Genomic DNA, 51,922 nt, shown 5'->3' with positions numbered 1-51,922 from the left:
GTCCTTGTCATCGAAGTGGCAGGATTGGGGGCGAACATGTGGTTCACGCGTGGGGAGTTGACAAGCCTGATTCGGCCATTGGAAGAGTTTTCGAGGCAGCTTGATCACGACTTCCCTCACCATTTCGAAATTCGCAACTGGCTGCTCTCTCAGCCCGAAGAAAGGCTCGAGAAGTACGCCTCCATGGCGGCATTTCGCAGGGAGCGGTACACACAGAAGCTCCCGATGCTGGCCGGCGCCATTCCCACGCTAGGTGTCATCCCCGTCGTGGTCGCCGTCTATTTCCAGGGGCCCAATTGATCGAAGGACGGCCCTTGTCCCTGGTCGATTGGTTTTTTGGCTTCGCGCTGCTTCCTTTTTTATGTGTTGACCTGGACCTCATCCTTGACGAAGAGCCGACTCGAGTCGATGGATATGCATCTTCAAGGCGCCCTGGATGATGTGGCGAAGAACAGGCAAGCACCCGGCATCGCGGTGCATGACTGACGAAAAGAAGATCGAGACTCTCTCCACGTCGAACCTTCCTCTCCGCCCAACGCCGGGGCGTCACCGATCCCTCGCGTATAAGGAGCCGGCGACTCAGCCGAGCCAGGCCACCACTGCCTCGTCTCGTGCCGCCGCGGTCGCGTAGAAGGTGCAAAGCGCGCGAAGATTGTCCGTGATGTAGCGGCGACTGCCATCGCCATCTACGGCCCACCCACCCGAGTAGATCTCCGCGTCATCCAGGCGCGACAGATCGACGGCAGCGACGATTGCATCGGGGTCGATGGCGCGCAGCTCCTCGGCGATGGCTTTGACAGTCATGGGATCGAGATGTCGCGCGGGGCCGTAGCCGAGGTCATCGCCGAAAGGTTCACCGCCGAAAACGACCTGCGAGAGAAGTCCGGGACCCGGCCATGGCTCCCCGTTCAATACGAAATGGATCGCGTGCCAAGCCTTGTCGACATCCAGCTCGCCCTCGCCGCCGGACCGGGCGAACTGATGATCGGCCGACGCGGTGTCGGTCATCGCAAGCTGGGCTGTCGCTGGATCGAGGCGGCGAAAGTAACCGATCATCGACATKGGTCATTCTCCACGGGGCGCTTCGTCGCAAATCGCAACGAGGGAAGGAAGGCATGGATGCGCTGAGCAATGGCCTTCGTGTCCACAGCTCGGACGCCGCCCTCTGGTATTCCGAGGCTGGCGGCTTGTCGCTGCACGGTAGCATTTACAACCTTCGACGGTGGCATCAGGCTAGATCGGGCCTGACTGTATCCCCATAGCCAAGGCGTCGACTCGATCACATCGTACCCCCGGGGATCCTATACCCCCAAAAGCTCGACCACTTCCCCCACCAATAAGAAACAGCAATCTACGATAAAGTCCCCCGGCCGTCCTCACAGCCAACCAGAGACCGCAGTGCATGACTGCCGACAAGAAGATCGAGAACCTCTCACGTCGAACCTTCGTCACCAGCGCGGCGGTCGCCGCGACCGGGTTGATGATTGTGCCCCGCCATCTCCTCGGGGGACCCGGCCACATAGCGCCCAGCGATCGACTGAACATCGCCGGCATCGGCGTTGGCGGCATGGGCGCGCACAATATCCGGAATCTGGCCGGTCAGAACATCGTCGCCCTGTGCGACGTCGATTGGGGCTATACCGAGAAGTCGTTCCGCAAGATGTTTGCCGGCATGGCGCAAACCCAGGCCCGGCTCGACAAGGCCCCGACGGCCGCGAAGCGCCGGGAGCTCCAGGAGGACCTCGTGAACACGAACCTCCTCGCCCGCAAATTCGATTCGATCAAACGATATACCGATTACCGTCGCATGCTCGAGCAGCAGAAGGACATCGACGCGGTCGTTATCGCGACGCCGGACCACTTGCATGCGGTGATCGCCAGCGCGGCGATGAGCCTTGGCAAGCACGTTTACCTGCAGAAGCCACTCACCTGGTCGATCGACGAAGCACGGTATCTGTCCAAAAAGGCCACTGACAATCCACGAATCGTCACGCAGATGGGCAACCAGGGCCACTCGACCGACGATGCCCGCTTGATCAACGAGTACATCGCGGCGGGAGCGATCGGCGAGGTTCGCGAAGTCCACGTGTGGACGAATCGTCCGCTCGGCTACTGGCCGCAGGGCATTCCACGCCCTCAAGCCCGGCCGAAGCCCGACGACGCGAGCTGGGATCTGGGCGCGGTGACGGATCGCCTGGCCACGGCCATGGCGGGGAATTACCCGATGCCGCAGGGCCTGGCGTGGGATCTCTTCCTGGGCCCCGGCCCTGTTGTCGAATACCACCCCATCTATCATCCGTTCAATTGGCGTGGCTGGGTCGACTGGGGTGTCGGTGCCATTGGTGACATGGGCGCGCACCTGATCGATTCGCCGTTCTGGTCGCTGGACCTGGGCTTCCCCACGTCCGTGGAAACGGTCTCGACACCGTTCAATAAGGACTCGTACCCCTCGGCGACGATGACGTACTACGACTTCCCGGCGCGGGGCAGCAAGCCGCCGGTCCGGCTCACCTGGTACGACGGCGCCCTGCTCCCGCCCGGCCTCGAGGCGTTGGGCTCCGAACAGATGAGCAAGGACGGCGGCGTCCTCTACGTCGGTGACAAGGGCAAGTTGATCCATGAGACCTACGGCGCGAACCCGCGGCTACTGCCACAGTCACTGCATGATGCGGTGGGCACGCCTCCCCGAAAGCTCGCTCGCATCACCACCTCGCACGAGATGAACTGGGTGGATGCCTGCAAGGGGAAAACCGAGGCATCGTCGCCCTTCGCATACGGCGCGCGGCTGACCGAGGTCATGCTTCTCGGCATCGTGTCCCTGCGCGCGGGTGGCAGGATCGACTACGACGCGGCCAACATGCGCGTGACCAACAAGCCCGAGGCCAACGCCTTCCTGCGTCGCGACTATCGCGCTGGCTGGTCGCTGCTCTAGGCCGCCGCTCTATCGAGGCCCGGTCGATCCCCGCACCACCAGTTCGGCCGTCAACACGCGCTTACGCGGGGGTACCTCCGGGTCGTTGAGGATTTCGATCAGCATCGTCATGGCCTCGCGACCCAGCGCGTTCTTCGGCTGGGAAACGGTGGTCAACGGTGGCGTGGTGTAGCGGGAAAAACGGATGTCGTCGAAGCCGACCACGGAGACGTCTTCGGGAATGCGCAAGCCACTGGAGATCAGGGCGCGCATCGCGCCGATGGCCATTTCATCGTTGGCGCAGAACACCGCGCTGAAGGTCCGGCCCTGCGCGCGGAACATCTCGACGGCGCGTTCGCCGGCTTCGATCGAAAAATCACCGACCGCGGTGAGCGCGGGATCGATGGCGATCTTCGCCCGCTTCAGCGCCTGGTGGTAGCCCTGTTCGCGGTCGACGCAGATCGGGCTCGACGACGGCCCGGCGATGAAGGCGATATCGCGGTGCCCCAGGGCCACGAGGTAGTCGACTGCCGCGGCCGACGCGGCGACGTTGTCGACATAGACGCTGGAGATGGCGCTGTCCTTGACGTATTCGCAGGCGTTGACGAGCGGCAGGCGTCCCGCCATGGGAATCGCCGGCACGCGATGGAACATCGTAATCATGCCGTCGGCCTGGCGGGCTGCGACCATGTCGGCATAGGCCTGTTCGCGCACGAGATTGCTCTGCGTCTCGCCCAGCAGCACGGAGTAGCCGTTCTCGTAGGCGACCTGCTCGATACCTCGGATCACCTCCGAGAAGAACGGATTGGCGATGTCGGGAAGCAGCGCGACGATCAGCCGCGTCCTTGCCGTCCGCAGGTTGCGCGCGAGCGCATTGGGCGTATAGCCGAGGCGTTTGACGACTTCGTAGATGCGCTCCCGCGTGTCCTCGCTCACCATTTCCGGACGTTGCAGCGCGCGGGAAACAGTTGCCACTGAAACCTTTGCGATCGCGGCAATCTCCTTCACCGTACGCACGCGCTCAGGCTGCGGCGCAACATCGGCGCGCTTGCCCTTCCCGCCCTTTGGTTTTGCTTTTGATCCGTCTGAGCTCACGCGTTTTCCATCCCCGCTATGTTGCGGCGCAATGTAATGGATTACATAAAATCGTTGCAGGTCGCTTCGCCCGTCTGGTACATATCTTGCCACGTTCAGGGCGACGTACTTGCAAGTCGCCGGGGAAACCACGATTCCGCATCCATGAAGAGCCTTCGGGCGATCAGTCTGCGCGAATGTAATCGAATACATTTTTGGTGGCAGCGACGTCGCCGGGGGAAAAACATGGCAAGCCAGTCGACTTCGACAAGCGCCAGGACCACCCATCGATGAGTCTCGGTATGGGACTCGTGGGCCCCGGCTTCATCGCCGCCCATCACCTCGATGCCGTACGGCGCCTGGGTGACGTCGAGATCGTCGGAATCGCCGGCTCGAGCCTCGACTCCGCCACCCGCCGCGCACGCGAACTCAACGCCGGAAAGGCTTACGCGAATTACCGCGACCTGCTCGCCGATCCTGCCGTGCATGTGGTGCACAACACCACCCCCAACCACCTCCATCGCGAGGTGTCGTTGGCTGCACTGCGAGCCGGCAAGCACGTGATCTCCGACAAGCCCCTGGCCGCCTCGGTGCAGGAAGCCCGCGAGCTTTATGAAGCGGCGCGCGATGCCAAGCTCGCGCACGTCGTCACGTTCAACTACCGCGGCTACCCGCTCGTGCAGCAGGCACGCGCGATGATCGCGAAAGGCGATATCGGGCAAAGCGTTTTCGTGCACGGCTGCTATCTGCAGGACTGGCTCACCGACGAACGCGCGTACACATGGCGCCTCGATCCCAAGCTGGGTGGCGCCAGTTCAGCGCTCGGCGATATCGGCTCGCACTGGTGCGACCTGGCCGAGCACGTCACCGGCGCGCGCATCACCGCTGTCCTGGCCGACCTGCAGACGGTGGTACCCGAACGCGAAGGCCCGGACGGGAAGCGACGCCAGATATCGAGCGAGGACCTGGCCAGCGTGCTGCTCCGCTTCGACAACGGTGCCCGCGGCTGCGTCACCGTCGGCCAGGTGCTGCCGGGCCACAAGAACGACCTCCGGCTGGAGGTCAACGGGCGCGAAGGTTCGCTGGCATGGCGCCAGGAAGAGCCCAACGAACTCTGGATCGGTCATCACGCAAAGGCGAACGCGGTGCTCACGCGCGATCCGTCGCTGCTGCATTCTTCCGCACGCGCTTATGCGCACCTGCCTGCAGGCCACCCCGAGGCCTGGGCGGACGCGTTCCGTAACGTGATCGCCGACGCGTACGCGTGGATCCGCAGCGGTGCGAAGCCAGACGAAAGACCCGATGCCTTACCCACGTTCGCCCACGGCTACCGCAACAGCCTGCTGGTGGACGCCATGCTGACGAGTCACGCCGCTGGCGGTGTGTGGCAGACCGTCGACGACCCTCTCGAACCCACACGTACCACGAGGACACGCGGATGAAATGGCGCCTTAGAGTGATGATGCTTTTCGAGTTCGGAATCTGGGGCGCGTGGTACGTCACGGTCGGTACCTGGCTTGGCAAGACGCTGCATTTCACCGGTACGGAAATCGGTGCCGTCGCGGGCACGACCGCCATCGGCGCAATCATCTCGCCGTTGTTCGTGGGGCTACTCGCCGACCGCCTCTTCGATACGCGTCGGGTACTCACCCTGTTGCACATCCTCGGTGCCGTGCTGCTCGCGGTCGCCGCGCAACAGACCTCGTTCGTCGGGGTGTATGCGCCACTGCTGGCTTACAGCCTCTGCTACATGCCGACCCTGGCCCTGACCGCCTCGCTGGCCATGCGCCATATCAAGGATCCGCAGGAAGAATTCGGCGCGATTCGTGTGTTTGGGAGCATCGRCTGGATCGTGGTGGGCTTGATCGTCGGCGCCTGGGGCGTGGAGGCCACGGCATCTCCCCTGCTCCTGGCCGCGGGCCTCTCGGTGGTGATGGCGGGCTATTGCTTTACCCTGCCCCCGACCCCTCCGCTGGCCCGCAACACGCGTTTCGAACTGCGCCATGCGCTGCCCCTCGAATCGCTGCACCTGCTGCGCGAGCGCTCGATGGCGGTGTTCGCCCTCGCCTCGTTCCTGATCTGCATTCCGCTGCAGTTCTACTACGCGTTTACCAACCTGTTCCTCAACGAGGCGGGCGTGGTCAACGCGGCCGGCAAGATGACCGGCGGGCAGATGTCCGAACTGTTCTTCATGCTGCTGATTCCTTGGTTCTTCCGTCGCCTGGGCGTGAAGTGGATGCTCGCCGTCGGCATGCTTGCCTGGGTGGTACGTTACGGCATGTTCGCCTTCGGTGCTCCCGGCGAGCTGATGTGGATGCTCTGGCTCGGCATCGTCCTGCACGGCGTCTGCTTCGACTTCTTCTTCGTCGTGGGCCAGATCTACATCGACCGCGAAGCGCCGCCTGCGCTACGCGCGGCAACGCAGGGGCTGATCACCTTCCTGACTTACGGCCTGGGCATGTTCGTCGGGTCCTGGTTGTCCGGCGCAGTGGTCGAGCACTACACGCGGGCTGATGGGACGCACGACTGGCACGGCATCTGGATCATCGCCGGCGCGTTCGCTGCCGCCGTTTTCGTCCTCTTCGTCTTGCTCTTCAAGGATCGCAAGGCTGCCGCAGCCGCGACGATCCCCTCCGCCGGAACCATCCACTCATGATGAATCGCAGGCAGTTCCTCACGCGTTCCGCGCTGTGCGGCACGGTGCTCGGCCTTAGTCTATCCGCGCCGGGAAAGCTCTTCGCTGCGGCCGCCGCCGCGAAGGGCAAGAGCCTGGGCATCCAGCTCTACATGGTGCTCGACGCGTACAAGGCCGACCCGGTCGGCACGCTCAAGACACTGAAGTCGATCGGTTATACCGAGATCGAAGCGATCATCACGACCACGGCGGGGACACTTCGCGATCAGCTGAAGGAAGCCGGCCTGGCATGCCCGAGCCTGCATTTCGACAGCCTCGGCTTCGAGGCGGGCATCGAAGCGGCACACACACTGGGCGCGAAGTACATCGTCAGCAGCATGCTGCCGTCGATCATGCAGAAAGAAGCGAACAAGTCGGGAGACCCGGGCTATACGCTCGATGACGCCAAGCGCACCGCCGAGTACGCCAATCGTCTGGGCGAGAAGGCAAGCAAGGCTGGCCTCCAGTACGCGTACCACAACCATCATGCCGAGTTCACCGACGTGGGCGGCGGACAGGTGTTCTACGACGTCCTCCTGAAAGAGACGGACAAGCATCTGGTGCAGTTCGAACTCGACTGCGGCTGGGTGTCCGCGGGTGGCAAGAACCCCGCCGATTATTTCAAGGCCAATCCAGGTCGTATCCCCCTGATGCACGCGAAGGACTTCCTGCGCGGCGATCAGAAGGATTACCCGGGCGCCGAACTCGGCCGCGGCAAGCTCGACTACAAACCGATCATGGCGGCAGCGGATTCCTCCGGACTGAAGCACTGCTTCGTCGAACAGGAAGGCCCGTTCGCTCGCATGAGCTCGCTTGACGCCGCGCGCGTCGACTTCGATTACCTGCGTCCGTTGCGCTGAAGGGAAAGCATGGAAAAGAACACATTCGACGCAATTGTCGTCGGCACCGGCGTCAGCGGTGGCTGGGCGGCCAAGGAGCTCACCGAAAAGGGCCTGAAGACGCTCGTGCTCGACCGCGGCCCGATGGTCAAGCACCTCGACTACCCCACGGCCATGAAGGCCCCCTGGGAACTGCCGTACGGTGATGAGCCGACGCAGGAAGACCTCGCCCGTTGGCCAAAGCACACGCGCCCGTCGTTCTACGGCATCACCCAGTCCACCAAGCACTGGTTCGCCGATGACATCGACAACCCGTACGAAGAGACCAAGCCCTTCGACTGGTTCCGCGGCTACCACGTCGGCGGACGCTCGCTGATGTGGGGCCGGCAGAGCTACCGCTTCAGCCAGATGGACTTCGAGGCGAACGGCAAGGAGGGTGTAGGCGCGGATTGGCCCATACGCTACGACGACCTCGCGCCGTGGTACGACCACGTCGAGCATTTCATCGGCGTCAGCGGCAACACCGACCACCTGGCCCAGCTGCCGGACGGCGATTTTCTCCCGCCCATGGAGCTCAACTGCGTCGAGAAGGACTTCCAGGGCAAGCTGGATAGCAAGTTCAACCGCAAGCTGATCATCGGCCGCACCGCCAACCTGTCTGCGCCGCTGAAGCACGACCAGAGCCCGCAGCGCGGCACCTGCCAGTATCGCAACCTGTGTATGCGCGGCTGTCCGTTCGGTGGCTACTTCAGCAGCAACTCGTCGACCCTGCCCTCCGCCGAGCGCACGGGCAACATGACGATGGTGACCAATGCCATTGTGTACGAGCTGATCTACGACAACGACAAAGGCAAGGCCACCGGCGTTCGCGTGCTCGACGCGGAGACGGGAAAGCAGACCGAGTACTTCGCCCGGGTGATCTTCATGTGCGCGTCCACCTTCGGCACGGCGCACATCCTGATGAACTCGACCTCGAGCCGCTTCCCCAACGGTTTCGGCAACGACAGCGGCGAGCTGGGCCACAACATCATGGACCACCTGTTCGGCACCGGTGCGCGTGCCATGGTCGACGGCCATGAAGACCGCTATTACTCCGGTCGACGCCCGAACGGCTTCTATATTCCCCGCTATCGCAACGTCGGCACGGACAAGCAGAAGTACCTGCGCGGTTTCGGCTTCCAGGGCGGCGCAGGCCGCCAGGACTGGACGCGTCTGGTCCAGCAGGAGGCGCTGGGTGAGGAGCTCAAGCGCGCCGCGCAAGAGCCCGGCCCGTGGTATGTCTCGATGATGGGCTTCGGCGAAATGCTGCCCTCGCACAAGAACTTCGTCACGCTGGACCGCAACCACAAGGACAAGTACGGCCTGCCCGTGCTCAATTTCGATGCCGCGCATCAGGAAAACGAGGTCATGATGGGCAAGGCCATCATCGAGGATGCGATGGAGATGCTGAGCGGCGCTGGGTACCGCAACGTCAACTCGTTCTCGATGAAGGCCAACGTCGGCGCCGGTATCCATGAAATGGGCACCGCACGCATGGGCCGCGACCCGAAGACCTCGGTGCTCAATGGCTGGAACCAGGTACACGCCTGCAAGAATGTCTTCGTGACCGACGGTTCGGCCATGGCGTCTTCCGCCTGCCAGAACCCGTCCCTCACGTACATGGCGCTGACCGCACGCGCGGCCAACCACGCCGTGGAAGAACTCAAGCGCGGCAACCTGTGAGGAACTCGCCATGAATCGTCGCGAATGGTTGAAAAACATGTCCGCGCTGGCGATCGGCGCCATCGCGGGCCCGTCGTTGTTGGCGGTGTTCGACGCGCACGCCGCATCGCAGAAGCCGGAGGCGAAGCCCCAGTTCTTCAAGCCAGCCCAGTACAGCCTTGTGGGTACGGTCTCCGAGATCGTGATTCCGCGTACCGATACACCGGGAGCACTCGATGCGGGCGTACCCTTGTTCATCGACCAGTTGTTCCTGGCTGTCTATGCCAAGGCCGACCAGTCGCGTTACCTCACCGCCATGGCGGCGTTCGACAAAGCAGGTGGCAAGCCTTTCCTGCAGCTCGACGAGGCCCAGCGCAAGGCACTGGTGACCCGCTTGCATGCCGAGGCACTGGGCGTGCCTAAGGGCAGCAAACCGGCACCGGCCGCCGACTTCGTGCTGATGACCAAGAAGCTCACCATGCTCGGTTTCTTCCTGTCGCAGCCCGGCTGCACGCAGGTGCTTCAATACGATCCCGTGCCGGCTGCATGGAAGGCCGACATCCCCCTGGCCAAGGCGGGTAACGGCAAGGCCTGGGCCGTCGAAACCGAACTGAAGATCTGACATGAAGACACTCAAGGGTCCGGGCATCTTCCTTGCCCAGTTCGCCTCGGACGAGGCGCCGTTCAACTCCCTGCCCGACATCGCCCGCTGGGCCTCGTCGCTAGGTTTCGTCGGCGTGCAGATCCCGTCCAACGACGCGCGCCTGTTCGACCTCGAGCAGGCGGCGGCCAGCAAGACCTACTGCGACGACATCATCGGCATGCTGGCCGAACACGGCCTGGCCGTGACCGAGCTGTCCACGCACTTGCAAGGGCAGCTGGTGGCGTCGCACCCCGCGTACGATCGCCTGTTCGACGGCTTCGCGCCGCCAGCCCTTCGTGGGCAGTCGCCCGAACGCCAGGCATGGGCGGTGCAGCAACTCAAGCTGGCAGCCACGGCCAGCAAGAACCTCGGACTGACGGCGCATGCCACCTTCTCGGGCGCCCTGGCCTGGCATCTGTTCTACCCCTGGCCGCAGCGTCCGGCCGGACTCATCGAAGAGGCCTTCGCCGAACTCGGCAGGCGCTGGAAGCCGATCCTCGATGCGTTCGATGAGGTGGGTGTGGATGTCTGTTACGAACTCCACCCCGGTGAAGACCTGCATGACGGTGCCACGTTCGAGCGCTTCCTCGACGCGGTCGATCATCATCCACGCGCCAACATTCTTTTCGACCCGAGTCACATGGTCCTGCAGCAGATGGACTATCTGCAGTTCATCGACAACTATCACGCGCGTATCCGCGCCTTCCACGTGAAGGACGCCGAATTCCGGCCCAACGGACGCTCAGGCGTCTACGGCGGCTACCAGGGCTGGATCGATCGCCCCGGCCGCTTCCGTTCGCTTGGTGACGGGCAGATCGATTTCGGGGCGATCTTCAGCAAGCTCGCGCAATACGACTATCCCGGCTGGGCGGTGCTCGAATGGGAGTGCTGCATCAAGGACGCGCAGCAGGGTGCGAAGGAAGGTGCACCCTTCATCCGCGACCACATCATCAAAGTCACCGAGCGCGCCTTCGACGATTTTGCGTCGACGGGCAGCGATCGCACGTTCAACCGACAGATCCTGGGGCTCGAATGAACGGAACGGATGACACGACCCATATCGGCCGTCGCAACGCGTTGGGACGCCTTGCCACCGTCGCGGCGATGGCGGGAGCAGCACCCCTTCTCGCCTCCGCCGCTACCTCCGGCGGAAAGGCGACCGCGCCGGTCCCCACGCGCGAACGACTCAAGCAATCGCTCAGCCGCTGGACCTCGAAGGCGCCGCTTCCCGAGCTGTGCAAACGCCTGAAGGCCATCGGCTTCACGGGCGTCGACCTGCTCTACGCAGACGAATGGTCGGTCGTGACGGATAACGGCCTGGCGGTGTCGATGGGTTACCCGGCCAAGCGGGATAACTTCATCGAATTCGGCTTCAACGATCCCGCGAACCATGCCACGCTGATCAAGGAGATCGAGGCGACTATCCCACTGGCGAAGCGCGCCGGCGTCACGAACGTCATCACCATGTTCGGCAACCGCAAGGCCGGCATCTCCGACCAGCAGGCGGTCGACAACTGCGTCGCCGGACTGTCGAAGATTGCCCCCTACGCCGCGGAAAATGGCATCACGCTCTGCGTCGAGCTGCTCAACAGCAAGGTGGATCACCACGGCTACCAGGGCGACCACACGGCCTTCGGCGTTGCCGTGGCCAAGGGCGTCAACTCACCTGCCGTCAAGCTGCTGTACGACATCTACCATATGCAGATCATGGAAGGCGACGTGATCCGCACGATCCGCGACAACATCCAGTGGATCGGCCATTTTCACACCGGCGGCGTGCCCGGCCGCCATGAGATCGATGGCACGCAGGAACTGAACTATCGCGCGATCGCGACAGCCCTCGCGGATCTGAACTACCAGGGCTTCATCGCGCATGAGTTCATGCCCTCGCGCCCGGATCCGTTCGAATCGTTTGCCGAGGCGTTCAGGACGTGCACGGTATGACATCTTTCCCAGGAGTTCCCATGAAGCGTCGCAAGCCGACAACCCTCGCTCTCGTCACTCTGGCGATGGTCGGATCCTCATGCGCGTTGGCGCAGGATGATCCGAAGGCCACGGAGCAATGGACCCCGGTGCCGAAAGTCGTCGCGCCGGGCGTGAAAGAACAAGCCCCGCCGTCCGATGCGATCGTGCTCTTCGATGGTCGCGATCTCGCCGGCTGGGAGGCCTCGAAGGATCACTCCCCCGCCCGATGGAACGTGCATGACGGTGTGGTCACCGTCGACAAGACCACGGGGAACATCCAGACCCGGCAACATTTCCGCGATTACCAGCTGCACCTCGAATGGCAGATACCGAAGGACATCACGGGCGAAGGCCAGGCACGTGGTAACAGCGGCGTCTTCCTCGCCTCCACGGGGCCAGGAGATGAGGGCTACGAAATCCAGATCATGGATTCCTGGGAGAACAAGACCTACGTCAACGGACAGGCCGCTAGCGTCTACAAGCAGGCCGCGCCGCTGGTGAACGCGGCGCGCCGTCCTGGCGAATGGCAGAGTTACGACATCGTCTGGACGGCGCCCGTGTTTGCCGCCGATGGTTCGGTGAAATCACCGGCTAACGTCACGCTGTTCCATAACGGCGTGCTGGTGCAGAACCACACCGAGCTGACCGGCGAGACCTTCTACATCGGCAAGCCGAAGTACAAGGCATATAGCGATGCGCCAATCAAGCTGCAGGCGCATGGTGACCACTCCCAGCCCATCAGCTTCCGGAACATCTGGGTCAGGCCGCTGGAGTGAGCTTTGCCCGCTTGGGTTAGACGCTCACCCCATTTGTGAGGCACGCGCCAATGCCTGGGTGTCGATGTACTCACGGATACTCGTCAGCTTGCCATCTCGAACGGTGATGGCGAAGACCCAATGGTCCTCGAACGCTTTATTCGTGGCTTTGATCTTTCCCTCTGCCAGGCCGATGACCAGCACGCGATCTCCCTGAGCCACATATTCAGGAGGCTTCGGATACGAGGTTTCCACCGCCTCGGAAGCCTTCTTGAGCACATTGGCCAAGCCGGCATGCCCACGGTACGTGCCAGCCAGCGGCCAGCCATCACCGGGAATGATCCACTCGATATCTTCGGCGGACAACGCCAGCAGACCTGGTTCATCGCCACGGCCCATGGCCGCAAAGAAGTCCTTCACAACCTGGACGTTTTCTTGTGTGCTCATCGATATGTCTCCATCGTTCCGGGGGCTGACTCAGTCGAACTTGATCAGATCCTTGAAGATCAGCTGACCCCAGGTATTTCCGCGCGCCTGCACAAGCAGGCCACCTTCGGACAGTCCACCCAGTTTGATCGGCGAGAAACCCAGGTTGGTCGTAAGCCCGGCAACCGCCGTTGCTGCGTCATCGTCATCGCTCGCAAGGAAGACGACTCGCCTGCCGCCTTTCACGGCCGGATCCTGTTCAAGGACAGCCGCGCCCAGATGGTTGAAACCCTTGACCAAGGTTCCGTCCGTGAAAGCCTGCGCAACGGCCCTGGAAGACGCCTGTCCTCCCAATGCCTCGGGAGGCACGCCATAGGCGTTGGTCACATCGATGATCGTCTTTCCCTTCCAACTTGGCAGCGCCTTCGCGACATCTTTATGCGCGTCGAAACGCACAGCGAGGAAGATGACGTCCGCCTTCACTGCATCCGCCAGTGTTTTAGGGATGATCGTGGGCCCGATGGCGGCCGCTGCGGCCGCGAAGCTGTCCGGGTCGCGCGTGGTTGCAACGGATACGTCGATGCCGTTACGGGCGAATGCCTTGGCCAGAGCCTGGCCGATCTTGCCAAATCCAATGATTGCGTAACTCATGGAATCTCTCCAAGTCAGAGTTGAGCCAGGCCACCGTCGACAGCGACTTCGCTGGCGGTCATGAAGCTGCTATCCGACGATGCGAGGAAGGCGGCCGCTGCCGCGATCTCCGATGGATCGGCCATGCGCTGGAGTGGCGTCATCGAGGCGTAGACCTTCTGGCCCTCCTCACCGAGCGCCGCTTTCGCGAGTTCGGTTGCCGTCGCTCCGGGCGACAACACATTGACCCGGATGCCCGTGCCCTTCAGATCTTCTGCCCATGTCCGTGCGAGATTGCGGACAGCGGCCTTACTGGCGCTATAAGCGCTCATCGTCGGGGCGCCCGTGGTACCCGCGCTCGATCCGGTCAGGATGATCGAACCACCCTCGCCCATCAGCGGCAACGCTTTCTGAACCGTAAAGATCGTGCCCTTCACATTGGTATCGAAGTGTTCGTCGATGTGCGCAGCGGTGATCTCGCCGAGCTTGGCCTGGCTTCCTGCCCCGGCGTTGGCGAAGACGATATCGAGGGTTCCGCGCTCGGATTTCACCGCTGCGTAGAGACGGTCGAGGTCTGCCTCATCGGACACTGAGCCCTTCACAGCCCGGGCATGGGGTCCAAGGACGGCTAGCGCGGCGTCGAGCGCATCCTGCCGGCGGCCGTAGATGAAGACAAACGCGCCTTCTTCGACGAAGCGCTTGGCAGCCGCGAGGCCGATGCCCGTAGCGCCGCCGGTGATGACAGCGGTCTTTCCATTCAGTCGGTTCATGTTGCGCATCCTCATTAGCGTTGTGTGAAAGCAGCGAACTGCTTGCTTGAGGAAAAGGATGCGGGCCTAATAACCTATCGACAAGTATGCACTTTTTGGTAAGTATCAAAATGACAACACCTCCCGAAATCTGCGATACCGGCTGCGGGCTCAACGCTACGCTCCGCATCATCTCGGGCAAGTGGAAACCACTGATCCTGTTTTTGCTGCGCGACGAGCCAAAGCGCTATGGCGAACTCAAGCGTTTGATGCAAGGCGTCAGCGACAAAGTTCTGATCCAGCAATTGAAGGATCTCGAGGCCGATCATGTGTTGGCGCGGACCGACTACCAGGAGGTACCGCCGCGCGTGGACTACGCGGTGACGCCACTCGGTCGGAGCCTCGCTCAGGCGATCGTTCCGCTGTGTACCTGGGGGACCGAGAACGCGGTGGAAATGGCGAGAATCTTTGCCGAGCGCGACGCGCTGCCTTAGCGAACCGTCTCCAACGGATGCCCCACCGAAAACGTGCGCGCTGCAACAAGCACCTGCCGTAGTTCCTTACCCATCTCGGTCAGCCGGTACTCGACGTGCAGGGATTTTCCGGCGTGCTCGACGCGCTCGACGAGGCCGTCATCGGCAAGTTCCCGCAGGTGCTGCGTCAGCACCTTCTGGGAAATGGTTCCGAGGTCGCGTTTCATTTGCAGGGTTCGCATGCATGGGTCGGCGAAGAGCCTGAAAAGAATGGGCACCTTCCAACGCCCCTGGATCATGCGAATGACGCGCATCGTGTGCGCAGCCGATCCCTCTGGACCAAGACACGCATGGCGCGCCTCATCGAAGGTGGGTACCTGAAAGTGCGTAGTTGTCGGAATTGCCATCGGGGGCCACCGTATCGGTATATCTGGATACGAGATGGGGTTTTCGAGTGGATTTGCAATTAAGCGGAAAAGTCGCGCTGGTGACTGGCAGCAGTAAGGGTATTGGCGAAGCGATCGCGAGGGCGCTGGCCATGGAAGGTGTGACGGTCGTTGTCCATGGGCGCGACAGAGACCACGCGGACCGGGTCGCATCCGACATCATCGACTCGGGTGGCAAGGCGCATTCTGTCGTGGGAGATCTCACGCTCGATGATCAGGTGCAAAGCATCGTCGAGGAAGCCGGGCGCTTCGTCGGCCCCATCGACATACTGGTCAACAACGCGGGTGGCTCCGGTGGCGCAAGCGACGGTTGGGCGGTAGCGGAGCCGGCCTCCTGGTTGGCTGGGTATGACCGCAATGTCTTGACCGCCCTGCGCATGACGACGCGCCTGCTCCCTCACATGAAAATGAAGCGCTGGGGACGTATCGTCAACGTGTCCAGTCTCGCCGCAACGATGGCACCCGCGTCTGCTCCGGGATATGCCGCGAGCAAGGCCGCGATGAACGCGATGACCTCGTCTCTGGCCAAAGCCGTCGCGGCCGATGGCGTCACCGTCAATGCCATTTCGCCCGGCACGATCCACAGCGCTACGCTCGACGAGCGATTCCGCGCTGTTGCCGCAGACCGGGGTCTAGCGGCACGCGATGCGCCGTGGGAAGACATCGAGGGGGCCGTCCTTCCCCTGTTTGCGAACGTGCCGCTTGGTCGCACCGGGCAGCCGGAAGACGTCGCACATGCCGTCGCCTTTCTCGTCAGCCCTCTTGCCGGATACATCACGGGAGCCAACCTGCGCATCGATGGAGGGCTTTCTCCTGTGGTTTAGACCTGATGGACAGGATCAGCGCGCGGACATCGGCACATCGGACAGCATCGATTCCGCGAGGTCGAGCATGGCGCGCAAACGATCCATGTGGCGCAGGTCCTGGTGATAACCGACCCATACTTCGCGAGAAGGCGGACCGTTCGATGTATCGATACGCTGCAATCCAGCGAGCGCGTCGCCAACGGGTCTTGGCAACACGGCAATGCCTACACCACGCACGCACATTTGCGCCTGGACGGTTCGGCTCGTGCTCGTGAAAGCCCGCCGCGACAGCGGGAAGCTGTCGAGTAACCAGGCCACGTCGGGAAAGTGGGCCTGCGCCGTGTTCATCAAAATGAGTCCCACCGAGGCCGGATCATTCTCGAGCGCGCGCACGGTTTCTGTGGACCCGTAAAGACCATAGGGCATCGTCATCAGGCGACGCTGAACGATCTCCGGTTCGCTGAAAGGAACGATACGGAACGCCACGTCGGCATCACGACGCGACAGATCGAGCAGACGGTAGCTGGCGATCACCTCGGGCACCACCGCAGGATGGCGTCGCCCCAACTCGGCCAGTACGGGAGCCAACACGTAGCTGGCGAACCAATCCGCCGACGAGATCCGCAGGATGCCTTCGAGCCGTTCGTGGTTGCCGGCGAGGCGTCTTTCCATGGAAAGCGCCGAATTCTCCATGGACTCCGCGAGTGCGAGGACGGCGTCCCCGGCGTCCGTGAGCACGAGTCCATCCTTCGTTCGCCGAAAGAGCGGCTGCCCTGCTTCGTCTTCGAGCGCTTTGACCCGGCGACCCACCGTCGGGTGACTCACGCCCAAGCTTCGTGCGGCCTCCCCCAGCGATCCACCGCGGACCGTCGCCAGAAAGATCCGAACGTCGCTCCACTCCATGCGCTCGCCACCCGTTCAAAAATGTACGTCAAATATGCAGGAATGCCAGTCCACAAACAATCCTGCCGAGATCACCATGGCGGCCTTCTTACCGCTATGGGAATCCATCCGCATGAGCATCCTGAAAGACAAGGTCGCCATCGTCACGGGCGCATCGAAGGGGATCGGTGCCGGGATCGCCCGCCGGCTATCCGCCGACGGCGCGAAGATCGTGGTCAATTACGCATCGAGCAAGGCCGATGCAGACAGGGTCGTGGCCGACATCGAAGCCGCTGGCGGAACGGCAGTGGCGGTCGGAGCGGACGTCAGCAGTAAGACCGAGGTCGACACCCTGGTCAAGGCCGCCATCGATCATTTCGGCCGGCTCGACATCGTAGTCAACAACTCCGGCGTCTATCAGTTCGCTAGCATCGAAGAGTCCACAGAAGCGCTTTATCGCAGGCAGTTCGACATCAACGTGCTTGGGCCCCTGTTGGTTTCCAGCGCCGCCGTGCCTCACCTTGGCAAGGGCGGCAGCATCATCAACATCAGCTCGTTCGTCACCCGGGTTCTGCCCGCCGAGAGCGCCATCTACAGCGGTACGAAGGGCGCGCTTGACGCCATCACGGGTGTGCTCTCGCGCGAACTGGGTCCGCGTGGGATCCGGGTCAACTCGGTGAACCCCGGCCTGATCGAAACCGAAGGTACGCACACGGCGGGCGTCATGGGATCGGAGTTCCAGACCTGGAACGAGAGCCAGACACCGCTCGGTCGCATCGGCCAGGTGAAGGACATTGCTTCGATCGTCTCGTTCCTCGCCTCGGACGATGCGGCCTGGGTGACAGGCGAACTCATCCTCGGTTCGGGCGGTATGCGCTGACGATAGCTCGCGACCACGCCGTTAGCGTGCCTTCCTGGGCTTGTTTCCCGGACGGGTCGTCAGGATAGCGCTGGTTATCAAGTCGAAGAGATGATCGCCCCGCGGCGCGAATCCCGGCTGGCCAACGAGCCAGCCGAGCGCCGACATGAGCGCAAACAGGTCGACCCCATCCATATCGGCGCGAGCCGCTCCCTCCGCCTGTGCGCGTTGCAGTAATCGCGCGCCCACGGTCCGCAATGCATTGCTCAAGGCGTGCAGCGCGGAGTCCGGGTCGTCATGCGCGCTCGCCATCAGCTCGCAGACGCCGCTGTAACTGTGCGTGAAGGCGACTGCCTCGCGAAACCACGACACCAGCGCATCGTCAGGCGAGCTCGACACTTCGAGTTCGTCCGCCTGCTGCATCAACACGTCCACATTCATGCGCAGCAAGGCTTCGAACAGAGCTTCCCGTGTCGGGAAGTGGCGAAGCAACGTCGCCAACCCAACGTCGGCCCGGCGGGCGATGTCCCGCATGGACGCGTCCGCCCCGTGCTCGGCAACAACCTCCCCCGCGACGGCGAGGAGGTGGCTGTAGTTCTTTTTGGCGTCAGCCCGCATGCGTGCACCTTGACAAGTGGATCAGTGATCCACATACAATGAGTCTACATCCGGATCAGTGATCCAGATTATATGGCGCACCGTACCACCTAGGGCTTACGGGTGCCAGTCGACTCTCAAGGACACTCATGTGAGCACCATCAGCATCATCGGCTCGGGCGGCATGGCTGCGTCGATCGCAACGCTTGCCGTCAAGGCCGGACACACCGTCGAGGTAATCACTCGCGACCCCGCCAAGGCATCGGCACTGGCCACGCAGCTGGGTAGCGGCGCGACAACCGCCGCCTTCGGCGCTGCGCTGAAGGGGGATCTCGTCATCCTGGCGGTGCCCTACTCCGCCGTCCTCGAGGTGGTGACGCATTACGGCGAACGGCTGGCCGGCAAGCTTCTTGTCGACATCACCAACCCCGTCGCCTCCGACCTCACCCGCTTTGTGACGCCAGGGGACAGTTCCGGCGCACAGGAAATCGCCAAGGCAGCTCCAGCCACTGCGGAAGTCGTCAAGGCGTTCAACACCCAGTTCTCCCACGTTCTGGCGGCGGGGCCCACCGAGGATCGCCCCCTGGACGTGTTCCTCGCAGGCGACGACGCATCAGCCAAGGCACGCGTCTCGGCCTTCATCGACAGCCTCGGACTGCGCCCGCGGGATGTCGGAAATCTGCCAATGGCGCGGACGCTGGAGCACCTCTGCCTGCTGTCGCTCGGCCTCATGGCCCACGCGGTCAAGCACACCCGCTTCGCGATCGGCGTTAGCGTTTTCGTCTGAGTAAAGCAAACGTCCCTCACTCGCATCACATCACCCAAAAGGCTCACGACATGCATGTTCTAGTCACTGGCGGGACCGGCCATATCGGTTCGTACGTTATCCCCGAGCTCATCGCCGCGGGCCATGAGGTGACGGCCCTGGTTCGGTCGGATGATTCCGCAGCTGCGGCATCCGCCCTGGGCGCCACGCCGCGGCGCGGAGATATCTCCGATCTCGACGGACTGAAGGCGGCGGCTGCGGATTCCGATGGCGTCATCCACCTCGCTCACCGTCAAGACCTGCTTCCCTCCGGTGGCATCGACGCAGTTGCCGCTGCCGAGCTGCAAGTCATGCTCGCGTACGGCGAAGCACTGGCGGGGACCGGTAAACCGCTGGTCGCGGCAGGCAGCATCGGTTCGCCAGGATGGGAAGACCTGGGCCGGCCAGCCACCGAGAACGATCCGGCTCTTCCTGGCGGGGACAAGTACAAGGGCAGCCTGCGCGTCCGCAACGTTGTGGAACTCGCGGTGATCGGCCTCGCTGAGCGAGGCGTCCGATCTTCCATCGTGCGTATTCCTCCCATCGCGCACAGCGCGACCGATGCTGCGGGCTTTCTACCGCTGCTCATCGGGCTTGCGAAGGCAAAGGGTGTCATCGGCTTCCCCGGAGACGGCGCGAACCTGTGGCCTGCCGTGCACACGCACGATCTCGCCGTCCTGTTCCGCCTGGCACTTGAGAAGGGACCGGCCGGCAAGTACTGGCACGGGATCGAGGGCGAAGGCATCCGGTTCCGCGACGTCGCGGAGGCCATCGGCCATCGCCTCGGCCTGCCAGCCGTGAGTATTCCCAACGACGTGCTGATGCTGCCGGGATACTTCGGGTTCCTCGCGAATCTGGTCACGTTGAACCTGCCTGCGTCCAACCTCATCACCCGCGAGACCTTAGGCTGGGAGCCCACCCAGCCCGACCTGCTCGCAGACCTGGCCAATGGCCACTATTTCCCAGGAGAGAACACATGAGCACGATCAGCATCATTGGCTCTGGCGGTATGGCCGCAGCGATCGGCGGCCGTGCGGTCAAAGCCGGCCACACCGTCGAGGTGATCAGCCGCGATCGCTCCAAGGCGCAGGCACTCGCCACGCAACTCGACGCGGGAGCGTCTACGGGAACGTACGGCGCAGCGCCGACGGGCGACATCGTCATCCTCGCGGTGCCGTACAGCAGCGCGGCAGCGGTACTGGCCGACTACGGAGACGCGCTAGACGGCAAGGTGATCATCGACATCACCAATCCGATCTCGTCCGACGCAGCGAGTCTCGTGACACCAAGCGGCAGTTCCGGTGCGCAGGAGATCGCCAAGGCCGCGTCCACCGGTGCGCATGTCGTAAAGGCCTTCAACAGTCTCTTCGGTCCTGTGCTTGCTCAGCGCGGACGTCTCGATGCGTTCTTCGCTGCTGACGATCCGGAGGTGAAGACGCGCGTCTCAACCTTTATCGAAAGTCTCGGGCTACGTCCACTCGATGTCGGCGGCCTGCATATGGCCGCGACACTCGAAGCGGTCGGCCTGATGCTCATCGGCGTGGCAAAGCACGGCGCCGGTACCTTCGACATTGCGATTAGCGTCGATCTTCGCTGACCGAATGACGATGGTCTTCGTCTGACGGCCTCTTCACGGGACTTTTCACCCCTTGTGACGCCCCTTGGCAGATGGTGAAGGGCCCAAACGGAGAATCCCCATGAGTGCGTCGGAACAAGCAGATAAATCCAAGAGCACCGTGCCCGACACGGCCGCTGACCATGTGGAAAAGCAACCGAAGAAGAAGGAGTCGCCGCAGCAAGAACACGACAACGAAGACCAAGGCTGACTTCAGCGCGACGCGCGTCAAGGGTAAGGCGCATTCCAAACCGTTTCTTGCACGGCTGCTTCATTCGGCTCGTGAGAAACCTAGCGCCCTTCCCACCGGAGATTTGCCATGACCCAACGCCGTTTGTTTACTTTGGCTTTCGCCACTGCCGCTCTTCTTCCGGTCGCTGGCGTCTCGTTCGCTCAGACAGCAGCGTCCGACCGCCCCATGTCGGCATCGTCGGCGGCCAGTGCGGCGGACACCAACTTCGTCAAAATGGCCAGCGCCGCTGGTCTTGCCGAGGTAAGTCTTGGGAAGATCGGCGCCGAGAAGGGTCAATCCGATGCAGTGAAGACATTCGGACAGACCATGGTCGACGACCACACCAAGGCTGGCGACGAGCTGAAATCGATCGCAAGCGGCAAGTCGATACCGACGGCCACGGCACCCATGCCGGCGGACGTGAAAGCGGCGTCCGCGATCGAAAAGAAAAACGGCGCGGCATTCGATGCTGCGTTCAAGACGAAAATGGTTGCCGACCATGAGAAGGTCATCAAGCTTTTCAGCCAGGAATCGACGAGCGGCAAGGACGCGGATCTGAAGGCCTTTGCGACGAAAACGCTGCCGACCCTCAAGCATCACCTCGAAATGGCGAAGGCACTGCCTTCGGCAAAGTAAGGTACGACCAGGACCACGGCGCAACGTCGAGGACCATCAGGTGGGCGGATTCGCCCACCTTCTTTTGCCTGCGGCTAGATCCGAGTAGGTCCGCTAAAGACACGCTCTTTTTCAGCTAGCATCTTCGCGACTAACGGGACGGCGTCGATACCCCTGCGGTGAGACCCCCTTTTCCCGTTTGAACGCGTTACTGAATGCGCTCTCCGACGAGTATCCCAGCATCTGACCGATCAAACCGACGGACGTCCCTTCTTCACGAAGCGCACGCACGGCGAGACGCATGCGCCACGCTGTCAGGTACGCCAGCGGTGTGGTACCGGCTAATAACTTGAAGCGAGCCGCAAAGGCGGTGCGAGACATCGATGAGGCCCGCGCGAGCTCATCCAGACCCCAAGCCTTTCCCGGCTCGCCGTGCATCATTCGCAGGGCGGCAGCCAGCCTTGGGTCGCTCAAGGCACGGAGCCAGCCGGTCGGTAGTGCATCTGCATTGCCGAGATGTGTCCTGAGGACATGGATGAAAAGGAGCTGAGCCAGCTGAGCAGAGGCGAGCTTCGCCCCGAACGCCGACGAACCGTGTTCTGCGCGTAGTTGCCCGAGTAGCCAGCGAAACACAGCGGCATCAGGCTGATCGGCTGGGACGTGGACCCAGGGTGGCAGCACGTCGGCGAGGAAGCGGCCGCTCACGGGATCGAGAAGCACGTGGCCGCCGATGTACTCGAAGTCGCTGCCATCGCCGAGCGTCACCTCCGTCTTGCCTGCGCCACTGAAGACCTCCATGGCATCCTGCGGCGTGCAGATGAGGTTGCTGGCGAGAACGAAGGCACGCGGCGCGGCAAGCAGGCCCACGTCGCCCGGACCGAATTCGACCGGCTCGGGAAGCCCATCGACGATCGCCCAACAACGCCCTTTCACCACCGCGAAGAACTTGATCGATTTAGGCACCGGGAACTGCAATGCCCATGCCCCGCTCGCCCTGAAACCCCCGGTGACCAGCGTCTGGGCTTTTGTGAACTCGAGAATATCGGAGGCGGGATCAGCGATCATGCCTGTACTATCACGCAAGTATTTCGCACTCACAAGCATTCACCGTACAAGGGCACCTGCCTAGACTGCCCACCAACCGCAAACAACAGGCTGGGCGTTTACGTGATGCTGAAGAAGAGAAAGCTGGGGTCCCAGGGCCTCGAAGTCGGCGCGATCGGGTTGGGTTGCATGGGCATGAGCCAGTCGTACGGGCCTGCCGATGAAGCCGAGTCCATTGCGACGCTGCACCGGGCGATTGAGCTCGGGTGCAATTTTTTCGACACGGCGGAGAACTACGGTCCGTTCACCAACGAGAGCCTGCTCGGCAAGGCCTTCAAGGACCGTCGCGATCAGGTCGTCATCGCCACCAAGTTCGGCTCACGGTTCGATGGCGACACCATCGTCGGTATGGACAGCCGCCCCGAAAACATCGTCCGGGTGGTGGATGGATGCCTACAAAGGCTGCAGACCGACCACATCGACCTGCTCTACCAACATCGGCTCGACCGTTCCGTTCCCATAGAAGACGTCGCAGGTGCCGTCAGTCGCTTGGTCGAGCGTGGGAAAGTGCGTTTCTTCGGCCTCTCGGAGGTGGGTGTCGCCAATCTCCGCCGCGCGCATGCCGTACATCCGGTCTCGGCCTTGCAGAGTGAGTACTCTCTATGGGAACGCAATCTCGAACCCGAGATCATCCCTGCCCTGTGTGAACTCGGCATCGGGCTGGTGCCTTTCTGCCCGCTGGGGCGAGGCTTTCTCGCCGGTGGCGTGAAGCGCGCCGAGGCCTACCCGGAAGGCGACACCCGTCGTATCGATCCGCGTTACCAGGGTACGAACTACGATGCCAACCTGCAGGCCGCACGCGTCGTTTTCGACATCGCTGCCGAACGAGGCATCACACCGGCGCAAGTCGCGCTAGCGTGGTTGCTAGGCAAAGGCGATGACATCGTTCCGATTCCGGGCACCAAGCGCCGGAGCTACCTGGAAGAAAACGTCGCCGCGGCAGCTGTCCGGCTCGACGAAGCCGACACGCAACGTATCGATGATGCACTGGTGCCCGGAAGCGTATCGGGCAATCGATACGCGGACTGGATCCTTGCGACCATCGACCGCTGAGGGTTGGATATGCGGCGATCTGGTTCAGAAATAGCGAGRTAACGGAAAGGCCCACCAAGACACGTCATCCCGCGAGACCTCACCCTGAGCGAAAGCACGGGAGACGCCCATGGGTACGACGCAGAGAACGAGCGAACGCGGCGCGGAAACCTTCGGGCCGTTTCCGTTCCCCATAAGCTTCGAGATCGCGGTGGTCCCCGTGACCGATGTCGATCGCGCGAAGCATTTCTATGCCCGGCTCGGCTGGCGTTTCGACATCGACTACACCGATGAACGCGGCTTCCGAGTCGTCCAGTACACGCCGCCGGGCTCGGGATGCTCGGTAATGTTCGGTGAACGCATGACCACGGCGCAACCCGGCTCGGTGCAGGGTCTGCATCTCGTCGTTAGCGACATCGTGCAAGCCCGAGACGAAATGCTCCGTCGTGGCATCGATGTGAGTGACATCTTCCATGACGCCAACGGCGTCTTTCACCACGCGGGAAAGGAGAACCAGTCATCCGGCCCCAATCCCGACCGGAAGAGTTACGCCTCGTACTTTTCCCTCAGTGACCCGGATGGCAACCAGTGGGTCGTGCAGGAAGTCACCGAAAGACTGACAGGGCCAGTTGCCCTGTCAGATCATCATTTCACCGAGACGCTGGCGGAGGCCACGCGACGTCCGATGGATCCGGGTTAGTTCGCGACCTTCCTGTCCAGGAAAGAGCGAATCAACGGCACCATCTCGTCCGCCTTGTCTTCGAGTGCGAAGTGCCCCGTCGGCAGCAGGTGGAACTCGAGATCGGTGAGATCACGCTTGTACGGATGCGCACCGTCTGCCGGAAAAATGAAGTCGCGCTCGCCCCAGATAATGATCGTCGGCGGCTGGTGCTTGCGGAACAATGCTTGCACCTGCGGGTACAACGGCACGTTGCTGCGGTAGTCGTACATCACGTCCATCTGGACGTCGGCATTCCCGGGTCGGTCGAGCAAGGCCTGATCGTGCACCCAGTTATCCGGCGAGATGCGTGTCTTGTCGTCGACACCATCCGTGTACTGGAAAATCGTGGTCTCCAGTGAGACCAGCCCGAGCAAGGCATCCCGGCTTTCTTTACGACCGTCGGCCCAATACACCTTGATGGGATCCCAGAAGGTCTTGAGGCCTTCCTCGTACGCATTACCGTTCTGGATGATCAAGCCAGTGATGCGCTCCGGCCCCTTGAGGAAGAGCTGCCAACCGACGGGCGCGCCGTAATCCATGACATACATCGCGAACGACGTGACCTTCAGCTGGGCCAGGAGTTTTTCGACGATGTCGCCTAAGCCCGCGAAGGTATACGCGTACTGCTTGGGGTCCGGCATGTCGCTCTGGCCGTAGCCCGGATAGTCGGGCGCGATGACGTGATAACGATCGGCGAGCTGGGGAATCAGGTTCCGGAACATGTGGGACGACGTCGGAAACCCGTGCAACAGTAAGACGACTGGGCCGTCGGCGGGACCCGCTTCGCGGTAGAAGATTTTCATGCCGTCGATCGTCGCGTACCGGTGGTGTACGACCACGGGGGTGACCTGTGATTTGCTTTCGTTTGTCGAGTTCATTTGCGTGGCTCTCCAGATGGGAAAGACAGAGGGCGATCAGAACGAAAAGATCTGGTAACCGTCGGCAGCGATCTTCGCGATGCTCGGCAGACCGGACGTACCAGGGACGCTGTTGTCGGTGATCAGATCGAAACCCGCCTTCTCGACCTCTTCGCGGGCCCCGAACACATCGGCGCAGCCGCAAGAAACTCCAACGATCCGGTCCTCCACGGCTTTGTACAGCGCGTGGATGGGATGCGTCTTGTCGGAAAGCACGCCCGGCCAACGGGTGCCGGTCCCCTGGAAGTAAATGCCGACGTCGGCACCGCTTTGCTTGAAGTCATAGGCGGCCGCCAGGCCATTGAACATGCGGCCGAGCGCGTCTTCGCCGGCCTTCGGATCGGAAAGAATGATGATGGCTGCTTTCATGTCGCTATCCCTGGGTTGTGTGGAGTGAGGCCATGCTAGGCACCACCGGGCACAGGGGGAACGACGCCACGCTCAATTGATCATTGCGCGGCGAGAAAGAGCGGGACGCGAAAGAGCCGTATCTACACGAGGTGCGGATGGGTGCGCAGGTGCTCGGCCAGCATGTCGATGAAGTGGCGCACCTTGGAGGAACCGAACTTGCTCTCCCTGTGCAGGATGTGCACCGGCCACGGCGCTTCCTCGTAATCGGCGAGGATGATCTGGAGATCGCCCGAGGCCAGCTCGGCGCCTACCTGATAGGACAGCAAGCGGGCGATTCCCAGGCCCGCGGTGGCGGCAGTGATCGCCGCATCGTTGGACGTCACGGTAAGACGAGGCTTGATGCGCACCATGGTGGGGTCGGCTGCCGCGCCGAACTTCCAGTCCACGCGCGGGGAAATGCCACTGGCGGCGATGATCGTGTGTCGAAGCAGATCGGCCGGGTGATCCGGCGTGCCGTGCCGGGCGAGGTAATCCGGCGAGGCGCAGAGGATGCGCCGCACCTGCCCTACCCGGAGCGCTTTCATGCTGGAATCCGGGAGCGGACCGATGCGCACCGCGACATCGATACCTTCGTCGGTGAGGTTCACCAGGCGATCCAGGAAGTACGCGGAAACATCCACCTCGGGATACGCCTGGAGAAAGCGGACGATGCACGGCGTGATGAACTCGCGCCCGAACAGCACGGACGCGGTCACCGACAGATTGCCCTTCGGCGCGGCATTGACGCCGGCGGCCGCCTCGTTGGCTTCGGCGATGCTTGCCAGGATGTGGCGCGTATCGTCGAGATATCGCCGCCCGGCTTCGGTCAGCTTGACGTTGCGGGTCGTGCGCGCCAGGAGGTGTACGCCGAGGTCATGCTCCAGGGTCGCAATGGCTCGCGAGACCGCGGCAGGTGAAAGATCGATGCGGCGCGAGGCCGCGGCGAAGCTTTCCTCTTCGCCGACCGCCACGAATACTTTCATCAGGTGAATCTGGTCCACAAGCCGCCTCCGGTCGGGCTGAGCGGCCCTGATAGCGGCGATTGTTGCACCACTCCTGCGCCTGGCGAAATGGTGAAGTGCGCGCCGTCGCGTTCCCAGACCGGGGCCGAGAGCGAAGAATGACGTCATCCCATCCAGGGGTGAGGCCATGACCACCAAGACACCCTTCCACGAAGGCGAGCGCGCCATCCAGCAGCGGGCGGGCGAGTCCGCGATTGCCGATCGCAACGCCACCCTCGTCAGCGACACCGTGATCGGTGGCGCTCGCCCGTTCATCGCCAAGCAGTTCATGGTGGCGCTGGGCAGCGTCGACGCGTCCGGCGACGTCTGGGCAAGCGCCCTCTTCGGCCAACCGGGATTCATCCACACCACCGACGGCAGGGCCATCCAGATCGATGTTCCGGAGGGTTCTCGTGATCCGGTCGATCCGTTGTGGACCAACATCGCCTCACGGCGGGACCTGGGGATGCTGTTCATCGAGCTCGGCTCGCGCCGGCGCTATCGCGTCAATGGCACGGTGAGCCGGATCGATGGCAACGGCATCGAGGTGGCCATTCGCGAGGCCTACCCGAACTGCCCCAAGTACATCCAGCGTCGGCATCTGCGTGCCCTGGGTGCGTCGGGCGAGCCATCCCAGGCCGCTTACGGCACCGTGCTACGCGGCAATGTGACTCAACTCATCCGGCAGGCGGACACGCTGTTTGTCGCCACTCACCACGTGGAAACCGGGGCCGATGCCTCACACCGGGGCGGCGGCGCCGGTTTCATCCAGATCGTCGACGAGCAGACGCTGCGCATCCCCGATTATCACGGCAACAGCCTGTTCAACACGCTCGGCAATCTCCAGGTCGACTCGCGCGCGGGCCTCTACATCCCTGACTTCGCCAACGGGCAGTCCCTGCAACTGACCGGCACTGCCACCGTGGAGTGGGACCAGGCCGATCCTGATCAGGTCACAGGCGGCACGGGTCGCTTCTGGGTGTTCCACGTCGCCAAGTGGATCCTCCGCGACGCGATTCCCCGCGCCGAGTGGGAATACCTCGACGCCTCCCCGTTCAATCCGCCCGTGGCCTCCTGAGAAAGCGTTATGGACTATGTCGTTGCCGGTGTCGTTCAGCACGGAACGCGCGTGAAGGAATTCCAGCTCCGCCACAAGGACGGCAGGTTATTGCCCGCCTGGACGCCTGGGTCTCACATCATGGTTCGCTTCGTAACCGATGACGGGCGCGCGTTCGAGAACCACTACTCACTCGTCGGCGTGCCGGAATCGTCAAACGCATGGCGCATTGCCGTGCAGCTCGACGCAGCGGGCAAAGGCGGCTCGCGCTATCTGCACGAGGCGATGGGCCCGGGAAGCGTGGTGGAGGTATCGGGCCCTTACGACAGCTTCCCCCTGACGATGCCGGATAGCCAGCCCTCCCCGCGCGTCGTGCTGGTCGCCGGCGGCATCGGCGTCACGCCCCTGGTGTCGATGGCGCATGCGCTGGCCGACCGTGGGATTCCGTTCGTCTTTCACTACCTGGCACACAGGGTCGATCGGCTCGCGCTGCTCGATGAGCTTCGGGCGATAGCGGGCGACTCGTTGGTCACCCACCTATCGGCCGTCACCGGTCGTGTGCGTCTGGACGATGTCCTTGGGCGCTACAGGGATGGGGATCAGGTCTATGCCTGCGGTCCCTCCGGTCTGCTCCAGGCGCTGGCCCTGACCGGCGAGTCGCTGGGATGGCCTACAGACGCCATTCACGTCGAAAGCTTCGGGCCGCGTGTCCAGCCTACCGATGCACCGCTGACGGTCGAGCTGGCCCTATCGGGTACCACCGTCGAGGTGGCCCCGGGAACGTCCATTCTGGACGCCCTGATCGCTGCCGACGCGTTCGTTTCCTACGAGTGCAAGCGAGGCGAATGCGGCAGCTGCTACACGCCGGTGCTGGAGGGAGAACCCCTGCATCGCGACGTTTGCCTCACCCCGGCGTCGCGCACGGCAGGCATGTGCACCTGCGTCTCGTGGGCGTCGTCGAACCGGCTGGTTCTCGAGCTCTAGGGCTCGGCCATCCCGACGTCGTTGCCTCTCAGACAGTCCGTCGTTCGGGCTCTCTCATGTGGAGGAAGCTGGTCAACGTATCGCGGCTGGGCGCCATGCCCAGCGATCGGAGGATCTGTCCCACGTTCCCGCGGTGATAGGTGCTATGAAGCACGACGTGATGAAGTATCTCGTCACGCGTCATGCTTCCGCGGTCGCCATCGGTGAACGTGAATGCCACGACCTCGTCGAGACTCGCTGCTGGCAGGTTCGCCACATAGTCTTCGTACCACCGGTCCATGGCAGCCACCTCGGCTCGGAGTGCTTCCAGTGTCGGCTGCTCCGGGGCACTGACGGTAGCCACCGTAGGCGAAGCATTGGTCAGGTGCGCCTTGAATACCTGGTCGACCAGCAAAGCATGGTTCAACAGGCGCAGGCACGCCAGGTGCTCGTTGGGATGGGCTTCCGCCCACCCATCGAGCTTGGTCAACAAGGCATCGTTCGCAAATATTTTCTGGGCGAAGAGTGAGCGCAGAACTGAACTGGACATGGAATCGTCACCTGGTTGAGCAGCAGTCATCCGGGCCGTGCGGCACGGATGACTGTTTTACTCCAGGCTTCAGCACGAATCGACTGTTTTATACCGAAACGTAATCGTCGGTAGAAATAACCTTGGCGTAGCCGAACCGGAGTGCCGCCATGAAGGCCGCGTGCACCATGTGCGCCGGCACGTCGACACCCTCGAAGGACAGATCGCGCGTGGCGCAGGCATCGTGAATCACCGTGGTGGCGTAACCGAAATCGTTCGACGAACGTGTCACGGCGTCGATGCACATATGGCTCATGTTTCCAACGACGACGACATCGGTCACGCCGTTCTCATCGAGGTGAGCCTTGAGGCGTGTCTCGCGAAAGGGATTCATGAAGTGCTTGACGATCAGCGCCTCGTCGGGAAGGTTTCGGACGCTATCGTGAAGCTGCACACCGTGTGTGCCCTGGACAAAAAAGGGAGCATCGTCGCTCAGGGAATCATGGCGGACGTGGACGACGAGATCACCGTTCTTTCGGGCATGGCCGATAACGCGCGCCGCGTGATCGGCGGCGGCCTCTACGCCCTTCAACTCGAATTTACCGCCGGGGAAATAGTCGTTCTGGATATCGACGACGATGATGACTTTCTTGCTCATTGGGGCAACCTGGCTTCAGTGGGAATGTATCGAACACTCCAAGAGCTTGCGGTAAGCCTGACGAGACAAAAGCGCTGCACGGCCGAATTGACCGTTGTGCATGGCGAAATAATCGACCGGGCCGGGGGCTCGGCGGCGCTGTTATGGCGTGGTACCCGTGACCAGGCCGATGCCGTTGATGCTCCGCGCGACGGCCTCCGCGACACGGATACCATCGACCGCCGCAGACAGGATGCCACCCGCGTATCCGGCGCCCTCACCGGCAGGGAACAGTCCACGCGTATTGAGGCTCTGGTACGCCTCGTTACGACGGATGCGCACCGGTGATGAGGTGCGCGTCTCCACGCCGGTGAGGATCGCGTCGTGCATGCCGAAGCCCCTGATCTGGCGATCGAACGCCGGGAGCGCTTCGCGGATGGCGTCGATGGCGTACCCGGGGAGGACCGACGCAAGATCAGTCAGACGCACGCCGGGCTTGTACGACGGCTGCACGCTGCCGAAGTCGGTGGAGGGTGTGCCCTTGACGAAATCACCCACCAGCTGCGCCGGCGCGCTGTAGTCGCGACCGCCGAGTTCATAAGCACGCGACTCGAGGTCGCGCTGCAAGGCGATGCCCGCCAGCGGGCTACCGCTGTCGTCGAACGCGGCGAAATCCTCCGGTTCGATACCCACCACGATGGCCGCATTCGCATTGCGCTCGTTGCGCGAGTACTGGCTCATGCCATTCGTGACCACGCGCTCGGGCTCGGACGCTGCCGCGACCACGGTGCCACCCGGACACATGCAGAAGCTGTAGACCGAGCGACCATTCTTGCAGTGATGCACCAGCTTGTAATCGGCGGCACCGAGCAGCGCATGACCGGCCTGCGGGCCAAAACGCGCCTGGTCGATGATCGATTGCGGATGCTCGACGCGGAAGCCGATCGAGAACGGCTTGGCTTCCATGTACACACCGCGGTCGTGCAGCATGAAGAACGTGTCGCGGGCGCTATGGCCGACGGCGAGGACGACATGATCGCTCAGCAGCTGTTCGCCGCTGGACAAGGTGACGCCGCGAAGCTGGCGTGAGCCGTCTTCCGCCGTATCGACCAGTACATCGTCGACACGTTGCGTGAAGCGAATTTCCCCACCCAGCGCTTCGATCGTCTCGCGCATGGATTCCACCATCGTGACCAGGCGGAAGGTGCCGATGTGCGGTTTGCTGACATACATGATTTCCTCGGGCGCACCGGCCTTCACGAACTCGGTGAGCACCTTGCGGCCGTGATGGAGCGGATCGGAAATCTGGCTGTAGAGCTTGCCATCGGAGAACGTCCCTGCCCCGCCCTCGCCGAACTGCACGTTCGACTCGGGTTCGAGCTTGCGCTTGCGCCACAGACCCCAGGTATCGACGGTGCGTTCGCGCACGGCCTTGCCGCGGTCAAGGATGATCGGACGGTAGCCCATCTGTGCCAGCAGCAGGCCAGCGAACAGGCCACAGGGCCCAAGGCCGATCACGATGGGGCGCTGCGCCAGATCGGCCGGCGCCTGGGCCACGAACTTGTAGCTGGTGTCGGGGGACGACTGCACATGCTTGTCGTCCGCGTATCGCTTGAGCAGCGCGGCTTCGTCCGCCACGTCCACGTCCAGCGTGTATATCAGCAGGATGTTGCCGCGCTTGCGCGCGTCGTGGCCACGGCGGAACACCGTGAAACCGAGCAAACCGCTCTTGCCCAGCCCCAGCTTGGCGCGAATGGCCGCCTCGATGGCGCCTTCGGCGTGATCGAGCGGGAGCTTGATGTCAGTCAGTCGGATCATGCGGGCGGGGGTCAGGCAGCGTGGCCGGTCATTTTCGCACAGACCGCGTGATTGAGCGGCCCCCCGCCCGTCCCATCAGTGCTCGTGAACCGTGGCTCCCTTCGCCGCGGCCGCCAGCCTCTGTTTGGTTACCGCATCCGACGGATTCGCATCGCTTCCGTAGAACAGGGTATAGAGCACATTGGCGTCCGCACCTGGGGTGCCTAGCGTCGTTCCCGCCCAGATCATGCCGGAGTCCTTGTACGGCTGTCCGTCTTCGGGATGCACCCGATTTATCATGTCTTTCCAGGCCGAAAGATAGTCACGCGGCGAGTCGGCGAAGGGTTTCGGATGCCGGTTGACGCGTATCTCCGTGTACTTGTCCATGTCGGGCTGAGCGCTTACGCCCGCGATGCCCAGTGTCGCGCCGCCATCGCGGCCGAGGTAGCCATAGCTGACGGCGAGCTCGCCATTGGCCTCGACCGGCTGCAGATCCGCACCGTATGCCAGAGAGAAGCCTGCGGGTGCGATGGAGAACCGCTTGCCGTAGGTGATGTCGAGCTTCGCCGCCGCGAGGTCGGCAGGCACCCAATCGCCTTGCTGCAGGAATTCCTTCCAGGCGGCGAAGCTGCCGTCGTAGGTGGTGGAGATCAGGCCGATGAGCGTTTCGGTCTGGGCGCTCTCCGTGTGCCGGGCACGGTACGCCGAGGTGAAAAGAAGAACGATGTAACCGTCGGGCACGGGCATCGAATAGAGCTCGAGCACGCCGTCCACCGCCGGGATGGCAAATTCGCGATGTTGCCAGCGGCGATGCCACCGATCGACGAAGACAACGTCGCTGAGCGGCGGACCCAGTGACGTGATCCTGACTTTCTCGTCGCCCACCTCACGCGTGAATGGGACGGTCTTGAAAATGAGGTCGACAAGGCCAGCCGGGTCCGCATAGAGCTTCGCCAGAGGCAGGTCGTCCGGCTTGCGCACGTGCAGCAAGCCGATTTTTCCAAGCGTGCCGATATCGACGAAGCCGTTACCGGGCAGCTGCGTCTTGCCGTGTTGGGGACTCCAGAACGTCCACTCGTTGTTGGATTCGCGACGGAGTGCCATGGGATACGTATCCAGTGGCGCACTGGAAGCCAGGATCTTCTTGCTGCCGTCGCCCTTGGGGAACAGATTAGCGTCCTCCTTGGTCAACAGCTGCTTCCACTGGTCGTCGAAAAAAGCATCGGCCTGTGACTGGTAGCTCCTGGCGAAATCGCCGAACGCAAGCGGTAAGTCGACATGCACATGAAACATCCCGTCCTGGGTCGTATCCATGAAGATCGCACGACCGGAAATGCGACGTTCCGAATCCACCGACTTGGTTGGCGCATCGAGCACCAGACCGATAGGCAGTGCGAAGTTGAGATTCTCGTTAGGTGACTTGCGCAACACCACGCCAATCACCTTTCCATCCTTGTCCAGCAAGGGGCCGCCGCTATTGCCCGGCGATGCCGCTGCGGAGAAGCGGATCCACTTCCATTGACCGTTCTCGTCTTCCGGCGTGTCCGAGGTATACAGGCCGTCCCGGACGACAACGCCCGTGCCCAGCGCATTGCCGACCGCATAGACCGCTTCGTTCAGATGGCTATTGCGATCGACGGCGAGAGGCTTCACATCGGGTGCATCGACCACCGTAAAGACGACAAAATCCTGTGCGAGTGAAAACCCGACGACCTTGTCGATGGCGAAAACTTTGCCGTTGGCGTCGCGCAGCAAGGGCGGGCCTACGCGGCCACCGATACCGTCGACCACGACATGAAACGCGGTGACGAACCGGTTCTTGCCGATGGCGAAGGCTGTTCCGATCGAATTGTATTTGTCGTTGCGGTACTGGAACGGGAGCTTTTCCAGTGGCAGCGGCTTCTCGTAACGCGCGGCGGAATCGTCGGGTTTCGCCAGCACCACCTCGAAAGTGGCGCCTTTGACGACAGGTAAATGCGACGCGTCAAGGGTGGCGGCGGATAGGCCCGGTGCGAACCAGGAGGCAATCGAGAACAAGGTGAGGCAGCAGAGACGTCCGTGAGTGCGCATGCATTCGCTCGTTGGGTGACTGGATTTTGAACCGCGGCCGACGATAGCGCGTTTCGCCCGCCTCCAACCAGCCTGCTGAGGGACTGCCTCATGCTCGCCCGAGGGTGGCCACCATTAAGCCCCCAGACCCCGGGGTTTGCCTTCGCCCCTGGGAACGCTCTCAAGGCACCTGGCGAGTCGGCCGGAACACGATTTCGTTGACGTCCATGTCGTCGGGCTGGTCGATAGCGAAGGCAAGCGCGCGAGCGAACGAGGCGGCGGGAATCGCGACGGCCCGATAGAAGTCGTCGAGGCGTGTCTTCATGTCCAACTCCGATGAGCTACCCGGAAGTTCACTGTCGACGGCGCCCGGCGAAATGACCGTGGTGCGGATGTTCCACTCCTTCACCTCCTGTCGCAGGCCTTCCGACAACGCGCGCACCGCGTGCTTGGTCGCGCTATAAACGGCACCATTGAGCATGACCTTATGGCCCGCCGTGGACGACACGTTGACGATCTGCCCGGCCATCTGCCGCTGCATGTACGGCAGTGCCGCTGCGATCCCGTACAACACGCCCTTCAGGTTGACGTCGATGGTCTGGTCCCACTCGTCGATCTTCAGCCGGGCCAGCGGCGACTGCGGCATGACCCCCGCGTTGTTGACCATGACGTCCACACGGCCGAATGTCTCCACCGCGGTATCGACGAGACGCTTCACGTCTCCACGCACGGTCACGTCGGTCGCGACGGCCAGCGCGCGCTGCCCGGGCGCATTCAGTTCCTCGGCCAGTTCCTGCAGTCGATCGATACGCCGCGCACCCAACACGACGCGCGCGCCCTGCGCCGTCAGCAGGCGCGCGGCCGCCAGTCCCAGTCCGCTGCTGGCTCCCGTGATGACGATGACCTTCCCAATGATGTTGTCGCTCATGGTGCCCTCCAGTGAATGATTGGGAGCGACTGTAGGAAGGTGGCCATCAACCCGGTAGTGGTTCTGGCGTTGATCCACTAGCAACCATTGGTTGATACTGGCGGCTGCTGATTTCCCGATGCGAGGCGCCAGATGGCCGTCAACGACATGCGCGCGATCGACCTTTTCACCAAGGCGGTGGCATTGGGCAGCATCCGGCGAGCCGCGGCGGCCCACGGCATCAGCGCCCAGGCAGCGAGCAAGTCGCTGGCGATGCTGGAACAGCGGCTCGGCGTACGGCTGCTGCACCGAACCACGCGGAGCATCGCGCTGACCTCCGAGGGGCAGCAGTTCCTGGAAGGTGCGCAGCCGGCGCTGGCCGCCCTCGAGCGCGCCATCGATAGTGTCCGCACCGCCAAGGACGAGATCGCCGGGCCGTTACGCATCGTCGCCCCGCGCTACGGTTTCAAGCCGATGTTATGGCCACTGATCGACGAGTTCTGTCACCTTCACCCTGCGGTCGAAGCGCACCTGAAGCTCGACGACCGCGTCGGTGACTGGGTGAACGACCGCGCCGACGTCGGCTTTCGCATCGGTTCGGCGCCGGAAGGCGGCGTCGCCGCTCGGCGCCTCTTCGCCATGCAACTGATCGTCTGTGCGGCACCGTCGTATATCGCCGCTCATGGTGCGCCGACGTCGATCGAACAGCTGGCCCTGCATCGCTGCAGCGTGCTTCGACATTCCGCCACCGGTCGCGTCCTGCCCTGGCTGCTCAAGCGAGATGACGAGGTGATCTCGCTGGATCTCAATCCATCGCTATCGACGAACGATGCTGAGCTAGAAATCGAAGCCGTGCTGTCGGGCCACGCGATCGGCCTGCTGGCAAGCCTTGCGGTGGCACCGCTGATCCGCGCCGGGCGGCTCGTTCCCCTGCTCACCGAACACGTTGCCGACCACATGAGCGTGTACGTCTACTACGGAAGCCGGGCCGCGCAGCCGTCGCGCGTGCGCTCCTTCGTCGATCTTGTCGCGGAGCGGCTGGGCCACACTTCGGAACACGTGCTCGACGCCAGCGAGCTGGCTGCGGCCCGGACCCGCGGCATTCAGTCGGTCACGCCCACGATGACCGACGCCGCGTCGAAGATGGCCAGGACGTCTACGCCCTCGGCAAGGCCCAGGCTCTGAACGCTGTCCTTGGTGATGATCGAGGTGATCGTCCCTCCCCCTTCGATCGCTACCGTCACCTCGGAATTCACCGCGCCGGGATGAATCCGCTCAACCTTTCCAGGCAGCTGGTTCGAGGCCGATAGACGCCCTTCTCCCGGTAGCCCAAGCATTACCCAGCTAGCCTTGATCAACGCGATGACCGGTCGTCCCGGTGCCAGGGCGAGGCTGTCCGTACTTTCACGAGTGACGGTCGCGATCAGGGTGGTGCCGCCCGTGGTTCGGATAGCGATGCTGTCGTTGACCGCGCCTTGCTGGACATGATCGACAACGCCGGCAAGCTGGTTTCTCGCACTGGTTCGCATGGTCAGGTGCCTCAAGAGGTGGATGTCGTCGGTCGCCTCGTCACCGAGCGAAGCCAGATGCTCGACGAACAAACGATGGGCCGATTCGATGCTGCGAAAGGAGGCGATCAGGCGCTCGGCTCGCGGGGTCAGCCTCGCTCCTCCGCCGCCTTTACCGCCGGTGGCACGTAGCACAAGGGGCTCGCCAGCCAGGTTGTTCATCGCCTCGACCGCATCCCAGGCGCCCTTGTAGCTCATGCCCACCGCCTTCGCGGCAGCGGTGATCGATCCGGTGAGTCCGACCTGGGTCAGCAGTTCCACGCGGTCCGGCCCGCCCCAGCGCCGCGCGCCATCGGAGAGCCACAGGGAGCCTTCGTACTGGAGCATGCCGTTACCGATTCGTAGGACGGGGGCAGTCTAACGCCCCTCACGGCCGCTGCGTCCAAACGGGGCGCCGGAATCTACATGCCGCCGGCAGGGCCATCTTGTAGCCTCGATAATTCGCTATATAGTCCGCTATATATCGAGTTTGGGACACACCAGCCCGTCTGGGACAAGGGGAGACACCATGAAGAGGCTCGTCCTCGGCGCCGTGGCGCTGCTATGTCCGGTATTTGCGGTAGCCGCACAGGTCGCGGGCGGTCCCACAGCCGCCGACGACACGAAGGACACCACGACGCTCGGCAGTGTCACCGTTACCGCCCGCCAGCGTGAGGAGGATCTGCAGAAGGTCCCCATGGCCGTCTCGGTGGTCAGCGGCGAATGGCTCGACCGCTCATACACGGTCAACACCCAACAACTCAGCCAGCTCGTCCCGTCCCTCTACTACAACTCTGCCAACCCGCGTAATACGGCGTATACGATACRCGGCCTGGGTTCGAACACGTTGTCGGTCAGCGCGGCGAACGACGGTATCGAGCCCGGTGTCGGCTTCTATGTCGACGGTGTCTACCATGGTCGTCCGGCGACGGCCGCCTTCGACTTCACCGATATCGATCGCATCGAAGTGCTTCGTGGGCCGCAGGGAACCCTGTTCGGCAAGAACACCACCGCCGGGGCAATCAACATCACCAGCCGTGCGCCGACCTTTACACCAGAGGGAAGCGGCGAGATCTCGTACGGCGACCAGGGCTTTCTGCAGGCAAAGGGTACGGTCTCGGGGCCGCTGACGCAGACCGTCGCGGGCCGCTTCTCAGCGCAGTTCACCGAGAAAGACGGATCCCTGCACAACGTCACCACCGGCAAGGACGAGAACGAGATCAACAATTACGCCCTGCGTGGCCAACTGTTGTTCAAGCCGGACGATAGCTTGAATGTACGGCTGATCGGCGATGTCTCGAACCTCGATTCGGATTGCTGCACGCAGAACTACCTCCGCGTGGGAAGCAGCCTGCGCGGCGCCGCCAGGCAGTTCAATGGCCTTGCCGCCAACCTTCCCGCGCATGGATTCCCGGCGTACGTGCCGCCGAGCCGTAATGTCTACGATCGATTGACCGACATCGACGCACCGCTGCACATCGATACCCAGGATGGCGGCGTCTCGCTCAATGCCGACTGGAACGTCGGTGCCGTGACGCTGACCTCGATCTCGGCCTGGCGTTACTGGAAGTGGGATGTCGCCAACGACCGTGACTACATCGGCGTTCCCATCCAGACAGTCCAGCGCATTCCTTCGCGACAGGACCAGTACAGCCAGGAATTCCGCGTCGCCTCCAACGGTGACGGGCCTTTCAGCTACGTGGGCGGCCTCTACTTCTACACCCAGGAAATCAACGGCAAGCCGATCAGCATTTACGGCCCGGCCGCGACGTATTGGTTGGTCAGCACGACGAGTTTCCCCGGCATGCCCGACGCGCTCGCGGACGGTTACGGCCAGTTCGGTGACTCGCACTACCGGATGAAGAGTTACGCGGCTTTCGGCGAGGCGAATTACAAGCTCACCGATCGCCTGACCGCTACGCTGGGCCTGCGCTATACCTACGAAGACAAGAACGGAACGTATTCAACGACTGTCTCCGGCGGCCTGCCGACGACACCCGGTTCCGTGCAGGACAACGCCAAGCTTTCGCTTTTCCGCCCGCAGAGCTACAGCGCGTCTGATAGCGGTGGCAATCCGTCGGGCCGGGTCAACGTCGCCTATCAGTTCACCGATGCCCTGATGGGCTACGTGAGCTACGCCTACGGTTACAAATCCGGCGGGCTCAACATGTCCGGGCTGCCGCTGGATGCGGCCAACAATCCCGCGCTGGCCACCGCCGTGATCAAGGACGAGATCAACAGGACCTGGGAGACAGGCATCAAGTCAGCATGGTGGGATGGCCGCGCCACGTTCGATCTCGCCGCGTATCACACGGAAGTCGGCAACTACCAGGCCAACGTCACCTCCAGTACCGAAACGGCGGCTCTGCGTACCTATCCGGCGAACATCCCCGAAGTCACGGTGAAAGGCGTCGAGGGCGACTTTGCCGCCCTGCTCTTCACGGGCTTCACCTTGCGCGCGTCCTTCGCCTATGCCGATGGCAAGTACACGGATTACCCGAAAGGTCCCTGCCCGCTCGAATGGCAGAACCCGAACGCCGCTGGCGGTTGCCAGCCGCTGAATCCGCCAGCCAACCTGGCGATCAAGACCTCCAATCCACGGGGCAATCCCGATGTTCCCGGTGCCTATGTACTCACCGGCCTGCCGCTGGCCGGCCTGTCCAAATGGGCGGGATCGATCGGCTTCGATTATGAGCTGCCGATCGGCAACGACGCGTTCCTTGTCCATGCCGATACGAGCGCGCGCAGCGGCTACAACTCCGATACAGCCAATTCCATTTACACAAAGATCGCCGGCTATGCGGTCGTCAACGGAAGTGTCGGTTATCGCTTCAACGACAACTGGGAAGTCGACGTGTTTGCGCGCAACCTGTTCGACCGGAACTACATCACCGCACTCACGGTCCAGACCGGAAACTCTGGTCTGATCCTGGGTCAGCCCAGCGATCCGAGGATGGTGGGGGTGACGCTACGCGCGCACTTCTAGGATGACGGACCGACCTCGGTATGCCTTAGTGATGACGCACCATGGCGGTTCCCCATGCCATGGAGACCCCGTTTGCGTTAATCTCCGCGCTCACGGAGTTGATGGCTAAGGGGAAGGATCGCATGGCTTCACGATCAGTGATGTTGTTGGCACGGACGCTCGTTTCCGCAACTGCCATGGTGGGCCTCGCTGCCCACGCTGCGACGGAATGCGAACAGAACTACACCGCGACGCCCGCCACGGGCGGCGGTACGGTCCATCAAAGCTTTGTCGGCTTGTACGGGCTGGACGGCAACAAAGCCATGGCCAGTCTCAAGGCCAGCGCCGAGAAGATCCATTTCCAGGCAGTGGGCGACACCAAGGTCGCGGCCGATGGCCTCATGACCACGGTGGTGGCGCAGAAGGCGACAACGGCAGCACGCGGCTTTCCCATTGTGCTGATGGTGTCGCCGAAGACCGACTCGGCCATCATCGCGTTCCAGCTCAAGGAAGGCGTGGTCGCGGCCAATGCGCAAGGCAATATCTGCTCGTTCTTCGATGCGGCCGACCTGAAGGGTCAATCCGCAAACGCCAGCGCCAAGAAAGGCACGCAGAACGCGGTGTTGGCCCTGCCCCTCCTCGCCAGGCTCAATGGCGGCATGACAGAAGAGCAGGCTGTCGCCGATGCCGTTGCCACCGCTCAGGCGAATGTCGCTGGCGTCGCTGCACCAGCAGCCAGCCCCCAGGCAAACTTCGCCAGAAACCCCAATGATCGTGGTGCGGCGCCTGACGTGGCCGACACCCGCAAGGTCGTCACGCCCAAGTCCACGTTCAATCCGTCGGACGTCGATGCCAACGCACTTTCCGAAGGTACCTCGACGATCAGCGGATTCACGTGCGGCCTCGTTGCCGGTCAACAGCAGACCACGCCGAATCAGCCCATCACTTTGTTTCCTTACAGCACGTACCTGAAGCAATCGATCGACCTGATCGACGCCAATCGCTACAAGGGCGACAAGGTTCGGGTCGATATCGACAAGCGCATTTTCGATACGCGAATCGATGGCAAGACGAATTTCAAGGGCGATTTCAAGTTCACCCGCATCAAGCCGGGCCGCTACATCATCATGGCCATCTTCGAAGGAGATGCGACGACGACGCGCGCCCATCCCGGGGCTTCGTTCGAGCCTGCAACGAACACCATGTACACGTGGACGGACTACGAGCAAGTGCAGACGCATGCCAAAAGCATCCTGCAGGCAGATGTCACGGTCAAGCAGGAGGGCCAGGTAGTGGACGGCGTAGTCGTCAAGCCGATGGGCAACGGACGCTTTTTCGTGGTACTGAGCAGCGTGTGCAAGTGGAACCGCGACTGAGCCAAAGTGCTCTAGCTTCGACTATGCCGAATCGCTTCGATCGGTGAGGTTCGCGATGCCCGCATCGCGGGCGTCAACACGGCGCCCTGGCCGAGCGCCAGAATGACGATCACCCCTAGCACGACGTACTTCACGGGAAGTGCATGCATTTCGAAATGGGCGACCATCCATAGATTCAGTGACAGGGCCAGGACGATGCCCAGACCAATGCCGCCTGAGGCAATCAACAGATTTTCGGTCAGGAAGTAGCTGAGGATGTCGCGCCGGGTAGCGCCGAGTGCGCGGCGCATGCCTATCTGCTGATGGCGTTGCGACACCCAGAAACTGGACAGCCCAACGATACCGGCGGCCGTCGTCACGAGCAGTAACCCGCAGATCGCGATCATCAACAAGGCCATGCCACGATCGACCTTGTACGCCTGTGCGCGGACTGCCTCGAAGGTGCGAATGCCTTCGCCCACCGGGAACACGCGCATGTTGTCGAGCTTGATCAATGCGGCCGGCGCCTCGCGGAACAGGGTCTCGAGCTGCCCCGGTTTGCTCCTGACAAGGTAGTTACCGGTCGTTTCCGAAAGGAGCTGTGGCACCAGGATCGCATCGTTCGAGAAGCTCGCCGTGGGCGACGGCGCCTGCAGGCGCTCGACAATGCCGATCACTGTACTCGGCGACGGATGGCTATTGCCGACATAGATCGGCTTGCCGAGCGCCAGGCCGTCGGGATAGACCTTGTCCGCAAGGGCTTTGGTGATAATGACCTGGGCAGGTGAGGTGATTCGCGACGGATCGAGGAAAGTGACTTCATCCTTTCGAAAGTTCCTGCCAGCGATCAAGCGTGCGCCCATCGTGGCAAGTGCATGGTCATCCGTGAAGTATTCCGCGGCCAGTGCTATGCGCGCCTTGGCATCTGGATCGATGCGAATGCCCTCGGTCGAACTGTGTCCCGACAGCGGATACGACCCGGCCTGTGTTGCATCTTCGACCCCGGGTAGTTCGCGCAGGGCCCGAAGATCCGCTCTGGTAAGCGCAGGGATACGGCCGGCGTCGACGCCAGCCCAACGGTATTGAAGCGTGAGCATATTGCTCTCGACCATGCCCGTTGGCCTGGACATGCGATCGATCCGTTGCTCGACGATGAAAAAAGCATTGCAAATGACCGCAAACGTCAGGGCGATCTGCAGGACGATGAGGATCGTTCCCGCCTTGTGCCGCTTGAGAGCGCTCAGGATCGGCCTGATCTGCAGGCGGCTCATGAAGCCGGTCACCACGTTGGCTTCACCGATGCGGCGCGCCAGGCGGGATAGATCGCCGCCAGGACGGTGGCCGACACAGCGGCAACGACGGTAAGCGCGACCAGCGACACATTGAACATGGCAAGACGTGCGATCGCCGGCTCGAACACCAGGCCAATGCCTGTCATGCCCGCCCCCGTCAACACCAGCCCCAACAGCCCACCGGCCAACCCAACCATGCCTGCCTCGATGAGAAACTGTTCGTGGATCGCCTTGCGGGGAGCACCCAGCGCGCGGCGAACAGCAATCTCGGGTGCGCGTCGCATGAACTTGGCTAACAACAAGCCTACGGTGTTGACCAGGCAGATGGTCAGAAAGCCGAGGGAGATCAGCAACGAAATTCTCGACTCCGCAGGAACCACCTGCTTGTAGTCGAGCCATTGCATCACATCGCGGAGGCGTATGTTGGGTGCCCAGTGGAACCGACCTGCCCGCCTTTGTTCCGCCGAGTAGGCGTCGAGATAATCCCTATAGCCAGCCACGGTTTTTCCATCGGGTAGCTCGACCCAGAACCAGATCCAGGTACAGTCGGAGACGAGCCAGGTATCCCATCCGCTGTCGGAACTGGTCTTGCACAGGTTGGCACCGGCGGTGGGTATCCTGGCGTCGATCGCTGTCGTAAACGGAATGAAGACCTGGGCGGCCTCGCCAAAAGCACCCAGCATCTTCACGTCGTAGAAAAGCGGCTGGGGATTCCAGGTGTCTCGCACGCCCACGATGCGGTAGCTGTGGTGATCGAGCATGAGCTCCTTTCCGACACTGTTGTCGCCGCCAAACAGCGTGTCATTGAGCGACCGGCTGATCACCGCCACTGCGGCATGCGCTTGGTCATCGGTCGAAGACCAGGCACTTCCGAACAGGAAAGGTATGTCGAACATGGGGAATGTGTCGGCGTACGTGGCGTACGTGCTCACCTGAAGAGGCAGGCGCGACTGGCGGGTCGGCATGACCGAAACATCGATCGGGTACATCGCCGTCTGGAATCGTGCCCGACGATCCCGCATCAATGCCATCGCATCGGTGTAGTTCAGCATGTCTGGCGGTTCGCCGCCATCATCGGCGCTGGCGGTCTGTCCCCAGCTATCGATCTGCGGAATGAACAGACGGGACGATTTGGCGGGAATCGGATTCTTCGAGGTCGCGCGGAACACCGCGTATGTCGTCATGGACGAGGCGACGCCGATACCGATGGTTATCACCATCAGTGCCGTGAGAAAAGGGTTGCGGCGAAGGCTTCGCAGTCCGAGCCTGAAGTGGTAGGCAAGCATGAAATCCCTGTCGTCACGCACCCATCGTTACGTGTCCAGAGACTTTAGCAAGAACCAGACCAACCCCGCCCCATGCCGATCCGTGCGATCTTTGGTGTGTCCGCGGACAATCCTCACCGGACAGCCGGACAAGCAAAGGCACGGCGTCCATGACGCCGTGCCTTCTTCGGTAAGCAGCTTTACAAGCGCTTAGTAGTCCCAGTAACCCGGCACCCAACGGTATCCATCGCCATTCGTGGCTACGCGGCCAACGGACGGAAAAGACAGGTGAGTGGCCACCAGCAGCTCACCGCTCGCCGCCAGATCGCGGAACAGCTGGAGGCGAACGTTCACAGCTTCTTCGGGATCGTGCTCGAAGCCGTTCTGCCAATCCGGGTGATCGAAAGCGACAGGGAACAGGGCGTCGCCGGCGAACGTCAATGCGTCTCCGCCGGAGGTGACGCGAACCACGCAATGGCCGGGCGTGTGACCACCGGTACGGCGGGCCAAGACGCCTGGGGCGACCTGGTACTCATCTTCGAACGGCTGGATCCGGCTGCGATAGTCGGCGAGGAACTGCTTGGCGGTCGCCCGAAGCACGTCCGGGATCGGCGACGGCATGACCGTGCGGGAGAAATCGGGCGCTTCCCAGAAAGCCAGTTCAGCGGCCGCCACATGGATGCGCACGTCCGGACGCAGCTTTTCCTTCACGCCTGCACCGAGCAGGCCGCCCACATGATCCATATGCAAATGGGTGAGCACGATGTCGGTCAGGGCATCGAGGGCGATGCCGGCTGCCTGCAGTCGCTTGACCAGCTGTCCGGCGCGCGGGAAGCCCTCGAACTCGCCACCAAGACCGGAGTCGACCAGGATCGTCTGCTCGCCGCTACGAATCACTACGACGTTCACGGCCCAGTCGAACGTCTCCGGCAGAAGCCTGTTGTCCAGCCAGGCCGCCCGCCCTGCGGCGTCGACATTGGTCGACATCGTCTCGAACCCGATGGGCAAGACGCCATCGCTGATCACCATGACGTCGATGTCGCCGATCCGTACGGCGTAACGCGACGGAACCAGGTCGGTGGATGCGGCTTCGACGGTATGTGGAAGGCTGTGTACTGCGTTCATCTTGCTCTCCTGCTGACCACGGCGTGGGAATGGATGGAGTTCCATCCTAGGTTTCGGCAGGAGGCCCCGGTAGGCATCGGAGGGGCCTCACGATGTTGCCCGGCGCGCACCAATCCCATGGCTTTCGCGGATAATCCGTCCTATGCATCCCGCACCTCGCATGATCTGCATGCTCGTCTACCCCCAGGCACAGTCGCTCGATATCAGCGGCCCCCTGGAGGTCTTCGCGCTGGCCAGCCGCCAGGCGCAGGACGATGCACCCGGCCGTGGCCCGCTCTACAGCGTGCGGGTTCTCGCGGCGACCGCCGCACCGGTCGAACTCGCCTCGGGCATGCGATTGCTACCCGATGCTACCTATGCCGACATGCCGCCAGAGACAGACACCTTGCTGGTCTGTGGCGGCATGGGCGACGCAGTCGACCGTGTACGGGGCGACACCGCGTTGGTCAGTTGGCTGCATGCGGCCTCATCGCGTGTACGACGCGTGGCGTCGATCTGCAGCGGTGCCCTCCTCCTCGCCGAAGCGGGCTTGCTCGACGACCGTGAGGCCACCACGCACTGGAGCGATGTCGCCGAGCTACGCGACCGCTATCCCGCCGTGCGCGTGCTGCCCGACGCGATCTACACCCGTGACGGCCCCATCTGGACCTCGGCGGGCATCACCACCGGCATGGATCTCGCGCTGGCCATGGTCAGCGCCGACCATGGCGACGCGCTGGCACTGAAGGTCGCCCGACGCATGGTCATGGCGAGCAAGCGCTCCGGCGGACAAAGCCAGTTCAGTGGGCAGCTTCAGGCGCTTGAACAACCGGAGCACTTCGCCGCCCTGGCCACCTGGATCGCTGACAACCTGCGTCTCCGTCTCGACGTCGCGTCACTTGCCGAGCGGGTACACATGAGTCCGCGCCAGTTCACCCGGCGCTTCGGCGCTCATTTTCGTGTCACGCCTCAGAAGTACGTGGAGCGGATGCGGGTGGAAACCGCCAAGCCGCTGCTCGAAAGCACGACCAGGGACATCAAGCGCATCGCGACGGAGTGCGGATTCTCTTCCGACGAAGCCATGCGCCGCGCCTTCCTCCGACAGCTCGGCTATTCGCCCAGCGACTATCGGGAGCGCTTCGCGCCCGCGTGACCGTTTGTGCGGGCTCGGTGTCGCATTCGGTGGCGACGATTGCGTTAAGGTGCGGCACCACCAAGGGAAAGGAATCACCCATGCGTCGCTATCTGCTGGTGCTTGTTGCCATGTTGTCTGCCCTGCCCGCGTTCGCTGCCCACGAGCCGATGTCGGACCCGCCGGTTCGCGTAGGCATCGTGATGTTCGATGGCGTGCAGATCATCGACTTCGCAGGTCCTTACGAAGTCTTCGGCAATGCCGGCTTCGGCGTGGTCACCGTGTCACCGGATGGCAAACCGGTCACCACGGCAATGGGACTGAAGGTCACGCCGGACGCGAGCTTTGCGAACGCCCCGCCGTTCGACGTATTGATGATTCCGGGTGGCGACGTTGCCGACGCGCAGCGTGATCCGCGCATTCTCGACTTCATTCGCCAGCGCTCCGTCCCGGCCAAGCAGGTGCTCTCGATCTGCACCGGCGCCTTCATCCTCGGCGCCACGGGCCTGCTCGATGGTGACAAGGCGACCACGTTCACGCCACGGATCGACGAACTGGCGAAGGCCTTCCCGAAGATCCAGGTGATACGCGATGTGCGCTGGGCCGACAACGGCAAGCTGGTGACGTCGGCCGGTCTCTCGTCCGGGATCGACGCCGCGCTTCATGTCGTCGCGAAGGTCCGCGGCACCGACGAAGCGCGCACCGTTGCCCTACGCCTGGAATACGACTGGAAGCCCGACGGTGGCTTCGTCCGCTCACGCCTGGCCGATCGCTACCTGACCAAGCAACAGGTACAGGCCGGCGTCGACTGGCCCAAGGACGCGAAGTTCGACGAGTATGTTTCCGTGGGTGATCTGGACAAGTGGGAGACGCATTACCACGTCCACACGGCGACGCCGGCCACAGAGATGCTCGATCGTCTCGACGTTGGGGTGCGCAAGACCGGCCTGTGGAAAGCGGCTGGTCCGCATCGCTGGACCAGTCGGCAGGAGAATCGTGACGTCACGCTGAGCTTTGCCACGCGGCCGGGCGTGGATGCGTCGCACTACGATCTCGATATGGTGTTGGTGGCAGCACCGTTCCGCTAGGCCCCCCGTTCCTGAAGGACCTCGTGCACGCCAGCAACATAGGCTGACGTGCACGAGGCGGGGAACACTAGGGGCCGCCGAAGCGGCCCTAGTCACATCATCCCTGCGAAGCCTGCAACGCCTTCCCCTCGGACAACCCCTCATCGGCCCGCTCAGCCAACAACGAGCTCGCCAGCTGGATCAGCGACGACAAGCCGTTCCCGCTGGCGTCGCCACCGCCCAGCGAGATCTTCGGCACGATGGCGATATGCCCATCGCGAATCGCCTCGGCGAACTGCGCGCCCAGCGTATTGATCAGCTGCAAACGGGCACCCTCGCCCGTCAAGGCCGCCGACTTCGCCTGGATCGCCTCCGCTTCGGCCTTACCCACGGCGGCAATCGCCGAGGCACGACCATCACCTTCGGCCGTCAGGCGACGACGTTCGGCGTCCGCGTCGATGCCGATCACGTTCGCGCGTTTTGTGGCCTCGACCACGTTGGCGTCACCGACGTTCTTCTTGATGTCGATATGGATCGCCGAATTGGTGAGTTCTGCCTGGATATCCGTCTTGGCGCGAGCCTCGCGCAGCGAACGCTCCTTCACCGCAGACTGCTCCTGCAGTTCGAACGTGGCCACTTGTTCGATCGCCACCTGGCGATCACGCAGCTGGTTCAGAAGCGTATCGATGCGCGCGCCCGACGCGTTTCCGGTGCTTCCATGCGGCGTGCCGATCAGCACCTCCTGCAGTTCCAGGTTATAGGCGGCAAAGCGTTCCATCATCTCGACACTGGCGACCTGCTGGATGTCCGCGCGATTCTGGATCAGCTGGATCAGGGTGCGCGTCTGGCCGATGTTCTTGAAATAGGCGCTGACCATCGGGTCCAGCGTCTGGTCGACCAGGCGCTTGATGTCACCGAAGCGCTGCACCACCAGCGGTGCCTTGCGGTAGTCGATGTGGACAACCACCGACAGCGGCAGCAGCGGCTCGAAGGCGTCCTTGGTGATCAACGACACTTCGGAAAGGTTCTCGTCGAACTTGTGCACATTGGTAACCTCCGGCGTCCACTTCAGGATGAAGTTGGTCGTCGGTACCATCTGGATCTTTCCGGCGTAGGTATTGAACGCGTACTTGCCCGGGAGCAAGGGCTCTTTCCACACACCCCGGCACGCGCTGTCGACCAGCTCACCATGCGAATAGCCCTCGCCCGAGCGATCGGTACCCGTCTTGCCGATGTACGAAACCACTACGCCGACGAAGCCGACCGGCACGACGGTCTTGGGGATGAAGTCCACCGTGGCGAACAGGCGATTGATGTAATAGGTACCCTCCACCAGCACCTGGTGCTGCCGACCGCGATTACCGCCGGCGCGCAGGAAGGCATCGATGTTCTGGAAGTTGTTGTGGAAGGTCGTCTTGTCGGCCGTGTCCTGACCCACGCGCGGCGCGACGATTTCATCCGGCGGCAGGACCGGGCCATCGTGTACCGTCACCACGCCCAGCATATCGTTGGCGGTGTCGTCGGCATCGGCCGAGGCTTTCTCGCGACGCCCACCGATGATGACCGGCGAGAAGCCGCCGCGCTCTTTCAACACGCTGCCCATGTGGTCGATGGTCCCGCGTTCCTCTTCGGACAGCAGCAGGCCATGCACGCGCGACGCCGTGATAATGGCGAACTGCGCTACATTGAACGCGTAGGTACCTTCGCGAAGAATCGTACGTTGCGGACCTTTCTGGCCACCGGCACGCAAGAACACGGCGACGTCTTCGATGCCTTCCGAAATGGTGCGGCCGAGGGCCTGGCCTTCCTCGAGGTCATGACCGTCACGCGCAAACACGTAGCCGATCTCGCCCTGGGGAATGGTCACCAGGTCGACCTTGTGGACGCGATACTGGAACGGAGCGAAGTAATGCAAGCCACCACGCAATACTTTCGGCTGATAGCCGACCTCACCATCGAGCGCGATCAGTCCACGACTGACCGAACGGGCACCCCATAGGCGCTCGACCACGCCGACACGGTCGTTGGGGATATAAACGATGACATTGGATAAAACGAAGAGCACGATCAGTACGACAACGGCAACTGCGATAGCAATAAGCCAGGTCATGGCTGAATGTCCTTGTAGGTAAAAGAGCCCGGATCAATACCGGGGGAGTAACGCCGCACATCAAAAAGCGACACCATCGGAAACAACACGAAACGCAACGCGCAGGCGGCCGACACCGCTGCGCAGCGCAGAGAGAAATCATTCGAGAGGGGGTTGGGCGGTCTTCCTTACCCGATCAGGTGGGAGAGCTCGGCCTGTGCATCGATCACATTACGGCCCATGACGTCGAGTTCCTCGACGATATTCGCCAGCGGCGAATGCGCGGACAGCTGACCAAACAAAATGTAATGCGAGCCGACCAGGCCGACGTTCGAAAGCGGCATATTCGGACCCAGGCGCAGGCAGGCCTCGTTGAAACGCAGCGGATCGCGCACCGCGCGTTGGTCGCACAGCGGCGTCGTCATGCGTATTTCATACTCGGTCACCACCAGATGCACCGGCTGGTCCCCGTAGCTGGCCAGCGCAAGCTCGATCGACGCGGGCGTGGCCTGGAGCCACACGCGTGACAAATGCTGCTGGTGACTGGCGTGCTCCTGCAACGCATCGAACAAACGCTGCGTCGTCCATTTCTGGCTCATGGCCTGCAAATCCATCCCACCGATCAGCTGATCGGTGCGCTCATTGCGGTGATGTCGCAGGAACTCCCTGACCAGTCCCTGCTCGCCCTCGGTCATGTAGATCCTGGGGATCGTCATGCCCATCCGTGTCATCCGGTCACGAAACGCCTTCTGGCGCTCCGCTCCAGTACTGACTTGCTTGGTGGGTGGCATAGGTGGACCTGATCCGTCTCTGGATGCTGTTAGGCGTAATGTTAGGCGTAACTTACTCCGGCGCCACGGTGCTACACAATTACAGGTTGCGCGGTGCAGGCAGTTCGAAAGGGGAGTTCAGAGGATTCAGTAGGTTACTGAGCCGGGACGTACGTCAACCGGATCACGTCCCCATCAATGACATCGCTGGCCGCGAGACGGAGTCGCGGCCGCGGGCCTGCAAATAAGGGCTTGCCGTGACCAAACACGACGGGATGAACATAGAGTTGATACTCGTCGATCAGACCGAGCTCGCCCAGGCTGTGCGCAAGGTCCGGTCCGGCGACTTCGATGTCTCCGTCAACGTCGGCCTTCAACCTTCTCAACACAGACTCGATGTCGCCAGACACGAGCGTGGCGTTCGGACCGACCGGGTCCTGTGAGCGCGACACGACCCACTTCGGCCGGCTTCGCCACGCCTCGGCATATTCGCGCTCATCGGCGCCCCAATCCGCCGAGTCGTCATCCCAATAACGCATCACCTCATACATGCGGCGACCGTAGATCATCCCGGCCTGGCCCCGCACCTGCCCAATGAAGTGACGGAAGAGCGCAGGAGATGGACCGAACGCCTGATGGTCGACGTAACCATCGAGGGACTGGTTCAAGCCGAAAATAAACTTAGCCATGGGCGGCTCCATGTTCACGGGCATATTGCGTGGGAGACACCTGCACATGCCGCGTGAAAGCGACACTGAACGTGCTCGCCGAGCCGTAGCCCACGCGCTCGGCGATTTCCGTTATACGCCCCTGCCCCTGACGCAGGAAATCCTTTGCCAGCGCCATGCGCCAGGACAGCAGATAGTCCATCGGCGTAACACCGACCTCGCGGCTGAAGCGCACGAAAAACGTGGTACGCGACAACGCGGCTTCCTTGGCGAGATCGGCAACCGTCCATGGATGAGACGGCCGCTCGTGCATGAGGCGGATGGCGGTCGCGAGACGGGCGTCGGCGAGGCCGCGCACCAATCCAGGCGACGCGCCCGTGCCCGTGGTCAGTCGAAAGGCTTCGATGAGCAACAATTCGACGAGCCTTGCAAGCACGGCCTCGCGCGCGGGACGCTGCTCGCGTGATTCGTCACGCACCAGCTGCACCAGCGTCGCCAGGCGGTGTTGACCGCGCACGTGGATCACCTGAGGTAGCAAGGCAACCAGCAAGGCAGCATCCGGCGAGGCGAAGCTGCAATGCCCGACGAGCATGCGCACATCGGGCGGCTGGCCTTCCTCGCCTATCCTGAATTCCCCGCTTGCCAGACACACCGGCGGCGCCGAGTCCACGCCCTCCGGCGGCGGCTCGAGACTGGTCAATGCCACGGTATGGCTGACCGGCACGAGGATGAAGTCACCGGACGACAACACCATCGGCTCACCATCATCGATGGCGACCTGGCACCCACCCTGCAAGACCACGCAGTAGAACGGGTCGCCCGGCTCCGACCGGCTCACACGCCAGGGGCCCGCACCAACGACCTGCTTGGAGAACCGGGTCACCGGCTGGAGCAGCGTGACTACTTCGGTGAGCGGGTCGACCAAATCCGTACTCCTGCTAATGGAATTCGGACCTCTGAGTGTAGTGAGTTCCGCGGGCACAGCCTATCGTCTCCTCATTGCACCTGGCAATGAATGGAGTTTCCGGATGAGAACCGTTTTGATCACGGGTTGTTCCTCGGGCTTTGGCCTCGAGATAGCGTGTTACTTCCTCGAGCGCGACTGGAACGTGGTGGCCACGATGCGCAGCCCGCGCACCGACCTCCTTCCGGCGTCCGACCGCCTGCGGATTCTGCCGCTGGATGTCACGAACGAGGCGAGCATCCGGCAGGCCATCGAGGCGGCCGGTCCGATCGATGCGCTGGTGAACAATGCGGGTATCGGTACCGCGGCACCTGCGGAGCTGCTTTCGATGGACACGGTTCGCGACGTGTTCGAAACGAACACGTTCGGAACGATGGCCGTCACCCAAGCGGTGCTTCCCCAGTTCCGCCAGCGCAAAGCAGGCGTTGTCGTGAACGTCACCTCGAGCGTGACCCTCAAGCCCCTGCCCCTAGTCTCGGCTTACCGGGCGAGCAAGGCTGCCGTGAATTCTTTCACCGAGACGCTCGCTGCTGAAGTCGCCACATTCGGGATTCGTACGCACATCGTTTTGCCGGGCCGCGCGCCCGATACGCGATTCGGGGAGAACGGACACGGCCGCATGCACGGCTTCGATCACGAGGCTTATGCGCCCATCGCGCAGCAACTGATGGCGAGCCTGACGGATGCCTCCGCGCCGATAACCAAGGTCGAGGACGTCAACGAAGCGGTGTGGCAAGCGGTGACCGATGCCCACGCGCCATTCCGGATCTACGCCGGTGCCGACGCCAAGGCCTGGGCTGCCGAATAAGGATGAGGCGGCTCTGTGTAGGAGCCGATACATCGTCGATTGGGTGCTCGCGGCAACAATCCCCGCAGCCGCGGGATCGCCGATGAATCGGCTCC

Annotated in this window: 52 protein-coding genes and 1 pseudogene; 28 read left to right on the top strand and 25 right to left on the bottom strand. The window is 62.7% G+C overall.

Annotation, left to right across the window (positions count from 1 at the left end; translation table 11 throughout):
* A pseudogene (locus tag AC1DYM_RS18210) lies at nt 1–300 on the top strand (hypothetical protein); the annotation flags it as partial.
* Between the two features lie 279 nt (nt 301–579).
* Here AC1DYM_RS18210 and AC1DYM_RS18205 read toward each other — a convergent pair.
* A complete protein-coding gene (locus AC1DYM_RS18205) occupies nt 580–1,056 on the bottom strand; it encodes a YfbM family protein (RefSeq protein ID WP_477340738.1) in 477 nt (158 codons plus the stop codon).
* 346 nt (nt 1,057–1,402) lie between these two features.
* Between AC1DYM_RS18205 and AC1DYM_RS18200 the strand changes: the two genes are divergently transcribed.
* Nucleotides 1,403–2,932, top strand: a complete 1,530-nt coding sequence (locus AC1DYM_RS18200; protein WP_477340736.1) for a Gfo/Idh/MocA family protein — start codon at nt 1,403–1,405, stop codon at nt 2,930–2,932.
* A 9-nt stretch (nt 2,933–2,941) separates the two neighbouring features.
* Here the strand turns inward: AC1DYM_RS18200 and AC1DYM_RS18195 are convergent, their stop codons facing one another.
* Complete coding sequence (locus tag AC1DYM_RS18195) at nt 2,942–4,273, bottom strand: LacI family DNA-binding transcriptional regulator (RefSeq protein ID WP_477340734.1); 1,332 nt, start codon at nt 4,271–4,273, stop codon at nt 2,942–2,944.
* A 2-nt stretch (nt 4,274–4,275) separates the two neighbouring features.
* Here AC1DYM_RS18195 and AC1DYM_RS18190 point away from each other — a divergent pair, with 2 nt between their 5' ends.
* The 8 genes from AC1DYM_RS18190 to AC1DYM_RS18155 are packed head-to-tail and all read left to right on the top strand — an operon-like array spanning nt 4,276 to nt 12,583.
* Complete coding sequence (locus tag AC1DYM_RS18190; RefSeq protein ID WP_477340732.1) at nt 4,276–5,427, top strand: Gfo/Idh/MocA family protein; 1,152 nt, start codon at nt 4,276–4,278, stop codon at nt 5,425–5,427.
* Nucleotides 5,424–6,641, top strand: coding sequence for a nucleoside permease (locus tag AC1DYM_RS18185; RefSeq protein ID WP_477340730.1), 1,218 nt, complete (start codon nt 5,424–5,426; stop codon nt 6,639–6,641). Before AC1DYM_RS18190 ends, AC1DYM_RS18185 begins: the two co-directional genes overlap by 4 nt.
* Nucleotides 6,638–7,519 carry a sugar phosphate isomerase/epimerase family protein gene (locus AC1DYM_RS18180; protein WP_477340728.1) on the top strand — a complete coding sequence of 294 codons (882 nt, stop codon included), beginning with the start codon at nt 6,638–6,640 and terminating at the stop codon, nt 7,517–7,519. The genes AC1DYM_RS18185 and AC1DYM_RS18180 overlap by 4 nt, the downstream gene beginning before the upstream one ends.
* Before the next feature lie 9 nt (nt 7,520–7,528).
* On the top strand, nt 7,529–9,220 hold the full coding sequence (locus AC1DYM_RS18175; RefSeq protein WP_477340726.1) for a GMC oxidoreductase: 1,692 nt from the start codon (nt 7,529–7,531) through the stop codon (nt 9,218–9,220).
* Nucleotides 9,221–9,230: 10 nt separating this feature from the next.
* Nucleotides 9,231–9,821 (top strand): gluconate 2-dehydrogenase subunit 3 family protein, encoded by a 591-nt coding sequence (locus AC1DYM_RS18170; RefSeq protein WP_477340724.1) that lies wholly within the window; start codon nt 9,231–9,233, stop codon nt 9,819–9,821.
* 1 nt (nt 9,822) lies between these two features.
* Nucleotides 9,823–10,878, top strand: a complete 1,056-nt coding sequence (locus AC1DYM_RS18165; RefSeq protein WP_477340722.1) for a sugar phosphate isomerase/epimerase family protein — start codon at nt 9,823–9,825, stop codon at nt 10,876–10,878.
* Nucleotides 10,875–11,786 carry a hydroxypyruvate isomerase family protein gene (locus tag AC1DYM_RS18160; protein WP_477340720.1) on the top strand — a complete coding sequence of 304 codons (912 nt, stop codon included), beginning with the start codon at nt 10,875–10,877 and terminating at the stop codon, nt 11,784–11,786. Before AC1DYM_RS18165 ends, AC1DYM_RS18160 begins: the two co-directional genes overlap by 4 nt.
* 20 nt (nt 11,787–11,806) lie before the next feature.
* Complete coding sequence (locus tag AC1DYM_RS18155; RefSeq protein ID WP_477340718.1) at nt 11,807–12,583, top strand: 3-keto-disaccharide hydrolase; 777 nt, start codon at nt 11,807–11,809, stop codon at nt 12,581–12,583.
* A gap of 24 nt (nt 12,584–12,607) precedes the next feature.
* Here AC1DYM_RS18155 and AC1DYM_RS18150 read toward each other — a convergent pair whose 3' ends face one another.
* The 3 genes from AC1DYM_RS18150 to AC1DYM_RS18140 are packed head-to-tail and all read right to left on the bottom strand — an operon-like array spanning nt 12,608 to nt 14,388.
* Nucleotides 12,608–13,009, bottom strand: a complete 402-nt coding sequence (locus AC1DYM_RS18150; RefSeq protein ID WP_477340716.1) for a nuclear transport factor 2 family protein — start codon at nt 13,007–13,009, stop codon at nt 12,608–12,610.
* 30 nt (nt 13,010–13,039) lie between these two features.
* Nucleotides 13,040–13,639, bottom strand: a complete 600-nt coding sequence (locus AC1DYM_RS18145) for an NADPH-dependent F420 reductase (protein WP_477340714.1) — start codon at nt 13,637–13,639, stop codon at nt 13,040–13,042.
* A 14-nt stretch (nt 13,640–13,653) separates the two neighbouring features.
* Nucleotides 13,654–14,388, bottom strand: coding sequence for an SDR family NAD(P)-dependent oxidoreductase (locus AC1DYM_RS18140; RefSeq protein ID WP_477340712.1), 735 nt, complete (start codon nt 14,386–14,388; stop codon nt 13,654–13,656).
* Between the two features lie 110 nt (nt 14,389–14,498).
* Between AC1DYM_RS18140 and AC1DYM_RS18135 the strand changes: the two genes are divergently transcribed.
* Entirely contained in the window at nt 14,499–14,861 is a 363-nt protein-coding gene (locus AC1DYM_RS18135) for a winged helix-turn-helix transcriptional regulator (RefSeq protein ID WP_477340710.1), read from the top strand.
* On the opposite strand, the gene AC1DYM_RS18130 is transcribed toward AC1DYM_RS18135, so the two are convergent.
* Nucleotides 14,858–15,154, bottom strand: a complete 297-nt coding sequence (locus AC1DYM_RS18130; RefSeq protein WP_477340708.1) for a winged helix-turn-helix transcriptional regulator — start codon at nt 15,152–15,154, stop codon at nt 14,858–14,860. The two genes, AC1DYM_RS18135 and AC1DYM_RS18130, sit on opposite strands and share 4 nt — an antisense overlap.
* 77 nt (nt 15,155–15,231) lie before the next feature.
* Between AC1DYM_RS18130 and AC1DYM_RS18125 the strand changes: the two genes are divergently transcribed.
* A complete protein-coding gene (locus tag AC1DYM_RS18125; RefSeq protein ID WP_477340706.1) occupies nt 15,232–16,110 on the top strand; it encodes an SDR family NAD(P)-dependent oxidoreductase in 879 nt (292 codons plus the stop codon).
* A 15-nt stretch (nt 16,111–16,125) separates the two neighbouring features.
* Here AC1DYM_RS18125 and AC1DYM_RS18120 read toward each other — a convergent pair whose 3' ends face one another.
* Nucleotides 16,126–16,995 (bottom strand): LysR family transcriptional regulator, encoded by an 870-nt coding sequence (locus AC1DYM_RS18120; RefSeq protein WP_477340704.1) that lies wholly within the window; start codon nt 16,993–16,995, stop codon nt 16,126–16,128.
* Nucleotides 16,996–17,107: 112 nt separating this feature from the next.
* Here AC1DYM_RS18120 and AC1DYM_RS18115 point away from each other — a divergent pair, with 112 nt between their 5' ends.
* On the top strand, nt 17,108–17,854 hold the full coding sequence (locus tag AC1DYM_RS18115) for a glucose 1-dehydrogenase (RefSeq protein WP_477340702.1): 747 nt from the start codon (nt 17,108–17,110) through the stop codon (nt 17,852–17,854).
* Nucleotides 17,855–17,875: 21 nt separating this feature from the next.
* Here the strand turns inward: AC1DYM_RS18115 and AC1DYM_RS18110 are convergent, their stop codons facing one another.
* Nucleotides 17,876–18,451 (bottom strand): TetR/AcrR family transcriptional regulator, encoded by a 576-nt coding sequence (locus AC1DYM_RS18110; protein ID WP_477340700.1) that lies wholly within the window; start codon nt 18,449–18,451, stop codon nt 17,876–17,878.
* A gap of 58 nt (nt 18,452–18,509) precedes the next feature.
* Between AC1DYM_RS18110 and AC1DYM_RS18105 the strand changes: the two genes are divergently transcribed.
* The 5 genes from AC1DYM_RS18105 (at nt 18,510) to AC1DYM_RS18085 (ending at nt 21,718) form a co-directional block, all read left to right on the top strand.
* On the top strand, nt 18,510–19,217 hold the full coding sequence (locus AC1DYM_RS18105; protein WP_477340698.1) for an NADPH-dependent F420 reductase: 708 nt from the start codon (nt 18,510–18,512) through the stop codon (nt 19,215–19,217).
* Between the two features lie 50 nt (nt 19,218–19,267).
* Nucleotides 19,268–20,215 (top strand): SDR family oxidoreductase, encoded by a 948-nt coding sequence (locus AC1DYM_RS18100; RefSeq protein WP_477340696.1) that lies wholly within the window; start codon nt 19,268–19,270, stop codon nt 20,213–20,215.
* The gene (locus AC1DYM_RS18095) at nt 20,212–20,832 is read left to right on the top strand and encodes an NADPH-dependent F420 reductase (protein WP_477340694.1); all 621 of its coding nucleotides are present in this window, start codon (nt 20,212–20,214) and stop codon (nt 20,830–20,832) included. Before AC1DYM_RS18100 ends, AC1DYM_RS18095 begins: the two co-directional genes overlap by 4 nt.
* Nucleotides 20,833–20,932: 100 nt before the next feature.
* The gene (locus AC1DYM_RS18090) at nt 20,933–21,061 is read left to right on the top strand and encodes a hypothetical protein (protein ID WP_477340692.1); all 129 of its coding nucleotides are present in this window, start codon (nt 20,933–20,935) and stop codon (nt 21,059–21,061) included.
* Between the two features lie 108 nt (nt 21,062–21,169).
* On the top strand, nt 21,170–21,718 hold the full coding sequence (locus tag AC1DYM_RS18085; RefSeq protein ID WP_477340690.1) for a DUF4142 domain-containing protein: 549 nt from the start codon (nt 21,170–21,172) through the stop codon (nt 21,716–21,718).
* A gap of 111 nt (nt 21,719–21,829) precedes the next feature.
* Here AC1DYM_RS18085 and AC1DYM_RS18080 read toward each other — a convergent pair whose 3' ends face one another.
* Nucleotides 21,830–22,762 carry an AraC family transcriptional regulator gene (locus AC1DYM_RS18080; protein WP_477340688.1) on the bottom strand — a complete coding sequence of 311 codons (933 nt, stop codon included), beginning with the start codon at nt 22,760–22,762 and terminating at the stop codon, nt 21,830–21,832.
* Nucleotides 22,763–22,870: 108 nt separating this feature from the next.
* On the opposite strand from AC1DYM_RS18080, the gene AC1DYM_RS18075 reads away from it, so the two are divergent.
* Nucleotides 22,871–23,854, top strand: a complete 984-nt coding sequence (locus AC1DYM_RS18075) for an aldo/keto reductase (RefSeq protein ID WP_477340742.1) — start codon at nt 22,871–22,873, stop codon at nt 23,852–23,854.
* A gap of 109 nt (nt 23,855–23,963) precedes the next feature.
* Nucleotides 23,964–24,533, top strand: coding sequence for a VOC family protein (locus tag AC1DYM_RS18070; RefSeq protein WP_477340686.1), 570 nt, complete (start codon nt 23,964–23,966; stop codon nt 24,531–24,533).
* On the opposite strand, the gene AC1DYM_RS18065 is transcribed toward AC1DYM_RS18070, so the two are convergent.
* From AC1DYM_RS18065 to AC1DYM_RS18055, 3 genes are all read right to left on the bottom strand, one after another.
* On the bottom strand, nt 24,530–25,432 hold the full coding sequence (locus AC1DYM_RS18065) for an alpha/beta fold hydrolase (RefSeq protein WP_477340684.1): 903 nt from the start codon (nt 25,430–25,432) through the stop codon (nt 24,530–24,532). The two genes, AC1DYM_RS18070 and AC1DYM_RS18065, sit on opposite strands and share 4 nt — an antisense overlap.
* A 36-nt stretch (nt 25,433–25,468) precedes the next feature.
* Nucleotides 25,469–25,840: a DsrE family protein gene (locus AC1DYM_RS18060; RefSeq protein WP_046967752.1), complete on the bottom strand. Its 372-nt coding sequence runs from the start codon at nt 25,838–25,840 to the stop codon at nt 25,469–25,471.
* Between the two features lie 122 nt (nt 25,841–25,962).
* On the bottom strand, nt 25,963–26,862 hold the full coding sequence (locus AC1DYM_RS18055; RefSeq protein WP_477340682.1) for a LysR family transcriptional regulator: 900 nt from the start codon (nt 26,860–26,862) through the stop codon (nt 25,963–25,965).
* Between the two features lie 148 nt (nt 26,863–27,010).
* Here AC1DYM_RS18055 and AC1DYM_RS18050 point away from each other — a divergent pair, with 148 nt between their 5' ends.
* Entirely contained in the window at nt 27,011–27,940 is a 930-nt protein-coding gene (locus AC1DYM_RS18050) for a hypothetical protein (protein ID WP_477340680.1), read from the top strand.
* A gap of 9 nt (nt 27,941–27,949) precedes the next feature.
* A complete protein-coding gene (locus AC1DYM_RS18045; RefSeq protein WP_477340678.1) occupies nt 27,950–28,903 on the top strand; it encodes a PDR/VanB family oxidoreductase in 954 nt (317 codons plus the stop codon).
* 28 nt (nt 28,904–28,931) lie between these two features.
* Here AC1DYM_RS18045 and AC1DYM_RS18040 read toward each other — a convergent pair whose 3' ends face one another.
* The 5 genes from AC1DYM_RS18040 to AC1DYM_RS18020 form a co-directional block, all read right to left on the bottom strand.
* On the bottom strand, nt 28,932–29,432 hold the full coding sequence (locus AC1DYM_RS18040; RefSeq protein WP_477340676.1) for a DinB family protein: 501 nt from the start codon (nt 29,430–29,432) through the stop codon (nt 28,932–28,934).
* Nucleotides 29,433–29,520: 88 nt separating this feature from the next.
* Complete coding sequence (locus AC1DYM_RS18035) at nt 29,521–30,069, bottom strand: cysteine hydrolase family protein (protein WP_477340674.1); 549 nt, start codon at nt 30,067–30,069, stop codon at nt 29,521–29,523.
* 141 nt (nt 30,070–30,210) lie between these two features.
* Complete coding sequence (locus AC1DYM_RS18030; RefSeq protein WP_477340672.1) at nt 30,211–31,866, bottom strand: NAD(P)/FAD-dependent oxidoreductase; 1,656 nt, start codon at nt 31,864–31,866, stop codon at nt 30,211–30,213.
* A gap of 75 nt (nt 31,867–31,941) precedes the next feature.
* On the bottom strand, nt 31,942–33,915 hold the full coding sequence (locus AC1DYM_RS18025) for a S1 family peptidase (protein ID WP_477340670.1): 1,974 nt from the start codon (nt 33,913–33,915) through the stop codon (nt 31,942–31,944).
* Nucleotides 33,916–34,075: 160 nt separating this feature from the next.
* Nucleotides 34,076–34,822 carry an SDR family oxidoreductase gene (locus AC1DYM_RS18020; protein WP_477340668.1) on the bottom strand — a complete coding sequence of 249 codons (747 nt, stop codon included), beginning with the start codon at nt 34,820–34,822 and terminating at the stop codon, nt 34,076–34,078.
* A 132-nt stretch (nt 34,823–34,954) separates the two neighbouring features.
* Here AC1DYM_RS18020 and AC1DYM_RS18015 point away from each other — a divergent pair, with 132 nt between their 5' ends.
* Complete coding sequence (locus tag AC1DYM_RS18015) at nt 34,955–35,986, top strand: LysR family transcriptional regulator (protein ID WP_477340666.1); 1,032 nt, start codon at nt 34,955–34,957, stop codon at nt 35,984–35,986.
* Here the strand turns inward: AC1DYM_RS18015 and AC1DYM_RS18010 are convergent.
* Complete coding sequence (locus tag AC1DYM_RS18010) at nt 35,905–36,696, bottom strand: TOBE domain-containing protein (protein WP_477340664.1); 792 nt, start codon at nt 36,694–36,696, stop codon at nt 35,905–35,907. The two genes, AC1DYM_RS18015 and AC1DYM_RS18010, sit on opposite strands and share 82 nt — an antisense overlap.
* 181 nt (nt 36,697–36,877) lie before the next feature.
* Between AC1DYM_RS18010 and AC1DYM_RS18005 the strand changes: the two genes are divergently transcribed.
* Nucleotides 36,878–39,334: a TonB-dependent receptor gene (locus AC1DYM_RS18005; protein ID WP_477340662.1), complete on the top strand. Its 2,457-nt coding sequence runs from the start codon at nt 36,878–36,880 to the stop codon at nt 39,332–39,334.
* 122 nt (nt 39,335–39,456) lie between these two features.
* On the top strand, nt 39,457–40,689 hold the full coding sequence (locus tag AC1DYM_RS18000; RefSeq protein WP_477340660.1) for a hypothetical protein: 1,233 nt from the start codon (nt 39,457–39,459) through the stop codon (nt 40,687–40,689).
* 11 nt (nt 40,690–40,700) lie between these two features.
* Here the strand turns inward: AC1DYM_RS18000 and AC1DYM_RS17995 are convergent, their stop codons facing one another.
* The 3 genes from AC1DYM_RS17995 to AC1DYM_RS17985 form a co-directional block, all read right to left on the bottom strand.
* Nucleotides 40,701–41,939, bottom strand: a complete 1,239-nt coding sequence (locus tag AC1DYM_RS17995; RefSeq protein WP_477340658.1) for an ABC transporter permease — start codon at nt 41,937–41,939, stop codon at nt 40,701–40,703.
* Between the two features lie 8 nt (nt 41,940–41,947).
* The gene (locus AC1DYM_RS17990) at nt 41,948–43,246 is read right to left on the bottom strand and encodes an ABC transporter permease (RefSeq protein WP_477340740.1); all 1,299 of its coding nucleotides are present in this window, start codon (nt 43,244–43,246) and stop codon (nt 41,948–41,950) included.
* A 189-nt stretch (nt 43,247–43,435) separates the two neighbouring features.
* Entirely contained in the window at nt 43,436–44,350 is a 915-nt protein-coding gene (locus AC1DYM_RS17985) for an MBL fold metallo-hydrolase (protein WP_477340656.1), read from the bottom strand.
* A 142-nt stretch (nt 44,351–44,492) separates the two neighbouring features.
* On the opposite strand from AC1DYM_RS17985, the gene AC1DYM_RS17980 reads away from it, so the two are divergent.
* A complete protein-coding gene (locus AC1DYM_RS17980; RefSeq protein WP_477340654.1) occupies nt 44,493–45,482 on the top strand; it encodes a GlxA family transcriptional regulator in 990 nt (329 codons plus the stop codon).
* 80 nt (nt 45,483–45,562) lie between these two features.
* The gene (locus tag AC1DYM_RS17975; RefSeq protein ID WP_477340652.1) at nt 45,563–46,549 is read left to right on the top strand and encodes a DJ-1/PfpI family protein; all 987 of its coding nucleotides are present in this window, start codon (nt 45,563–45,565) and stop codon (nt 46,547–46,549) included.
* A 97-nt stretch (nt 46,550–46,646) separates the two neighbouring features.
* Here AC1DYM_RS17975 and AC1DYM_RS17970 read toward each other — a convergent pair whose 3' ends face one another.
* The 4 genes from AC1DYM_RS17970 to AC1DYM_RS17955 form a co-directional block, all read right to left on the bottom strand.
* Entirely contained in the window at nt 46,647–48,638 is a 1,992-nt protein-coding gene (locus AC1DYM_RS17970) for an SPFH domain-containing protein (protein ID WP_477340650.1), read from the bottom strand.
* 167 nt (nt 48,639–48,805) lie between these two features.
* The gene (locus AC1DYM_RS17965; protein WP_477340648.1) at nt 48,806–49,408 is read right to left on the bottom strand and encodes a YjfI family protein; all 603 of its coding nucleotides are present in this window, start codon (nt 49,406–49,408) and stop codon (nt 48,806–48,808) included.
* A 134-nt stretch (nt 49,409–49,542) separates the two neighbouring features.
* On the bottom strand, nt 49,543–50,076 hold the full coding sequence (locus AC1DYM_RS17960; RefSeq protein WP_477340646.1) for a dihydrofolate reductase family protein: 534 nt from the start codon (nt 50,074–50,076) through the stop codon (nt 49,543–49,545).
* Nucleotides 50,069–50,980 (bottom strand): AraC family transcriptional regulator, encoded by a 912-nt coding sequence (locus tag AC1DYM_RS17955; RefSeq protein ID WP_477340644.1) that lies wholly within the window; start codon nt 50,978–50,980, stop codon nt 50,069–50,071. Before AC1DYM_RS17955 ends, AC1DYM_RS17960 begins: the two co-directional genes overlap by 8 nt.
* Nucleotides 50,981–51,083: 103 nt before the next feature.
* Between AC1DYM_RS17955 and AC1DYM_RS17950 the strand changes: the two genes are divergently transcribed.
* Nucleotides 51,084–51,827, top strand: a complete 744-nt coding sequence (locus tag AC1DYM_RS17950) for an SDR family oxidoreductase (RefSeq protein WP_477340642.1) — start codon at nt 51,084–51,086, stop codon at nt 51,825–51,827.
* Nucleotides 51,828–51,922: the final 95 nt, after the last annotated feature.

It is taken from the genome of Luteibacter sp. P1_D3, assembly GCF_056406135.1.
This window is presented reverse-complemented; position numbering and strand designations above follow the sequence as displayed.

Bases quoted from the DNA above. Each gene is read 5' to 3' on its own strand.
- AC1DYM_RS18175 (WP_477340726.1), top strand. From the start codon at position 7,529: ATGGAAAAGAACACATTCGACGCAATTGTCGTCGGCACCGGCGTCAGC.
- AC1DYM_RS18100 (WP_477340696.1), top strand. From the start codon at position 19,268: ATGCATGTTCTAGTCACTGGCGGGACCGGCCATATCGGTTCGTACGTT.
- AC1DYM_RS18010 (WP_477340664.1), bottom strand. From the start codon at position 36,696: ATGCTCCAGTACGAAGGCTCCCTGTGGCTCTCCGATGGCGCGCGGCGC.
- AC1DYM_RS18000 (WP_477340660.1), top strand. From the start codon at position 39,457: ATGGCTTCACGATCAGTGATGTTGTTGGCACGGACGCTCGTTTCCGCA.
- AC1DYM_RS18020 (WP_477340668.1), bottom strand. From the start codon at position 34,822: ATGAGCGACAACATCATTGGGAAGGTCATCGTCATCACGGGAGCCAGC.
- AC1DYM_RS18110 (WP_477340700.1), bottom strand. From the start codon at position 18,451: ATGCGGGCTGACGCCAAAAAGAACTACAGCCACCTCCTCGCCGTCGCG.
- AC1DYM_RS18040 (WP_477340676.1), bottom strand. From the start codon at position 29,432: ATGTCCAGTTCAGTTCTGCGCTCACTCTTCGCCCAGAAAATATTTGCG.
- AC1DYM_RS18095 (WP_477340694.1), top strand. From the start codon at position 20,212: ATGAGCACGATCAGCATCATTGGCTCTGGCGGTATGGCCGCAGCGATC.
- AC1DYM_RS18015 (WP_477340666.1), top strand. From the start codon at position 34,955: ATGGCCGTCAACGACATGCGCGCGATCGACCTTTTCACCAAGGCGGTG.
- AC1DYM_RS18120 (WP_477340704.1), bottom strand. From the start codon at position 16,995: ATGGAGTGGAGCGACGTTCGGATCTTTCTGGCGACGGTCCGCGGTGGA.
- AC1DYM_RS18205 (WP_477340738.1), bottom strand. From the start codon at position 1,056: ATGATCGGTTACTTTCGCCGCCTCGATCCAGCGACAGCCCAGCTTGCG.
- AC1DYM_RS18165 (WP_477340722.1), top strand. From the start codon at position 9,823: ATGAAGACACTCAAGGGTCCGGGCATCTTCCTTGCCCAGTTCGCCTCG.
- AC1DYM_RS18160 (WP_477340720.1), top strand. From the start codon at position 10,875: ATGAACGGAACGGATGACACGACCCATATCGGCCGTCGCAACGCGTTG.
- AC1DYM_RS18115 (WP_477340702.1), top strand. From the start codon at position 17,108: ATGAGCATCCTGAAAGACAAGGTCGCCATCGTCACGGGCGCATCGAAG.
- AC1DYM_RS18090 (WP_477340692.1), top strand. From the start codon at position 20,933: ATGAGTGCGTCGGAACAAGCAGATAAATCCAAGAGCACCGTGCCCGAC.
- AC1DYM_RS17950 (WP_477340642.1), top strand. From the start codon at position 51,084: ATGAGAACCGTTTTGATCACGGGTTGTTCCTCGGGCTTTGGCCTCGAG.
- AC1DYM_RS18190 (WP_477340732.1), top strand. From the start codon at position 4,276: ATGAGTCTCGGTATGGGACTCGTGGGCCCCGGCTTCATCGCCGCCCAT.
- AC1DYM_RS17970 (WP_477340650.1), bottom strand. From the start codon at position 48,638: ATGACCTGGCTTATTGCTATCGCAGTTGCCGTTGTCGTACTGATCGTG.
- AC1DYM_RS18085 (WP_477340690.1), top strand. From the start codon at position 21,170: ATGACCCAACGCCGTTTGTTTACTTTGGCTTTCGCCACTGCCGCTCTT.
- AC1DYM_RS18070 (WP_477340686.1), top strand. From the start codon at position 23,964: ATGGGTACGACGCAGAGAACGAGCGAACGCGGCGCGGAAACCTTCGGG.
- AC1DYM_RS17960 (WP_477340646.1), bottom strand. From the start codon at position 50,076: ATGGCTAAGTTTATTTTCGGCTTGAACCAGTCCCTCGATGGTTACGTC.
- AC1DYM_RS18180 (WP_477340728.1), top strand. From the start codon at position 6,638: ATGATGAATCGCAGGCAGTTCCTCACGCGTTCCGCGCTGTGCGGCACG.
- AC1DYM_RS18030 (WP_477340672.1), bottom strand. From the start codon at position 31,866: ATGATCCGACTGACTGACATCAAGCTCCCGCTCGATCACGCCGAAGGC.
- AC1DYM_RS17995 (WP_477340658.1), bottom strand. From the start codon at position 41,939: ATGAGCCGCCTGCAGATCAGGCCGATCCTGAGCGCTCTCAAGCGGCAC.
- AC1DYM_RS18195 (WP_477340734.1), bottom strand. From the start codon at position 4,273: ATGGGTGGTCCTGGCGCTTGTCGAAGTCGACTGGCTTGCCATGTTTTT.
- AC1DYM_RS17985 (WP_477340656.1), bottom strand. From the start codon at position 44,350: ATGAACGCAGTACACAGCCTTCCACATACCGTCGAAGCCGCATCCACC.
- AC1DYM_RS18035 (WP_477340674.1), bottom strand. From the start codon at position 30,069: ATGAGCAAGAAAGTCATCATCGTCGTCGATATCCAGAACGACTATTTC.
- AC1DYM_RS17980 (WP_477340654.1), top strand. From the start codon at position 44,493: ATGCATCCCGCACCTCGCATGATCTGCATGCTCGTCTACCCCCAGGCA.
- AC1DYM_RS18065 (WP_477340684.1), bottom strand. From the start codon at position 25,432: ATGAACTCGACAAACGAAAGCAAATCACAGGTCACCCCCGTGGTCGTA.
- AC1DYM_RS18155 (WP_477340718.1), top strand. From the start codon at position 11,807: ATGAAGCGTCGCAAGCCGACAACCCTCGCTCTCGTCACTCTGGCGATG.
- AC1DYM_RS17990 (WP_477340740.1), bottom strand. From the start codon at position 43,246: ATGCTTGCCTACCACTTCAGGCTCGGACTGCGAAGCCTTCGCCGCAAC.
- AC1DYM_RS18045 (WP_477340678.1), top strand. From the start codon at position 27,950: ATGGACTATGTCGTTGCCGGTGTCGTTCAGCACGGAACGCGCGTGAAG.
- AC1DYM_RS18145 (WP_477340714.1), bottom strand. From the start codon at position 13,639: ATGAGTTACGCAATCATTGGATTTGGCAAGATCGGCCAGGCTCTGGCC.
- AC1DYM_RS18060 (WP_046967752.1), bottom strand. From the start codon at position 25,840: ATGAAAGCAGCCATCATCATTCTTTCCGATCCGAAGGCCGGCGAAGAC.
- AC1DYM_RS17965 (WP_477340648.1), bottom strand. From the start codon at position 49,408: ATGCCACCCACCAAGCAAGTCAGTACTGGAGCGGAGCGCCAGAAGGCG.
- AC1DYM_RS18140 (WP_477340712.1), bottom strand. From the start codon at position 14,388: ATGAACCGACTGAATGGAAAGACCGCTGTCATCACCGGCGGCGCTACG.
- AC1DYM_RS18170 (WP_477340724.1), top strand. From the start codon at position 9,231: ATGAATCGTCGCGAATGGTTGAAAAACATGTCCGCGCTGGCGATCGGC.
- AC1DYM_RS17975 (WP_477340652.1), top strand. From the start codon at position 45,563: ATGCGTCGCTATCTGCTGGTGCTTGTTGCCATGTTGTCTGCCCTGCCC.
- AC1DYM_RS18025 (WP_477340670.1), bottom strand. From the start codon at position 33,915: ATGCGCACTCACGGACGTCTCTGCTGCCTCACCTTGTTCTCGATTGCC.
- AC1DYM_RS18150 (WP_477340716.1), bottom strand. From the start codon at position 13,009: ATGAGCACACAAGAAAACGTCCAGGTTGTGAAGGACTTCTTTGCGGCC.
- AC1DYM_RS18200 (WP_477340736.1), top strand. From the start codon at position 1,403: ATGACTGCCGACAAGAAGATCGAGAACCTCTCACGTCGAACCTTCGTC.
- AC1DYM_RS18130 (WP_477340708.1), bottom strand. From the start codon at position 15,154: ATGCGCGTCATTCGCATGATCCAGGGGCGTTGGAAGGTGCCCATTCTT.
- AC1DYM_RS18080 (WP_477340688.1), bottom strand. From the start codon at position 22,762: ATGATCGCTGATCCCGCCTCCGATATTCTCGAGTTCACAAAAGCCCAG.
- AC1DYM_RS18050 (WP_477340680.1), top strand. From the start codon at position 27,011: ATGACCACCAAGACACCCTTCCACGAAGGCGAGCGCGCCATCCAGCAG.
- AC1DYM_RS18135 (WP_477340710.1), top strand. From the start codon at position 14,499: ATGACAACACCTCCCGAAATCTGCGATACCGGCTGCGGGCTCAACGCT.